Source organism: Sedimentitalea sp. XS_ASV28, assembly GCF_041224545.1.
In the GTDB taxonomy this organism is placed as follows: Bacteria; Pseudomonadota; Alphaproteobacteria; order Rhodobacterales; family Rhodobacteraceae; genus Sedimentitalea.
Genome location: NZ_JBGFGP010000055.1, coordinates 1 through 49,406, shown reverse-complemented (window position 1 = coordinate 49,406; position 49,406 = coordinate 1). Strand labels below are relative to the sequence as shown.

At 61.7% G+C, this 49,406-nt stretch carries 42 protein-coding genes; 17 read left to right on the top strand and 25 right to left on the bottom strand.

Translation table 11 applies throughout. The features are described from left to right. Positions 1-155: 155 nt before the first annotated feature. Together AB9K34_RS02045 and AB9K34_RS02040 are read right to left on the bottom strand one after the other, a co-directional pair. On the bottom strand, positions 156-824 hold the full coding sequence (locus tag AB9K34_RS02045; protein ID WP_369952784.1) for a 4'-phosphopantetheinyl transferase superfamily protein: 669 nt from the start codon (positions 822-824) through the stop codon (positions 156-158). Between the two features lie 76 nt (positions 825-900). After that, on the bottom strand, positions 901-1,956 hold the full coding sequence (locus AB9K34_RS02040) for an acyltransferase family protein (protein WP_369952783.1): 1,056 nt from the start codon (positions 1,954-1,956) through the stop codon (positions 901-903). A gap of 344 nt (positions 1,957-2,300) precedes the next feature. On the opposite strand from AB9K34_RS02040, the gene AB9K34_RS02035 reads away from it, so the two are divergent. Then, positions 2,301-2,645 carry a RidA family protein gene (locus AB9K34_RS02035; protein ID WP_369952782.1) on the top strand — a complete coding sequence of 115 codons (345 nt, stop codon included), beginning with the start codon at positions 2,301-2,303 and terminating at the stop codon, positions 2,643-2,645. A gap of 99 nt (positions 2,646-2,744) precedes the next feature. Here AB9K34_RS02035 and pta read toward each other — a convergent pair whose 3' ends face one another. The 4 genes from pta to AB9K34_RS02015 all read right to left on the bottom strand — a co-directional run bounded on the left by pta (position 2,745) and on the right by AB9K34_RS02015 (position 8,380). Next, positions 2,745-3,770, bottom strand: a complete 1,026-nt coding sequence (gene pta, locus AB9K34_RS02030; RefSeq protein WP_369952781.1) for a phosphate acetyltransferase — start codon at positions 3,768-3,770, stop codon at positions 2,745-2,747. Positions 3,771-3,812: 42 nt separating this feature from the next. After that, entirely contained in the window at positions 3,813-4,853 is a 1,041-nt protein-coding gene (locus AB9K34_RS02025; RefSeq protein ID WP_369952780.1) for a YeiH family protein, read from the bottom strand. Between the two features lie 88 nt (positions 4,854-4,941). Further along, on the bottom strand, positions 4,942-6,723 hold the full coding sequence (gene xsc, locus AB9K34_RS02020; protein ID WP_369952779.1) for a sulfoacetaldehyde acetyltransferase: 1,782 nt from the start codon (positions 6,721-6,723) through the stop codon (positions 4,942-4,944). 49 nt (positions 6,724-6,772) lie between these two features. Then, positions 6,773-8,380, bottom strand: coding sequence for a GMC family oxidoreductase (locus AB9K34_RS02015; RefSeq protein ID WP_369952786.1), 1,608 nt, complete (start codon positions 8,378-8,380; stop codon positions 6,773-6,775). Between the two features lie 133 nt (positions 8,381-8,513). On the opposite strand from AB9K34_RS02015, the gene AB9K34_RS02010 reads away from it, so the two are divergent. The 6 genes from AB9K34_RS02010 (at position 8,514) to AB9K34_RS01985 (ending at position 16,017) form a co-directional block, all read left to right on the top strand. Then, positions 8,514-9,746 carry a TRAP transporter substrate-binding protein gene (locus AB9K34_RS02010; protein WP_369952778.1) on the top strand — a complete coding sequence of 411 codons (1,233 nt, stop codon included), beginning with the start codon at positions 8,514-8,516 and terminating at the stop codon, positions 9,744-9,746. A gap of 118 nt (positions 9,747-9,864) precedes the next feature. Then, positions 9,865-10,530: a TRAP transporter small permease gene (locus AB9K34_RS02005; RefSeq protein WP_369952777.1), complete on the top strand. Its 666-nt coding sequence runs from the start codon at positions 9,865-9,867 to the stop codon at positions 10,528-10,530. A 2-nt stretch (positions 10,531-10,532) separates the two neighbouring features. Next, positions 10,533-11,891 (top strand): TRAP transporter large permease, encoded by a 1,359-nt coding sequence (locus AB9K34_RS02000; RefSeq protein ID WP_369952776.1) that lies wholly within the window; start codon positions 10,533-10,535, stop codon positions 11,889-11,891. A gap of 9 nt (positions 11,892-11,900) precedes the next feature. Further along, a complete protein-coding gene (locus AB9K34_RS01995; protein WP_369952775.1) occupies positions 11,901-12,680 on the top strand; it encodes an IclR family transcriptional regulator in 780 nt (259 codons plus the stop codon). Positions 12,681-12,858: 178 nt separating this feature from the next. After that, a complete protein-coding gene (locus tag AB9K34_RS01990) occupies positions 12,859-15,282 on the top strand; it encodes an FAD-dependent oxidoreductase (RefSeq protein WP_369952774.1) in 2,424 nt (807 codons plus the stop codon). A gap of 90 nt (positions 15,283-15,372) precedes the next feature. Continuing rightward, the gene (locus AB9K34_RS01985) at positions 15,373-16,017 is read left to right on the top strand and encodes a TetR/AcrR family transcriptional regulator (RefSeq protein ID WP_369952773.1); all 645 of its coding nucleotides are present in this window, start codon (positions 15,373-15,375) and stop codon (positions 16,015-16,017) included. Between the two features lie 87 nt (positions 16,018-16,104). Here the strand turns inward: AB9K34_RS01985 and AB9K34_RS01980 are convergent, their stop codons facing one another. The 8 genes from AB9K34_RS01980 to AB9K34_RS01945 form a co-directional block, all read right to left on the bottom strand. Further along, positions 16,105-16,401, bottom strand: coding sequence for an SH3 domain-containing protein (locus AB9K34_RS01980; RefSeq protein ID WP_369952772.1), 297 nt, complete (start codon positions 16,399-16,401; stop codon positions 16,105-16,107). Positions 16,402-16,479: 78 nt separating this feature from the next. Next, complete coding sequence (locus tag AB9K34_RS01975) at positions 16,480-18,276, bottom strand: dipeptide ABC transporter ATP-binding protein (RefSeq protein WP_369952771.1); 1,797 nt, start codon at positions 18,274-18,276, stop codon at positions 16,480-16,482. Further along, positions 18,273-19,178, bottom strand: a complete 906-nt coding sequence (locus tag AB9K34_RS01970) for an ABC transporter permease (protein WP_369952770.1) — start codon at positions 19,176-19,178, stop codon at positions 18,273-18,275. The genes AB9K34_RS01975 and AB9K34_RS01970 overlap by 4 nt, the downstream gene beginning before the upstream one ends. Continuing rightward, positions 19,178-20,116 (bottom strand): ABC transporter permease, encoded by a 939-nt coding sequence (locus AB9K34_RS01965; protein WP_369952769.1) that lies wholly within the window; start codon positions 20,114-20,116, stop codon positions 19,178-19,180. Before AB9K34_RS01965 ends, AB9K34_RS01970 begins: the two co-directional genes overlap by 1 nt. Before the next feature lie 53 nt (positions 20,117-20,169). Next, the gene (locus tag AB9K34_RS01960) at positions 20,170-21,711 is read right to left on the bottom strand and encodes an ABC transporter substrate-binding protein (protein WP_369952768.1); all 1,542 of its coding nucleotides are present in this window, start codon (positions 21,709-21,711) and stop codon (positions 20,170-20,172) included. 51 nt (positions 21,712-21,762) lie between these two features. Continuing rightward, a complete protein-coding gene (locus tag AB9K34_RS01955; protein ID WP_369952767.1) occupies positions 21,763-22,476 on the bottom strand; it encodes an SDR family NAD(P)-dependent oxidoreductase in 714 nt (237 codons plus the stop codon). Positions 22,477-22,489: 13 nt separating this feature from the next. After that, complete coding sequence (locus AB9K34_RS01950; protein ID WP_369952766.1) at positions 22,490-23,650, bottom strand: NAD(P)/FAD-dependent oxidoreductase; 1,161 nt, start codon at positions 23,648-23,650, stop codon at positions 22,490-22,492. Next, entirely contained in the window at positions 23,647-24,948 is a 1,302-nt protein-coding gene (locus AB9K34_RS01945; RefSeq protein ID WP_369952765.1) for an NAD(P)/FAD-dependent oxidoreductase, read from the bottom strand. Before AB9K34_RS01945 ends, AB9K34_RS01950 begins: the two co-directional genes overlap by 4 nt. Positions 24,949-25,057: 109 nt before the next feature. Here AB9K34_RS01945 and AB9K34_RS01940 point away from each other — a divergent pair, with 109 nt between their 5' ends. Then, entirely contained in the window at positions 25,058-25,963 is a 906-nt protein-coding gene (locus AB9K34_RS01940; RefSeq protein WP_369952764.1) for a LysR family transcriptional regulator, read from the top strand. A 106-nt stretch (positions 25,964-26,069) separates the two neighbouring features. Here AB9K34_RS01940 and AB9K34_RS01935 read toward each other — a convergent pair whose 3' ends face one another. Further along, on the bottom strand, positions 26,070-26,486 hold the full coding sequence (locus tag AB9K34_RS01935; RefSeq protein ID WP_369952763.1) for an Rrf2 family transcriptional regulator: 417 nt from the start codon (positions 26,484-26,486) through the stop codon (positions 26,070-26,072). Positions 26,487-26,602: 116 nt separating this feature from the next. Here AB9K34_RS01935 and AB9K34_RS01930 point away from each other — a divergent pair, with 116 nt between their 5' ends. Both AB9K34_RS01930 and AB9K34_RS01925 read left to right on the top strand, forming a co-directional pair. Continuing rightward, complete coding sequence (locus tag AB9K34_RS01930; protein ID WP_369952762.1) at positions 26,603-27,316, top strand: 5-formyltetrahydrofolate cyclo-ligase; 714 nt, start codon at positions 26,603-26,605, stop codon at positions 27,314-27,316. Positions 27,317-27,418: 102 nt separating this feature from the next. After that, the gene (locus tag AB9K34_RS01925) at positions 27,419-27,679 is read left to right on the top strand and encodes a DUF6522 family protein (RefSeq protein WP_369952761.1); all 261 of its coding nucleotides are present in this window, start codon (positions 27,419-27,421) and stop codon (positions 27,677-27,679) included. 3 nt (positions 27,680-27,682) lie between these two features. On the opposite strand, the gene AB9K34_RS01920 is transcribed toward AB9K34_RS01925, so the two are convergent. The 7 genes from AB9K34_RS01920 to AB9K34_RS01890 form a co-directional block, all read right to left on the bottom strand. After that, a complete protein-coding gene (locus tag AB9K34_RS01920; protein ID WP_369952760.1) occupies positions 27,683-28,582 on the bottom strand; it encodes a phosphotransferase enzyme family protein in 900 nt (299 codons plus the stop codon). Positions 28,583-28,617: 35 nt separating this feature from the next. Beyond that, positions 28,618-29,913 (bottom strand): aspartate aminotransferase family protein, encoded by a 1,296-nt coding sequence (locus AB9K34_RS01915; RefSeq protein WP_369952759.1) that lies wholly within the window; start codon positions 29,911-29,913, stop codon positions 28,618-28,620. A 10-nt stretch (positions 29,914-29,923) separates the two neighbouring features. Continuing rightward, entirely contained in the window at positions 29,924-31,456 is a 1,533-nt protein-coding gene (locus AB9K34_RS01910) for a tripartite tricarboxylate transporter permease (protein WP_369952758.1), read from the bottom strand. A gap of 6 nt (positions 31,457-31,462) precedes the next feature. Continuing rightward, positions 31,463-31,999: a tripartite tricarboxylate transporter TctB family protein gene (locus AB9K34_RS01905; RefSeq protein ID WP_369952757.1), complete on the bottom strand. Its 537-nt coding sequence runs from the start codon at positions 31,997-31,999 to the stop codon at positions 31,463-31,465. Between the two features lie 55 nt (positions 32,000-32,054). Continuing rightward, on the bottom strand, positions 32,055-32,990 hold the full coding sequence (locus AB9K34_RS01900; RefSeq protein ID WP_369952756.1) for a tripartite tricarboxylate transporter substrate-binding protein: 936 nt from the start codon (positions 32,988-32,990) through the stop codon (positions 32,055-32,057). A 204-nt stretch (positions 32,991-33,194) separates the two neighbouring features. Further along, on the bottom strand, positions 33,195-34,541 hold the full coding sequence (locus tag AB9K34_RS01895) for an aspartate aminotransferase family protein (RefSeq protein ID WP_369952755.1): 1,347 nt from the start codon (positions 34,539-34,541) through the stop codon (positions 33,195-33,197). Next, positions 34,538-35,434 carry an IclR family transcriptional regulator gene (locus AB9K34_RS01890; protein WP_369952754.1) on the bottom strand — a complete coding sequence of 299 codons (897 nt, stop codon included), beginning with the start codon at positions 35,432-35,434 and terminating at the stop codon, positions 34,538-34,540. The genes AB9K34_RS01895 and AB9K34_RS01890 overlap by 4 nt, the downstream gene beginning before the upstream one ends. A 112-nt stretch (positions 35,435-35,546) precedes the next feature. Between AB9K34_RS01890 and AB9K34_RS01885 the strand changes: the two genes are divergently transcribed. Further along, on the top strand, positions 35,547-37,031 hold the full coding sequence (locus tag AB9K34_RS01885; protein ID WP_369952753.1) for an aldehyde dehydrogenase: 1,485 nt from the start codon (positions 35,547-35,549) through the stop codon (positions 37,029-37,031). Between the two features lie 25 nt (positions 37,032-37,056). Continuing rightward, positions 37,057-38,289, top strand: a complete 1,233-nt coding sequence (locus tag AB9K34_RS01880) for a Tm-1-like ATP-binding domain-containing protein (RefSeq protein WP_369952752.1) — start codon at positions 37,057-37,059, stop codon at positions 38,287-38,289. 99 nt (positions 38,290-38,388) lie between these two features. On the opposite strand, the gene hpaR is transcribed toward AB9K34_RS01880, so the two are convergent. Then, positions 38,389-38,826, bottom strand: a complete 438-nt coding sequence (gene hpaR / locus AB9K34_RS01875) for a homoprotocatechuate degradation operon regulator HpaR (protein ID WP_369952751.1) — start codon at positions 38,824-38,826, stop codon at positions 38,389-38,391. A 166-nt stretch (positions 38,827-38,992) separates the two neighbouring features. Between hpaR and hpaE the strand changes: the two genes are divergently transcribed. The 3 genes from hpaE to AB9K34_RS01860 are packed head-to-tail and all read left to right on the top strand — an operon-like array spanning position 38,993 to position 42,389. Beyond that, positions 38,993-40,504: a 5-carboxymethyl-2-hydroxymuconate semialdehyde dehydrogenase gene (gene hpaE / locus AB9K34_RS01870; protein WP_369952750.1), complete on the top strand. Its 1,512-nt coding sequence runs from the start codon at positions 38,993-38,995 to the stop codon at positions 40,502-40,504. Next, complete coding sequence (gene hpaD, locus AB9K34_RS01865; protein WP_369952749.1) at positions 40,504-41,487, top strand: 3,4-dihydroxyphenylacetate 2,3-dioxygenase; 984 nt, start codon at positions 40,504-40,506, stop codon at positions 41,485-41,487. The genes hpaE and hpaD overlap by 1 nt, the downstream gene beginning before the upstream one ends. A gap of 47 nt (positions 41,488-41,534) precedes the next feature. Continuing rightward, positions 41,535-42,389 carry a fumarylacetoacetate hydrolase family protein gene (locus AB9K34_RS01860; RefSeq protein WP_369952785.1) on the top strand — a complete coding sequence of 285 codons (855 nt, stop codon included), beginning with the start codon at positions 41,535-41,537 and terminating at the stop codon, positions 42,387-42,389. Positions 42,390-42,457: 68 nt separating this feature from the next. On the opposite strand, the gene AB9K34_RS01855 is transcribed toward AB9K34_RS01860, so the two are convergent. After that, positions 42,458-45,514, bottom strand: coding sequence for an efflux RND transporter permease subunit (locus tag AB9K34_RS01855; protein ID WP_369952748.1), 3,057 nt, complete (start codon positions 45,512-45,514; stop codon positions 42,458-42,460). Positions 45,515-45,521: 7 nt separating this feature from the next. Then, complete coding sequence (locus tag AB9K34_RS01850) at positions 45,522-46,562, bottom strand: efflux RND transporter periplasmic adaptor subunit (RefSeq protein ID WP_369952747.1); 1,041 nt, start codon at positions 46,560-46,562, stop codon at positions 45,522-45,524. Between the two features lie 439 nt (positions 46,563-47,001). Here AB9K34_RS01850 and AB9K34_RS01845 point away from each other — a divergent pair, with 439 nt between their 5' ends. Both AB9K34_RS01845 and AB9K34_RS01840 read left to right on the top strand, forming a co-directional pair. Further along, complete coding sequence (locus tag AB9K34_RS01845; RefSeq protein WP_369952746.1) at positions 47,002-47,886, top strand: MBL fold metallo-hydrolase; 885 nt, start codon at positions 47,002-47,004, stop codon at positions 47,884-47,886. Positions 47,887-48,414: 528 nt separating this feature from the next. After that, positions 48,415-49,119 carry a PEP-CTERM sorting domain-containing protein gene (locus tag AB9K34_RS01840; protein WP_369952745.1) on the top strand — a complete coding sequence of 235 codons (705 nt, stop codon included), beginning with the start codon at positions 48,415-48,417 and terminating at the stop codon, positions 49,117-49,119. The last annotated feature ends 287 nt before the right edge of the window (positions 49,120-49,406 follow it).

The window sequence follows — 49,406 nt, the reverse complement described above, 5'->3', positions numbered from 1 at the left end:
AAGCAAAGGCACCGCAACAACCAGCAGACCCATATACCCAATGCCCAAAACCATGAAAAAATGGATGACAAACGCCGGCATCAATCCACAAAACAAAACACAAAAAATCGACACAGAAACTATCCTGAAAGGAAAGAAAATCACTTGAGCCTCGGTCAGGGCTCATCGTGAATCCTGATGTCGATTGACTTGCCCGGCACCGCGACATGCGCGACGGCGGTGTCGATATCCGGCAACCGCCGCAGACACACCGATTGCCCCAGAACCTGCACCGATTTCGGGTCATGACCGTCAAGTGCCCCAAGGTGGATGGTGCGTGGATCGGTTTTCAGCCCGGTTCCAAGCAGTTTCAGGATCGCCTCCTTGGCCGTCCAGAGGATCAGAAATCGCTCGACGGTCAGGGGGCTGTTGCTGTCTGTCTGTTCCAGCTCTCCGGGACTGGCAATTTGCGGCAAGAGAGGGGTGTGATCGTATGCGGGCGGTTGCTCGAGATCGAGGCCCACCGGACAGTCCGAAATTGCAAGCGCGATCTGATCGCCCGAGTGAGACAGGTTGAAATGCAGCCGCGCGCCGGACAGTTCAGGCTTGTCATGCGGCCCCGTGATCAGCGGAACATCTTGCGGGGCCATGCCAAGGGCGAGACCGAGCCGGTGGCGCATCCACGCGCGCCCCTTGCGAAACCGGATCGCACTGGCGGCGTGAACGAAGCGGCTGGCGCGCGCCATCTCTGCCCGGCTCAGCGTGTCGGGCCGATCCGGCAGATCCGAAAAACGGGCGTGGTATATCCCGACCGGCGCGGGACGGCGATCTGTCACATGCTGCATCCTAAAGCTCCCTCCTCCCCGCGCGCCTGACCTTGCGCGGCCGGACCGCGTGGCGCAGGGCGGGGACCAGGGAGGCTCATCCGTGGCCTGTCAACCGGCGCCGCAACGGGTGCAGGGGCTTTTCCAGCCAGCGATAGGTCGCCGCGGCAAAGATCATGGACAGGGCCCCGGCCAGAAGGATCAGCAGCGGCTCCCTGTAGGAGGCGATGCCATTATATATCAGCGCCTTGATGATGACAAAATGGATGAGGTAGATGGTGAACGACCATTGCCCGATCCGGCGCATGAAGGTCCAGTTGAGCGGCTTGAACCAGATATCGGACGGTCGTGTGACCGCATAGTGAAAGATCGGCATCAGCGCCAACCCCTGCAGGCTGTAGCGCAGGATGGACCTGAACGCATCGTCGCGGATCACGAAACACGCGAGCAGCACGACAAGTGCCCCCCCGAGCCAGATCAGCCGGGTCGGCAATGCGGTGCCAAAAAGACTGTCTGTGCGGCCACGCCAGGCCAGGATCGCCAGCAGGCAGCCATATAACAGACTATCGAGCCGGGTATCTGTCGAAACATAGATTTCCCATTCGCTCGCTCCAAAGCCATAATAGCGAATGGCCCGCCAGACCGCGACCGCGACCAGCATCCCGATCAGGTATCTGACAGCATTTGCGCGGTCGGCCAGCATGAGAAAGAGCGTCGGCCAGATCAGGTAGAAATGTTCTTCCACGGCCAGTGACCACAGGATGCCAAGCCCATCGACGGTCGATGAGTCGGGCGCATAGAGAGCGTAGTAATTGTAGAAGAACAGGAGCTGGCTGATCGTGGTCATCAGATCCGGCTTGCCTTCGGCCAGATCGGCCGCCGAGAGCAGAAAGCTGACCGCGAGAACGAGCAGGATGGGAGGCCCCAGCCGCACAATACGGCGCAGATAGAACGCAGGTTGCGAGATCGATCCATACCGATCCCATTCCCGCGTCAGGAGCGTGGTGATCAGGTAGCCGGACAGGAAGAAAAAGATCGTCACGCCAAATCCACCGGGGACGATATCTCCGAAACCTGCATGCGCGATGAAGACCAGCATGATCGATACGGCCCGAAGCCCGTCAAGGGAAGGAATATGCGAGGATTGCGCCAAGACCGGAGGGCTCCCTTGTTTGTCAACGCTCAGAAACGGGCGCTCGGTGCCCCGCCAAGTTTCTGGGTCAACTTCACTGGCACATCAAGAGAATAGTCGCCCGGTGCCGGCGTTTTGCCGGTGTGCGAGCGTGCACGTTGCAGATCGGCATCCTTGGCGGGAAGGGGAGAGGGTGCTCTGACGGCCTGCCCCGCCATGGGATTTCAGGACAGTCTTCCCATTTGATCGGCATGCAGAGCGTTACGTATTTCATGGCGGATATTCTCGCTGAGCGCGTAATCGGCCTGTCCGGTCGGCGCAGGCTTCGTTAAACTTGCCGGACGTTGAATCAGAGAGTGAAACCCATGAGCATTACACGTCTGCACTCCGGCCCCCGCATGAGCCAGGTGGTCATCCACAACAACACCGTCTACCTGGCCGGTCAGGTCGGCACTGCCGGTGCCGATGTCACCACCCAGACCAAGGATTGCCTTGCCTCCGTCGACCGGCTTCTCGCAGAGGCGGGCAGCGACAAATCCAAGCTGTTGCAGGTTGTCATCTGGCTGGCCGACATGAGCGATTTCCAGGAAATGAACGCCGTTTACGACGCCTGGATCGACCCCGCCAACCCGGCGGCGCGTGCCTGTGGCGAGGCCAAGCTGGCCACGCCCGAGTACAAGGTCGAGTTCATCGTCACTGCGGCGCTCTGATCTTGTACCGGGCCGGAGGTCATGGTTGCCATGATCTCCGCCTTGCTTGACCTGGCACGGTGGACGACGTTTTCCTCTCAAGGTCTCGCGCCAAAGGTTTTATGGCTGTACCGTCGATTTTTGGTCTGACCGGGCCGCCTGTGCCGTGGTGACGGCGATGATGTGCAGGATGTCTTCCGCCGAACAGCCGCGCGACAGGTCATTCGCGGGCCGGGCCAGCCCTTGCAGGATCGGGCCGATCGCCACCGCGCCACCGACCCGCTGCGCCACCTTGTAGGCGATATTGCCGGATTCCAGGTTGGGAAAGATGAACACGTTGGCGGCCCCGCCGAGGGCGGAATCCGCCGCCTTGGACCTGGCGATGTCGGGGACGAAGGCGGCGTCGAACTGGATTTCACCGTCCACGATCATGTCGGGTGCCATTTCACGCACCAGTTCCGTCGCCCTGACGACCTTGGAGACCTTTTCGTGGCTGGCGCTGCCACGGGTCGAAAAGGACAGCATCGCGACGCGAGGCGTTTCGCCGACCAGCTGCTCCAGCGACGCGGCCGATGCACAGGCGATTTCGGCCATTTCACGCGGATCCGGGTCAATCACCAGACCGGCATCCGCAAAGACATGCGCGCCCTTGGTTTCGTGGTGGTCCTTGCAGAACAGCATCAGGAAAAAGCTCGAAACCAGCCGGGTGTCCGGTGCGGTGCCGATCATCCGGATCGCCGTGCGAACGATTTCGGCGGTGGCTGTCGCCGCGCCGCCAACGGTTCCGTCCGCCAGCCCGAGTGTCACCAGCAATGCCGCGAACACATGCGGATTCCGGACCGCTTGCGCAGCCGAGGCCGCTGTCGCCCCCTTGTGTTTGCGCCGCTCAAGGTAAGCCTCGGCCATGCGTCCGGCCAGCGGCGTGTCGTCGGGATCGTGTATCTCGATCCCGTCGGGGATGTCTCTGCCGGCAGCGGTCAGCCCGGCCTCGATCTCGGCGGCCTTGCCGACCAGAACGATGCGCGCGACCCGTTGCTCGCGGGCCATCAGCGCCGCCTCGATCACGCGCGGGTCCGCGCCTTCGCTGAGCGCGATCTTCCGGTCTGACCGGGCGGCGTTGGCCAACAGGATTTGCAGGGGCTTCATGGCGGGTCTCCGGGAGTGTCAGGGCAGGGGCCGTGGCGGCGATCACCCGGTCAGCATCCTGATGCCGATCAGGATGAAACCGGCGATGAACACGGTTTCGGCGACGATCAGGATGATGGCCTGCCCGCCGACATCGAGGATGGTTCTGAGCGATGTTTTCATGCCCACGGCCGCAATCGAGATCAGCAACGCCCAGCGGGACAGATCGCTGAGCGCGGATTGCACGAATGCCGGGATCAGACCGAAAGAGTTGATCGCCGCCAGCAACAGGAACATCAGGACAAAGAACGGGATCAGCGGCGGCCGCTTGCCGCCGTCTTCCACGCTGGTATCCACATAGCTGCGGATGGCGAGCGAAAAGACCAGCACGACCGGCGCGAGCATGGTCACGCGGATCAGCTTGACCAGCGTCGCGGTTTCGCCGGTTTCCTGCGATACCGAGAAGCCGGCGCCGACAACCTGCGCCACATCGTGAATGGTGCCCCCGAGGAAAACACCGGTCTGCATGTCATCCAGGCCCATCGCCTGGGTAATGACCGGATAGACGATCATGGCCAGTGTGCTGAGAACGGTGACGCCGAGCACGGTAAAGATCAGGTTGCGTTCGGAATGCTCGTTCTTGGGCAGCACGGCGGCGATGGCCATGGCCGCGGAAGCACCACAGATCGCGACCGACCCGCCGGTCAGCAGGGCAAAGCGCCAGCCCCGGCCCAGAACCCGCGCGCCGAGCAGGCCGAACAGGATCGTCAGGATCACCCCGGCCACGACGAGCGTGATCAATTCCGGCCCCAGTCCGATCAGCAACTCGACACTGATACGCGCGCCCAGCAGGGCAACTCCGATCCGCAGCACCGTCCGCGAGGTCAGGGCGATGCCCTCGACACAGCGGCCTTCCTCGGCAAGGAAATGAAACGCGATGCCCAGCAACAGCGCCATGAGCATCGCCGGCGCGCCGTAATGATCGGACAGGAACTGGGCGGCCACGGCGATCACCAGCGACACGAGGAACCCCGGAGCATTGACCCTCAGAAACCGGTTCACCCTCGCAATCGGGGTTTGGGGCGTTGCGGTCGCATCGGGCATTGGCGGCTCTCCGGTTGGTTCGCGCAGGATCAGGGCAAACGAATTTCGTATCCGGGGGCGGCGGCGGCCACCGTCCCCGGAGATTGGCTCAGGCGATCTGCTGCTCGCGCATGTCCGCAGCGTCGATGCCGGCAACCTGCACCGGTTTCTTCATCGCGTCACGGCGGAAAGGTTCGCCCAGCTCCTGGTTCAGGACGACCTCGATAAAGGTGGTGACATTGTCGTTCATCTGCTCTTGGACTGCGGTATTCAGAACATCGGTCAGTTGTTGCATCGACGTAACCTGAACGCCTTTCAGCCCGCAACCCTCGGCGATCCGGGCATAATTCACGTCGAGATTGAGTTCGGTTCCGACAAAATTGTCATCGAACCACAGGGTGGTGTTCCGCTTTTCGGCACCCCACTGGTAATTGCGGAACACGATCATGGTGATCGCAGGCCAGTCGCCACGCCCGCAGGCAGTCATCTCGTTCATCGAGATGCCGAATGCCCCGTCACCGGCAAAGCCGATCACCGGCACGTCCGGGCACCCGATCTTGGCACCGAGGATCGCGGGAAGCCCATAGCCACAGGGACCGAACAGGCCCGGTGCGAGGTATTTCCGGCCCTTTTCAAAGCTCGGATAGGCGTTGCCGATGGCGCAGTTGTTGCCGATGTCCGAACTGATGATCGCGTCCTTGGGCATCGCCGACATGATGGCGCGCCAGGCCTGACGCGGGCTCATGCGGTCGGGCTGGCGGTTGCGCGCGCGCTCGTTCCAGGTGACGCCCTCGTCATTATCCTCTTCGTGGTCCAGCGAACTCAATTCCTGTGCCCAACGGGATTTCGTCATTGCGATCAGTTCTTTGCGCTCGGCGCGCCCCTTGTCGCCGGCCCCATCGGCGAGTTGCGCGAGAAGCTGTTCCGCGACCTTCCTGGCATCGCCCTGTATGGCCACATCGACCTTCTTGGTCAGACCGATCCGATCCGAATTGATGTCGACCTGAATGATCCTGGCGTCCTGCGGCCAATAGTCGATGCCATAGCCGGGCAGGGTCGAAAACGGGTTCAAGCGGTTGCCGAGCGCAAGAACAACATCGGCCTTGCGGATCAATTCCATCGCCGCCTTGCTGCCGTTATACCCGAGTGGACCGACCGCCAGCGGGTGGCTGCCCGGAAAGGCGTCGTTATGCTGATACCCGCAGGCCACGGGCGCATCCAGTGCCTCGGCCAGCCTGGCGCTGGCGTCGATGGCACCGGCGAGGATCACGCCGGCACCGTTCAGGATCACCGGGAACTCGGCCTCCGACAGCAGGCTCGCCGCTTCGGCCACCGCCTCAGCGCCACCGGCGGGACGTTCAAGACGGATGATCTGGGGCAGTTCAATGTCGATCACCTGCGTCCAGAAATCGCGCGGAACGTTGATCTGTGCCGGGGCAGAGCCGCGCCGCGCCTTTTCGATGACGCGATTCAGCACTTCGGCCATGCGGCTGGGGTCGCGTACCTCTTCCTGATAGCAGACCATGTCCTCGAACAGCTTCATCTGTTCGATTTCCTGGAACCCGCCCTGACCAATGGTCTTGTTGGCCGCCTGCGGAGTCACCAGCAACAGCGGCGTGTGGTTCCAGTAGGCGGTCTTGACGGGGGTGACGAAATTGGTGATGCCGGGGCCGTTCTGGGCGATCATCATGCTCATCTTGCCGCTGGCACGGGTATAGCCATCGGCCATCATGCCGCCCGAGGTTTCATGGGCACAGTCCCAGAACGTGATGCCCGCGGACGGGAAGAGGTCGGAAATCGGCATCATCGCCGAGCCGATGATGCCGAATGCGTTGTCGATACCGTGCATTTGCAGAACTTTGACAAACGCCTCTTCGGTGGTCATTTTCATGGGGCTCTCCTTTGGAAAGTGATGTCTGTGTCGTTGGAATAAATCTGTCTCAGCTCGCCAGCCGGCGATCCGCGATAATCAGGTCACTGGCCTTTTCACCGATCATGATGGCCGGGGCGTTGGTGTTGCCCGACACGATTTCCGGCATGATCGAACAATCGGCCACGCGCAGGCCGCGAATGCCATGAACGCGCAGCTTTTCGTCGACGACCGCATCCTTGCCCTGGCCCATCCTGCAGGTGCCCGTGGGGTGATAGATCGACGCGGTATTGCTGCGCGTCCAGTCCAGCGTCGCCTCGTAATCGTCGATGTCGAGATCCGCATGGGGCCGGAATTCTTCGGAAATCTTGCTCGTCAAGGGGGCGTGCCGGGCAATCCGGCGGGCAATGTTGACACCCGCGACAATCGTGCGGCAGTCGGTCTCGGTGGACAGGTAATTGGGGATGATGCGGGGATATGCCCGTCCGTCGCTGCTTTTCAGGCGGATCTCGCCGCGGCTCTCGGGACGAAGCTGACAGACCGACATCGTAAAGGCGGAAAACTTGTCCGCGCCCTTGCCGGGATTCTCCGCCGACAGCGGCTGAACGTGGAACTGTATGTCCGGTGTTTCAAGGTCCTGATTGGTCTTGAGAAATCCCGTCGCCAGACTCGCCGCCATGGTCATCGGCCCGGCACGGAACAGCAGGTATTTCAACCCGATCCGCGCCTGCCCGAACAGCGAGGACACTTCGTCATTCAGCGTGGGTTCGTTGCATTTGTAAACCAGACGCGCTTGCAGATGGTCCTGCAACCCCTTGCCGACGCCATACAGGTCCTGCTCGACCGTGATGCCGTGTTCAGCCAGTTGCGCGGCCTCGCCGATGCCGGACAACATCAGCAATTGCGGTGAGTTGATCGCGCCACCCGACAGGATGATCTCGCGATTGGCGCTGACCGTCTGCGCCTCGCCGTTTCGGTCGGTATAGGTGACGGCGGTCGCGCGCTTGTCCTGTATCGCGATCTTTTCGACCTGCGCATGGGTGATGATCCGCAGGTTCTCGCGCGCGCGGATCGGCTTGAGATAGGCAACCGCAGCGCTGCAACGCCGCCCCTTGTGCGATGTCAGCTGAAAAAAACCGACGCCTTCCTGCTGCGCGCCGTTGTAATCGGGATTGAAGCGGTAACCGGCGGCTTGTGCGGCGGCGATCCAGGCATCGGTGATCGGGCGTTGGATGCGCATGTTCGAAACTGACAGCGGCCCCTGATCTCCGTGGAATTCGTCGGCCCCGCGCTCGTTGTTTTCCGCCCGTTTGAACAGCGGAAGAACGTCGTCCCAACCCCAGCCGGCATTGCCCATCTGCCGCCAGCGATCATAATCCTGCGGCTGTCCGCGTACATAGAGCAGCCCGTTCAGCGAGGAAGAGCCCCCCAGCACCTTGCCGCGCGGCCATTCGATCGACCGACCGTTCAACCCCGGATCGGGCTCGGTTTTATAGCACCAGTCGACATTCGGATTGTGGATCGTCTTGAAATAGCCGACGGGAATATGAATCCACGGGTTCCAGTCGCGCCCCCCCGCTTCGAGCAGGACGACCCTGACTGCGGGGTCCGCGCTGAGGCGGTTCGCCAGCACGCAACCGGCCGATCCTGCGCCCACGACAACATAGTCTGCTTCGATCACTCCCACCGCATCCTCCTCCTCGCGTGCACGCCGAAACCGGCGACTCTTTTGGCTTGCGTGTCATTCATTACGTGACTATTAATGAGACTGCAAGTATCAAAAATTGAGACACCATAGAGGGAGGAACCAAATGGGTGTTGGTGAGAAACTGAGCCGGATCAACCGGCGCGACCTGTTCAAGCTGGCCGGTCAATACGGCATGAGCTCGACATTGCTGGCGGCAGGAACCTTTGGTGGCGCGATGAGCATCGGCAGCCTCGCGCGTGCAGCAGAGTCCACTTACGAGCGGCGTTTTTCCAAGCCGGCCAAGCACACGCTGAAATTCGGCGCATCCGGCTTCAATGCCCGTAACCTGTTGATTGAACGCATGGGTGCGCTGGAATTCGCCCGCGATCTCGAGTCGCGCACGGATGGTGAAATCCGTATCGAGTTCATCGGTGACAACCAGATTTGCGGTCAGACAAGCTGTGTGGAAAAGACCCAGCTCGGCATTGTCGACATCTACGCGGCCTCGACCCAGAACTCGGCAGGGGCGGCGCCGTATCTCAATGTTCTGGACTATGCGTACATGTTCCCGACGCGGGCGTCGCAGTATCATTTCCTCTACAGCCCCGAATCGCAGCGAATCCTGCGCGATCCGCTGGAAGAGCGTCACGGGCTGAAATTCCTGTTCTCGCATTGCGAGCTGCGCGGATTGCAGATGGGGCTGAAATGGGAAAACGAACCCACCATCACCAAGATCGAGCAATTGTTCGGAACCAAGAACCGCGTCACCGGCACCCAGCTGGGCCGGATCGCCATGCAGGCGCTGAATCTGAACCCGGTGCCTGTTGCCTGGGAGGAAACCCTGGACGGTCTGCGCCAGGGTCTGATCGACGGCGCGGAAACATGGGCGTCGGCGGTGGCCTATGCGGGCATGACGCCGGTCGTTTCGCAATCGGTCGACCTGAAATTCTTCTGCGGCACGGAGCATACGTCGATGTCGGCCAAGGTCTTTGACAGCCTCGATGGCTATCTTCAGGACGCGGTGATGGAATCGGCCTATTGGGCGCAGGTCCATGTACAGGGCGCGAACGAGGCCGCACTGGTCAAGACTGTCGGCTTCTCGGATCCGCAACTGCCCGATACCCTGTTCGTCCAGGACAACGTGCGTTGCGCCTTCCTGCCGGACAGCGAGATCAAGATGGCCGAGGAAATGTGCTCGCCCGAGTATCAGCCGCAGCTGTGGGAACAGTGGCGCGAGCGCCTGAACAACTGGGCCGGCGGTATCGACACCTATCAGGAAATCTACAACGTCGCACGCGAGATTCCGGCCGACATGAAGCCCGAGAATGTCGAGCCGCGCCGTTGGTGGAAAAGCTGATCCACAGCCTGAAACGATCCTGTCTGCCCTCGGGCGCGGGGCAGACAGGCATTCGGACGCATATTGACCGGAGGGCCCGCAGAGGCGGGGGAGCGGTTTTACGAAGGAGGAGACGGCCATGACGTTATGGTCAGACGTCTTGGGAATCCTGTCTGCCCTGGGCAGCGGTGATTCCTGGACGATAAGCAAAGCACTCGCGGCGGAAGGCGTCTGGGTTATCGGCGCCGTCGCGACCATCCTGGGCGGTGTTCTGGTCGCAGCGCTCTATAGCTGGTTTCCGGTGCTCGAACGGAACTTCGAGCGCAGCGTGATGGTCTATACCTATCTCGCCATCGCCGTCATCATCTTTGTCGAGGTGATCCGCCGCTTTGTCTTTTCCATGCAGGCCCCGTGGTCGACGACCCTGCCGCCGGTGCTCTTCATGATCATGACCTGGTTCGGATGTTCCTACAACATCCGCCTGCGCACCCATCTGGCGTTTTCCGAATTCCGCAATTCGATGTCGCGCGGGTTTCAGATGCTGTGCCTGTCACTCGATATGGTGCTGTGGCTCGGTGTCTGCATCATCGTGGTGGTGACCGGCTCGCGGGTCGCTGCAAACTCGGCGTCGAATTTCCAGATCCTCGCCGGAACCGACAATTTCATGCAATGGTGGTATCTGATCACCGTTCCCATCGCCTTTATTCTGATGGCGGGCCGCGTCATCGAAAACTGGTACGAGGATCTCGCCAATTACCGCAGCGGCGCAGAGTTGATCAAACCAACCGTGATCGGAGCGGACTGACCATGGCCGACAGCACAATCATCACCCTCATTTCGCTGGGCGTCACCTTTCTGTTCATGATTGGTGTGCCGGTGTTTCTGATCATCGCCTACTGGGTGATCGGCACCACCTTTGTCCTGGGACAGACGCTGGACAATATCGGCGCGGCCCTGTCGGACGTGTTTACCGACGGTTTCGCGCTGCTCGCCATGCCGCTCTTCATCCTGACCGGGGACCTGATCAACAAATCCGGCATTGCGAAACGTCTGTCCGATTTCGCCTATTCCTGCCTCGGATGGCTGCGCGGCGGGCTGGCCATGGCGTCGATCGGGGCATGCGGTCTGTTTGCGGCGATCTCGGGGTCGAACTCGGCCACCACCGCCACCATCGGTTCGATGCTGCATCCGGAAATGGTCAAGGGCGGCTATGACGAGCGTTTCTCTGCGGCGACCGCCGCGGCGGGGGGCACGGTGGGTATCATCATTCCGCCCTCGATCATCTTCATCGTTTACGGCTACCTGATGAACCTGTCGATTTCCGACCTGTTCATCGCCGGAATCGTTCCCGGCGCGCTGATGGTCATCGCGATGCAGTGCGCCTGCTGGATCCTCTGCCGCCTCAATGGCTGGGGTCATATCATTCCGCTGAACCTGAACCGTATCCTGAAGACCGGATTCGGCGCGTGGCTCGGTTTCTTTGCAATCGGACTGGTGTTGTGGGGCATCTATACCGGCAAGTTTTCTCCCACCGAGGCGGCGGGCGTGACGGTCGGCTTCTGCCTGATTGTCGGCGTGATCTGCTATCCGCTGAACAAGCTGATGAAGAATGACGATAATACGCCCGTCAACGAGAGAACCTATGCCGACATGCTGGTCGTCGGGGGCTTCAAGATCACCGAGATCCCGTCGATCGTGGTGCGTTCGGCCCAGATCACCGGCATTCTCGCGCCGCTGATCGGCGTTTCGGTGGTGATGCAGCAGAACCTGTCACTCCTGGGCGCGCAACAGGTGATCGGCGATTTCGTCACCGGGATGGGCGGCTATTACGCGGTTCTTTTGACAAGCATGGCAATCGTGTTCGTGTCGGGCATGATTCTCGAGTCATTGCCGGTCACGATCATCCTTGCACCCATTCTCGCACCGGTTGCCGCATCCGTCGGTATCGACCCCGTGCATTTCTCGGTCATCTTCCTCGTGGGGGCGTCGATCGGGTTCATCACGCCGCCTTACGGGCTGAACCTCTATGTCGCATCGGGCGTAACCGGTGTTCCATACTTCAGGTTGCTGAAATACACTGTGGCCTATCTCGCCGCGCTGATCGGCACCTGGTTCCTGGTGGCCCTGGTGCCGCAACTGGCGCTGATGCTGGTACCGCAAATATAGAGACTGCACATGGCCGACGCCGGAAACACCACTGATCAGGGTAACATTCCGACCAACCTGCGGCTGTTGATGGTGCTGGAAGAAATGGCCTCGGCCGGGGTGCCCGTCACCCCGACCGAGGTCAATCAGTCTCTGGGCCTGCCCAAGCCGACGATTCACCGTCTGTTTTCCACGCTGGAATCCGAGGGGTTCATCCAGCGCGACATCGACGGCCGGGGCTATTCGCCGGGTCAGCGCGCCCGCGCGCTGTCGGCAGGGCTGCTGTCGTCCCTGCGCATCCGGACCGCGCGGGTCGCGATCATGACGCGGCTTGGTGAAGAGATCGGCGAAACGGTGAACCTCGCGCTGCCCGAGCGCGACGGCATGATCTATATCGACCGGGTGGAAACCAAATGGCCCCTGCGCATCCAGTTGCCCATCGGCACGCGGGTGCCGTTCTATTGCACCGCCAGTGGCAAGCTCTATCTCAGCTCGCTTACGCCGCAGCATCTGGAGCGTTATGCCCACGCCACCACATTCGAACAATTCACCGAGCGCACCATCACCACGCCCGAACGGCTGACCGAAGAAATCGCGCGGGTGCGGGATCTCGGCCATTCCACGGATGACGAGGAGTTCATGGAAGGCATGATCGCCATCAGTGTACCGATTACCGAAGCCAATGGCAGGCTGGTGTCTACCCTGTCTTTTCATGCCCCGGTGCAGCGTCTTTCGATGAAAGACGCCCACAGGCATCTGGACGCGCTGAAAGCAGCCGCCATTCATCTCTCGTCCCTGCTGACCGACTGAGTTCGGGCCTGTTCCTTCAGAGGCACCGCCCGCGCCGGCCTTGGCCGGGCGGAACGGGCCGTGTGACATTTGACGGCGATAACCAGTTACCAGACAGCTCTGGACACTTATGTCTAGACAGCTCGGATATCCCGATCTACCGTGATCCTGACGCAGTGCAGCAGGGCGGGAGTGCTTCATGAAATCGCATTATCGGGTTGTCGTTATCGGGGGTGGCGTCGTCGGCGCATCGGTTCTCTATCATCTGGCAAAATTCGGTTGGCGTGATGTGTGCCTCGTCGAACGCTCGGTGCTGACCGCCGGATCGTCCTGGCATGCGGCGGGCGGGTTCCATGCGCTGAACGCCGATCCGAACATCGCCGCGTTGCAGGGATACACGATTGACCTGTTGAGCGAGATCGAAGCGGAAAGCGGCCAGTCCGTCGGCATGCACATGACCGGTGGCCTGACCCTGGCCGGCACGCCGGATCGCTGGGACTGGCTGCAATCCGCATATCGGGTGTTTCAATCCATCGGCATCGAGGATTGCCGGCTCGTCACGCCGGAAGAGGCCTGCGAACTCAATCCGTTGATGTCGAAAGAGGGTATTCTCGGCGGCATGTGGGCCGACCGTGAAGGGTATCTGGACACCACCGGCACGGTCCACGCCTATGCCAGGGCCGCCCGCAAGCACGGGGCCGAGGTGATCGAGCACAACCGGGTTCTGGAACTGAACCAGACCCCGGACGGATGGGAGGTCGTGACCGAAAAAGGCACGATCGCCTGCGAACACGTGGTCAACGCCGCCGGTCTCTGGGCCAAGCAGGTGGGCCGGATGGCGGGGATCGAATTGCCGGTTGCCCCGCTCAAGCATCACTATCTGATTTCCGACACCATTCCCGAGCTCGAGGCGATCGATTTCGAAGTGCCGATGACCGTCGATCTCGAAGGCTTCACCTATCTGCGACAGGACCAGAAAGGCGTGCTGCTGGGCATTTACGAGATCAATCACGAACATTGGGCACTGGACGGGGCACCGTGGGATTACGGCATGGAACTGTTCCAGGAGCAGACCGACCGGATCGAACATGAATTGACGATGGGATTTGAACGTTACCCCGCCTTGCAGAATGTCGGTGTGAAAACATGGGTCAACGGCGCCTTTACCTTTTCGCCGGACGGCAATCCGTTGGTGGGGCCAGTGGCGGGCAAGCGCGGCTACTGGTGCGCCTGCGCGGTCATGGCCGGGTTCCTGCAGGGCGGCGGCGTTGGCAAATCGCTTGCCGAGTGGATGATCCACGGCGAACCCGAGGCGGATGTCTTTGGCATGGATGTGGCCCGTTACGGCGATTACGCGCAGAATAAACGCTTCATTCGCGAAACCACCGGGCAGTTCTATACGCGCCGGTTCGTGATGACCTATCCCAACGAACAGCTTCCGGCGGGACGACCTTTGAAGATGGCCCCCGCCCATGACGCGATGACCGCTGCCGGCGCGCGGTGGGGGGTCAGCTATGGGTTGGAAATCCCGCTTTATTTCGCGCCCGAAGGATTCAGCGAGCAGGGATCGCTCAAACGGTCGAACGCCCATGACATCGTTGGCGAGGAATGCCGCGCGGTACGTAACGCCGCAGGGCTGTTGGATATCACGGCCTTTTCGCGCTACGAGGTGAGGGGTCCGAACGCGACACAATGGCTGGACAGACTGCTGGCCAGCCGGCTGCCGGCAGCGGGACGCGCGCGGCTTGCGCCGATGCTGGGCCATGACGGGCGGCTCAAGGGGGATCTGACGGTGTTTAACTGGGGGCCGGACGAAGGCGGCGATCCGGTCTACTGGCTGATGGGGTCGTATTATCTGCGCGGCTGGCACATGCGGTGGTTCAGCAATCACCTTGACGCAGGGGTGGCTGTGCGCGACCTGTCGGACGAGGTGGTCGGCTTTGCACTGGCGGGGCCGAACGCACGCCGGATTCTTGACAAGCTGGCGGATCCCGAGGCGGTTGTCGCCCTGCCGTTCATGGGCTGCGCTCTGCTTGATGTCGGCCTGATCCGTGCGCGGGTGGGCCGCCTGTCGGTGACCGGAGAGCTTGGCTATGAAATCCATTGCCGCGCCAGCGAACATATCGCCCTGCGCCGCGCGTTGCTCGAGGCGGGGGCCGGCGACGGGCTGCGCGAGATCGGGATGAATGCGTTGTTGTCCTTGCGGCTGGAAAAGAGCTTTGGCATCTGGTCGGCCGAGTTCACCCAGGGATATACCGCCGCGATGACCGGCATGGATCGTTGGATCGATTGGCAAAAGCCCGACTTCATCGGTCGCGATGCCGCGCTGTCCGAACGTGATGGTGCGGGGCCGGAGAAGGTGCTGGTGACGCTGGAGGTCGAGGCGGAAGACGCCGATGCAAGCGGCTTTGAGCCGGTCTGGCATGACGGCGAAAAGGTCGGCTTTGTCACCTCGGGCGGGTACGGGCACACGCTTGGCAAGTCTCTTGCGATGGCATTGGTCGATCCGGCTGCGGCGGGCGAGGGTACGGAACTGAGCGTGCACATTATCGGTGCCGAACGCCGTGCCCGCGTTATCGCGCCGTCGCCCTACGATCCGCTCGGCAAGGCCGTGCGCGGTTGATCGGGCCTCTCGTGCAGTCCCGGATGGCGGCTTGCGACAGGGCGGCACGCACCCCGGCAGGTGAGGGACGGCCCCTCCGGAGGTCAACGGATGACTGACGACGCTTCGCGCAGCGCGGGCAATGTCAAGGTCACGCGCGACGATTGGCTGGACGTGGCGCGCGATCTGCTGATTTCTGACGGCGTGGGTGAGGTCAAGGTGCTGGCCATCGGCGAGCGGCTCGGCGTGTCACGTTCGAGTTTCTACTGGTATTTCAGGAGCCGCAAGGAACTGCTCGACACTCTGCTCGCGGAGTGGGAGGCGAGCAATACCGCGACCTTCGTGGAATATGCCGAGATGCCATCCGAGACCATTACCGGTGCGGTCTGCAATCTGTTCCGCTGCTTTCTTGACGAGCGGTTGTTCAATTACCGTCTGGATTTTGCGGTGCGCGAGTGGGCGCGACGTGACGGCGAGGTGCGTCGTGTGATCGACCAGAGCGACGCGCGCCGCCATGCCGCGCTGGCCCGGATGTTCGAGCGACACGGCTTTGCACCGGACGAAGCCGACGCCCGGGCGCGCATCCTGTATTTCATGCAGATCGGCTATTACGCGCTCGATCTGCACGAACCGCTGGAAGAGAGACTCAGCCGGGTCGACGGGTATGTTCTGGGCTTTACCGGACAGGCGGCACGCCCCGAAGAGACGGCGGCGTTGATTGCCTTCGCGCGCGACGCGGACAAGCGGTCGCGCTGAACCATGCGATGAGCAGTCGGGATTCCGGTAAATCAGTCGCGACAGGGATATATCCGGGCGTGTCCGGCCCCGATCCCGGCGGGCTGGTCAGAGTTTTCGCAGATATGCCCAGGATACATAGCCCTTGAGCCCGCGCGCCTGTTTCAGCGAGACCTTGCACCACCGCGTGCCGCCGGTCTGATCGCAGCCATGCAACCGCAGGACGGTGCCATTGGGCAACCCCAGCATGATCTTGTAGCCCGTTCCCGGCCCGGCCCGCATCTTGAGCATGTCGTCGTCTTCGACGCCCACCACCTCATGCAACCCCCTGGACTCGGCCTGCACCGGTGCGAACAAAGCGCCCAGCATGATTGCCGCAAGCGTGGCTGTGACGACTTTGCGCATCACTCTCTCCTGTCTTCTGCCTCGCGCGCATATTAGGCGGTCGCACGCGATGCGTCCAACAGGATCGGTGACCCACGATCAGTGATCGGCGACAAAATGGTCCGGGCCGACCTGTGTAAACTCTCGGAGCGGCGGCACCCAGCCCAGCGGGCGCACCGGGCTCTTGAGTTCGTCGGTGATCAGGCTGCGCCGACGCCCCTTGAGCGCCGGGTCCGGCACCGGCACCGCCTCGATCAGCTTGCGCGTATAGGGGTGGCGTGGATTGGCGAGGATCTCGGCCCGTGGCCCGATCTCCACGATCTCGCCGAGCAGCATGACCGCGATGCGATGGCTGATCCGTTCGACCACCGCGATATCGTGGCTGATGAACAGGTATCCGACACCCAGCTTCTGCTGCAATTCGAGCATCAGGTTCACCACCTGCGCCTTGATTGTCGCATCCAGCGCCGAAACCGATTCATCCGCGACGATCAGCCGGGGGTTCAACGCCAACCCCCGCGCGATGCAGATCCGCTGTCGCTGCCCGCCTGAAAACTCGTGCGGAAAGCGCAGGGCGTGATCGGGGGACAGGCCCACGAGGTCGAGCAATTCGGCAACGCGGGTCTCGATTTCTTCGCCCTGGGCCAGACCATGCACGCGCAGGGGCTCGGCAATCGCGGCACCCACGGATTTGCGCGGATTGAGTGAGCCGTAAGGATCCTGAAAGATCATCTGCATGCGCAACCGCACCTTGCGCATGTCCTCTGCGCTGGCCTGCATGAGGGATTGACCCTCGAAATGGACCTCGCCCGCCGCCGGTTCCACCAGCCGCAGGATCGACCGCCCGGTGGTCGACTTGCCACACCCGGATTCGCCGACCAGCGCCAATGTCTCACCCGCGCGCAGGTCAAAGGACACGTTCTCGACCGCATGGACATTACCATTCACGCGGCCCAGCAACCCGCCCCGCATCGGGAACCGTGTGGTCAGCCCCTTGACGTCCAGGATGACATCGCCCCGCGCATCCGGTTCGTTGGCCGGTTCCTTGCCCGCGCCGGTCAGGTCCATCTTGGGAAAGCGCCGTGGCGTCTTGGTGTCGCCCAGACTGCCAAGGCGCGGCACCGCACCCAGCAGCATCTTGGAATAACCCTGCTGCGGGTTCGTGAACAGGATATCTGCGGGGGCCTCTTCGACCTTGTCGCCCTTGAGCATGACGACCACGCGGTCGGCGATCTCGGCGACAACGCCCATGTCATGGGTGATGAACATGACGGCGGTGCCGGTTTCGGCCTGCAAATCGCGGATCAGTTCGAGGATCTGGGCCTGGATCGTCACGTCCAGCGCCGTGGTCGGCTCATCCGCAATGAGCAACTTCGGCTGGCAGGCGAGCGCCATGGCGATCATCGCCCGTTGCCGCATCCCGCCGGAAAAGCTGTGGGGATGTTCGTTGGCGCGGCGTTCGGCATCCGGAATCCGAACGAGATCAAACAGGCGTAGGGTTTCGGCGTGGGCCTCGGCCATGCCCATGTCGCGATGTTCGCGCAGCACCTCGGCAATCTGGAAGCCCACCTTGAGCACCGGATTGAGGCTGGTCATGGGTTCCTGGAAGATCATTCCGATCTCGTTGCCGCGCACCTTGCGCATCGCGGTTTCATCCAGTTGCAACAGGTCGGTGCCGTCGAGCCGGATAGAGCCTTCGATGCGGCCCATGTCCTTCTGGATCAACTGCATGATCGACAGCGCGGTCACGGATTTTCCCGAGCCGGATTCCCCGACCACGGCAACCGTTTCACGCCGGTCGATATCGAAACTTATGTCGCGGATCACCGGCACCCATTCACCATCGACGCGGAAGGATGTGGTCAGCCCGTCAACGGACAGCAGCGGCGCGCTCATCCTTCACCCCGCAATCTGGGATCCAGTGCATCCCGCAAACCATCCCCCAGCAGGTTGAGGGCAAAAACCACGATCAGGATCACGATCGACGGAAACAGCGCCAGCCAGAAACTGTCGAGAATGTTCTCGAACCCTTCGCGGATCATCCCGCCCCATGTGGCGGTGGGCGGGCTGACCCCCAGTCCGACAAAGGCGAGCGAGGCCTCGACCCGGATCGCGGTGGCCAGCCAGAGCGATCCCATCACGAGGATCTCGGGCGCGATGTTGGGCAGGATATGACCAAACATCAACCGGCTGTCGGAATATCCCAGGGCCCGGCCCGCCTCGATGAACTCGCGGTTCTTGACGGCGATGGTCGGGGCGCGGGCGATGCGGGCAAAGGGCGGGATCGAGGTGAGCGCAATGGCGATCACCAGATTGGCAACCGAGGGGCCGAGCATGGCCACCACGATCAGGCCGAGGATCAGCGACGGAAAGGCCAGCAGCACATCCATCGTCTGCATGATGATGATGTCGGTGCGCCCGCCCACATATCCGGCCACCAGCCCGATCACCGAACCGATCACCAGCGCCGCGCCGATTGCCATGATGCCGATGGTCAGCGAAATCCGCGCGCCCCACATGATTCGCGACAGGGTGTCGCGGCCATAATAGTCGGTTCCGAACCAGTGTTCGGCGGACGGGGGCTTTAGCCGGTTCAGCACGTTCTGGTCCAGCGGATCATAGGGCGCGATCCACGGTGCCAGCAATGCGATCAGGGCGATCAGCAGGAACAGGCCCAACCCGACCCACGAGGTCTTGTTGGTGTTGAAGGCGCGCAGCAAGCCGTCGCCGGCAACCGCCAGGGAGCGGCGCAGATAGGCCGCGCGCGACAGGGTGGGGGAAGAATTCGGATGTGCCATCAGTATTTGATCCTCGGGTCGATAAGCCCATAGGTGAGATCGGTCAGCAGGTTCACCAGAACCACGATCAGCGTGTAGATCACCATCATGCCCTGAAGCATCGTGTAATCACGCTGGTTCAGCGCCCCGATGATCAGCTTGCCCAGCCCCGGCCGGTTGAACACGATTTCGGTCAGAACCGAGTTGCCGATCAGAATGCCCAGATACAGGCCGACCACCGTGACCACCGGGATCATCGCGTTGCGCATGCAGTGGCGGCGGATGATCACCGCAAAGGCCAGCCCCTTGGCGCGGGCGGTGCGCACGTAATCCTGGTTCAGAACCTCGAGCATTGCCGAACGGGTCACACGGGTGATGTAGGCGGCCATGATCAGGCCAAGGTTGATCGCGGGCAGGGCAAGGTTCTGCAACCGCTCGCCCAGCGTGCCGCCCTGTCCGGAACTGATCACCGGGAACCAGCGCAGCTGGATGGCAAAGACGAGGAGCAGCAGCACCGCCGAAACGAAGGCGGGAAAGGACAGCCCCAGCAGCGAGACCATCCGCGTCACATAATCGGGCAGCTTGTTGCGTTTCACCGCAGACCAGACGCCGAGCGGGATACCCACAACCGCACCCAGCACCAGCGACGCCAGCGTCAGTTCGAGCGTTGCAGGCAGAACCTTGGCGATCTCCTGTATAACCGGCCGGCCCGAAACCAGCGATACCCCCCAGTCGCCCACCAGAACGCCGCGGAGAAAGTCGAAATATTGCAGCGCCAATGGCTGATCCAGACCCAACCGCTCGCGCAGGGCGATCAACGCCTCCTGGCTGGCCTGGTCCCCCAGGATCGCCATGGCGGGATCGCCCGGCAGGATGCGCACGATGAAGAACACGATGGTCAGCACCGCGAACAGCGTGATCACGGCAAAGCCGAGCCGTTTCAGAACAAATGCAGTCATGTCACCCACCTATCTGGTGCCGGACCGATGATCCGGCACCTGTTGATTTGGCCTTATTCGGTGAAGGCGGCCTGTTCGGTTACCGGCGGGCTCAGATTGAGCGAGCCGTTGACCTCGGTGCCCAGATCAAGCGTGTCTTTCCAGGCCCACAATTGCAGGCTCTGCACCACCGGAACGGCACAGACCTCTTCCATGATCTTGGCTTGTGCGCTGGCCCAGAATTCCGCCTGCTTGGCCGGATCTGTTTCGACACGCGCTGCCTCGATTTCATCATCCGCGACCGCACAATGCGAGAAATTCGCCACCGCGGTGGGGGTGTTCACCGTGGCGTCGGAATGGAAGAACTGTGACAGGTACACATCCGCAACCGGGAAGCGGGCGGCGGCGTAATGTACGACCTGGCTCAGGTCCTTGCGGATCTGTTCATGGAACGTCGCATGTTCCACGGTTTCGATCTCCATGTTGATGCCCGCATCGCGCAACATCGACTGCGCCGCCTCCATGGTGGACAACATGCCCGGCAGGGTGGTGTGGATCGCCTTGATCGTCACACCATCCGGATATCCGGCCTCGGCCAGCAGCGCCTTGGCGGTTTCGATGTTGTAGTCATAGGTCGGCACCTGATCGGTATAGCCCATGTTCCCTTCGGGCACCGGCGAGATCGCGGGCAGCGTCACATCGGGTCCCTTGAACTGCACCATCGCGTCGCGATTGATCGCATGGGCAAATGCCTTGCGAACGCGGATGTCATCCAGCGGCGGCATGGTCATGTTCAGATGCAGAACCGACATCTCGCCGGGTTTCATCACCGCGATCTTGGTCCCGGGCAGTTTGCTGATCCGCTCTGACCATGTCTGGTCCTGCTTGCCATAGATCATGTCGATCTCACCCGACTGGAATGCCAGATCGCGCGAGGCGTCGGAGGGGATGTAGCGGTAATAGATTTCCTTGATCTTGGGTTCGCCACGGAAATATTCGGGATTGGCCACCAGCTTTACGTATTGCTGCGGCTGGTATTCCTCGAACATGAAGGGGCCGGTGCCGATCGGGGTGCGCTGGTAATCCTCTCCCAGTTCCTCGACCGCATCCCGGCAGACGATGTTGCCGCCGTGATAGGGCACCAGCATCCCCAACAGGCTGGGGACCGGGTTCTTGAGCTTGATCGTCACTTCGTAATCGCCGGTGGCCTCGACGCTTTCGAAGGCGTCGAAATCCTTGGCGAATGACGATTGCTCGGGATTGGCCGACCGGTTGAGCGAATACACCACGTCCTCGGCGTCGATTCCGCCATAATCACCGTGACAATCGACATCCTGCCGCAGCTTGAAAACCCATGTCAGGCCGTCATCCGAAGATGTCCAGCTTTCGGCGATATCGGGCTCGATGAACTCGGGGCTGGATTCTCCGGGTTTGATCCGCACCAGACCGTTGAACATCCAGTTCAAAAGCCCCTTGTCGGGCGTCGAGGTGGCGACATGCGGATCCAGTTTCCCTGCATCGGCGCTTCCCATGCCGACATTGAGCGTGGTTCCGGCGGCAAATGCGCCGCTGGCCATGACCATCCCGGCGCAGGCCAATCCAATCAGTCTATTCATCTGTGTGTCCTTTCTGTTGGGTCTTTTTTTGTTCTGGTTCGATTTTCTGGTTCAGAGCGTATCCTCCATCCGGCAGTTTACCAGCATCTCGGCCATCGCGGCGGTGTTGGGCAGTGCAAGTGCCGTTGCCGCCAGTTCCGCAAGATCCAGAGGGTCGATCATTTCGGCTGTGCCGATCTTGGTGACATCCGCCGTCAGGTCCGTTGCCACGAAGCCCGGACAGATGGCGGTGGCGCGGACCCCGTGATCCCAGCCGATCCGGCGCGTGCCGTGTGTCAGCGCGAGCATTGCGTGCTTGGTCATGCTGTAGGCGATATTCTCGTTGCGCACCCGTTTGCCCGACAGTGAGGCGATATTGATGATGCGCCCCGATCCGGCGGCCTTGAGATGGGGCAGGCACAGCCGGGTGAGAAACAGCGGCCCCTTGACGTTGATCGCCCACAGCGCATCGAGATCGGCCTCGTCCCCGGCTTCGATCGAAAAGCTGTTGCTGGTGCCCGCATTGTTGACCAACCCGTCCAGCCGTCCGAACCTGTCGAGCGTACCGTCCAGCCAGGCGCGGTGGCTGGCACGGTCGGTGGCCTCGTAGGTTGCGCAATGCAACCGATCCCCGGCCTGATCGCGCAGCGCCCGTTGCAGCGCGGCAAGGTCACGGGCGCCGGCGCTGACCGAATAACCCTTGGCGTGCAGCACCTGCGCAATGGCCAGCCCGATCCCCCGGCTGGCGCCGGATATCATCACCACGCGGTCGGTCGGGTCGATCATGTCCGGCTCCTGTTCATCCGTGCATCGTCAGCGGCGCGGGTGCAATGTCGATCGCGAACCGCCCGATGCCAAAGGGTTCGATGGGGAGGGCGGGCACATGATCGAGCGCCAGGTCGGCGGCCAGCGGGCCGGTGACCGGCCCGATCCCGAAGCCGTGACCCGAAAAGCCCGCCGCAACCACGAGGTTGTCCAGGCCCGGAAGGCGGTCGATCACCGGCAGCCCGTCCGGGGTAAGGTCCAGCGCCCCGGCCCAGATACTGTCGATCTCGACCCGGGCAAAGGCGGGCAGGACCGCGCTGACCGTGGCGACGGTTTCCATGACCCGCTGCGCCACGGGGCGAATGACGGGACGGCCCTCGCGCTCGATCAGAGGGCCATCGCCATCCTGTGCGCCGCTGGTCACGCGCAACTGGCCCGAGGCCTCCTGCCGGGCGGCCATATCGGCATTCGCTACCCCCAGAACCGGAGACAGCACCGGTTCGCACGGGGCAGAGCGCAGCACCGTCACCACCGGTCGGCGCAACGGGATCGTCCAGCCAAGCGGCTTCAGCAAGGCATTGACCTGCGTCCCTGCGGCAAGGATCACCGCGCCCGGAGACAGGCCGCGACGGTCGGTCACAACCCGAGAGATGCGGCCGCCCTCGACGACAAGTTCCTGCACGTTTTCGCCCATGGAGGCCCGCGCGCCGCGTTTTCGCGCCATGTCGAGATAGGCGTTGACCGTGGCCACCGGGTCGGCCTGCCCGTCGCTTGCGCACCACGATGCCGCGCGCACGACATCGGACAGGCCGGGAACAATGGCGCGGACATCCGCAAGGTCGGACAACAGGTCGAGCGACAGTCCGGCGGCGCGCTGATCGGCAACCAGAGCGCGGATCGTGTCGACCTCGGCGCCGGTCCTCGCCAGCCGCAGGTTGCCGGTCTGCCGATAGCCGGTGTCGGCCTCAAGCCGTCTGTCCAGCTCGCGCCATACCGCGACAGCCGCCTGCGCCAGCGGCAATTCCGCCGGATCGCGCCCGGATTGGCGCACCCCCGCCAGGGTCCAGCCCGAGGCCATGGCGGCGGGCCCATACCGATCGATGATTTCCACCGAAATCCCGGCCTCGGCGAGGGCAAGAGCCGCAGTGACGCCAGTGATCCCGGCGCCGATCACCAAGACGTCGGGCGTGTTCATGCCGCCGCCCTCCGGGTGAACCGCGTGGGCGCAAACGCTGCCGGATCGACAATCGGCGTTGCACCTGTGACCATCTGCGCCGCCAGCAATCCGACGCCGGGACCAATTCCGAACCCGTGACCGGACAGCCCGGTCACGACCGTCAGCCCCTCATGCCCGGAGATCGTGCCGATGGCCGGCACTTCGTCGGGCACCACGTCGATCATGCCGGCCCAGCTTTCTACCGGGGCCACGCCAGAGAGCTGCGGGAACAGATCGCGGGCCTTGGCCATGACATCGGTCAGCAGGCTGTCGTCCGGCCTCGGGTCAAGCACCCGGACCCGTTCGAACGGGCTGACATCGTTCGCGCCCCAGCTGGTCCGGCCAAGTGGGCCGAAAAACTGCCGGCCGGCGCGGATCTTCATGATCTGCCACCGGTCGCGCAGCATCGGTATGTAATGCGGCAGATAGCGGAAGGCCGCCGGGATCAACTGGAACTCTGCGGCACCGCTGCGCGCGATGGTAAAGCCGCCATCCTTGCGTGGCCGGATGGATACGCGTTCCGAGCCGATTGCGCCCTTGCAGCGCACCTCGGCCGGGGCGGTGCGCAGGACCGAGGACTTGATGGCAAGCTGCGGAAAAGCAACGCCGATATTCTCGAGAAACACGCGCGACCAGACCCCACCCGCCAGCACCACGTTTGCACAGTCGATGCGGCCACGTTCGGTGATGACGCCACTGACACGGCCTGCGGCACGATCGATCATGCGGACCGCGCAGCGTTCGATGATATGCACGCCCAGGGTTTCGGCATGACGCGCCAGCGCCGGAACGGCAAGCGCGGGTTCGGCCACCGCATCCGACGCAGTGTGCAGAGCGCCGACGAACTGGTGATCGTTGCGGCCCAGGAACCGGTCCGTTTCATCGCTGCTCATCAGCCGTGAATCCAGCCCGAAATGCGCGTTGCTTTCGAGCCAGTCCACATGCCGCTTCAGTTCTGCCGGAGTTCGCGCCAGATAGGTTGCCCCGCATTTGCGATAACCGATATCCTCGGGCATCTCGGTGGCCAGCCGCTCCCACAGGCGGGCGCTTTCGATCATCAGCGGCAATTCGCGATAATCGCGCCCCATCTTGCGGATCCATCCCCAGTTACGCGAGGACTGTTCGCCGGCGATCCGGCCCTTTTCGCACAGGACCACCGAAACGCCCCGCTGTGCGAGAAAAAGCGCGGTGGACACCCCCGCGACACCGCCCCCGATCACGACGACATCGGCTGCCTCCGGCAAGGAAGCATCGCCCCAATTTGTGCTTGCCCGCATGGTCACACGCCTTCCCCCGATATGGCACTTGTCATGCTGTGTTTACATTGAGGAAATCGCGCACCTATAAGTCAAGTAGTTGTTCGTTTGATCGCTATAACAAAACCTCATGGTGAATATGCTGAGCCAACGTGCATTGGAAGCGTTCAGGGAGGTCATGCGCTGTGGCACGATCTCGGCTGCGGCCGAAGAGATGCGCGTCTCGCAACCGGCGATCAGCCGTCAAATCCGGGAACTCGAGACTCGTCTGGGTCTGACCCTGTTCACGCGGCATGGCGGGCGGGTCACGGCGACGCCCGAAGCCCATGAATTCTGGATGGAGGTCGAGCGTAATCTGGTCGGTCTCAAACAGATCGAGCGTGCCGCCGAGCAGATCAAGCGCGGCCAACGCTCGACCATCACCGTCGCGGCGGCCCCTGTCTTTGCCTTGACCGCGCTGCCCGAGGCCGTGGCGCTGGTCAATCGCGACCAGCCACGGGTGACGACGAGTTTCCTGTCTATGACCACGCTGCCGGTGGTGCGGCAGGTTGCGCTTGGACAATGCCAGGTCGGCTTCAACATGCGCACGCATCACAAGTTCGAGACCGACCTCATCTGTGCCGGGGCCTTGCCCTATCGCTTTATCGCCCCCGCCGGTCATCCGATGGCGGCGAAACAGGAGATCCGGCTTGAGGATCTCGCCAGGCAGGACTTTGTCGGGTTCGAGGATTCGACCCAGACGGGGCGCAATCAGGACCGGTTGTTCGCGGGGATGGGAAATCCGCCGCTGGTCAGGTTCCGCAGTTATCTCTCGCATATCGTGTCGATGATGGTGCTGCGCGGGCTGGGCGTTGCGCTGGTCGATCCGTTCACCGCCGAAACCCACGAACTGATGGGAGGAGTCTCGCGCCCGTTCCTGTCGGTCGAGCGGTTCGAATACTCGGTCATCAAGGCCGTCGGCGCGCGGCTGAGCAGCGAATGCATGCAACTGGTCGAGACATTCGAACGCCTCGTGGACCGACACCGGATCGATTGATCCGCGCGCCCTCGCTGCGGCTGCGGGGTAAACGATCGATGGTCGATGGAGTGAGCCGGGTCCGGATGACGTGGTGCCGGATATTTCAAGTCAATCGCGAAACGCTTTAAGCCGCGCCGCGCACCGGGGGCAGGACGACATCCGCGAGGGTCGACTGGTCGAGCGAGGCGAGAAAGGCATGCTCGGCCACGCGCAACCGCCTTTTGAGACCGCAATGGCCATCTATCTTGCAGGAGCCGTTGGTGTCGAAACACTCCACCAGCGCCTTGCCGTCTTCGAGGACGCGCACGATATCGCCCAGCCGAACCTCACCGGGAGCGCGCACCAGAGCCGCACCGCCACCGCCACCGCGCCGGGTCTCGACAATTCCGACCCTTGCCAGTTTCTGCATGATCTTGGTCAGATGGTGTCGCGACAATCCGAATTCGTCGGCCAGTTCGGAGGTCGAAAACACCTGTCCGGGCGCACTCCCCAGCCGCATCAGCATGCGCAGGCCGTAATCGGTGAAAGAGGTCAGTCGCATGTCGCACATCCCTGTATCGGTATTTACAGTACCGATTAGCAGGCCTAGACATTGTTTTGAAGGTCGAATGCGGCGGTGTCGAAAACGTCTGCGGTTCGACCGGTGGGGAGACGCCTATGGGAAAGAAGTCAGACAGCTTTCAGTGCCAGAGCGGCTTTTCGTCGCCCGCCTGCATGGCCTCGGAGGTCGCTCCGGGCTATTTCGATCCGCTTGCGGTGGATCCGGCGCAGGCGCGGGATGTCGCCCGCTGGCGCAAATCGGAACGGATTCGTCTGCGAGAGGCCCGAAAACAGGTCGCAACGGCGGCGCGCGACGACACTGCGAAGGCCCTGATGGCAGGATTGCGCGACGTTCTGCGCCATCGCGGCGACGGGTCGGGCAAGCTGACGGTGGCGTTCTATTGGCCGATCAAGGACGAACCGGATCTCAGGCCCTTGATGCAAGAGCTTTTTGATAGCGGTGTCGATATCGCCTTGCCGCTTGTCGAGACACGCGCGGCGCCGCTGGTGTTCCGTCGCTGGACGCGGGATACGCGCATGGTGCGTGGACACTGGAACATTCCGGTTCCGCCCCCAGAAGCGCCGGTGGTGCATCCCGATGTGGTTCTGGCGCCGCTTGTCGGATGGGACGGAGGTGGTTTTCGCCTGGGCTATGGCGGCGGGTATTTCGATCGCACCCTCGCGGCCCTGTCGCCAAAACCCTTTGCCATAGGTATCGGGATGCAATCGGCGCGGTTGCCCACGATCTATCCGCAGCCGCATGATATCGCGCTTGACCTGATCCTGACGGAAGACGGTGTTCAGGTCGAAAGCGAGGCACGGGATGTATAGTGACCGACATGCCGGAAAGGTGCGCGACGCTGCGGGGGCTCGCGTCGCGGTGGCGCGTCCGGAAGGTCAGGGCGTCGTCAAGGCCCTGAACCGTGCAGCGCCATGAGCGAGGTTTCCGTTTCCGCCGATGGGTTCCTTGTCGATGCCGCTTTTCTGGGATCGGTATTCGGGGTGGCGCCCGATGTTATCCGCATGGAGATGCGCGATGGCAGGATCACCAGCCGCTGCGAAACCGGGGTCGATGAAGATGCGGGCACATCCCGCCTGACATTCTATCGCGCGGGGCGCGCACTGCGGCTGGTCGTGGATGGCGATGGCACTATCCTGAAAAGAAGCAGCTTTCCGGTTTCGACCAAACGGTAGCGATCAGCGCCCGCCTACTTCCCGGAGATAGGTCTCGGCCAGCGTTCGGGCAGTGCTGATGAAGCGCGCGTTGCGCGCTTTGCCACCATCTTCGTCCATGCGGGTGATGTTCCAGCCTACATAGGTCATGGCGCGCAGGACGAGAAAGAGATCGAGAGGCGTTGTGTCGATGGCCCGAACCGACCGATACCCGCCGATCAGGGCGTCCCGCAGCGCCGCATAGTCAGGCTCGGACATCTGTCGAAGCAAGGCTGTCGCGAGTTCGAAGAGCCGAAACCCGAATCCTCCGTCGTCAAAGTCGATGAACGCCACTTGCGTGCCATCGGTCATGACATTCGTGACAACCAGATCGGCGTGGATCAACCCGTAATCCAGATCGTTTTCCAGGTGTTTCAGCGTGGCATCGGCATCTTTGCGCAGGGTTTCGAAAAGGGTGCGATCCTGATCTGACAGGTCCGGATTCTCCCAGAACCGATCCCATAACGGGGCCTCTCCAAGCAGACCCGCACGGTCCCAGTTGCAACGCACGAACCCGTCCGGGCGCGGCCACGCATCCGAAACCTCGTGCAGGCGCGCCATGTCGCGCCCAAGCGCGCGGAACAGTCCGGGTCTGTCCGGAACGTGCCCCATGTCGCCAAGGGGGCGTCCCGGCAGCCAGCTGAGCATATCGACCTGCACACCCTGAATGACGTGCAGCAGCGCACCCGAATCCGAGGGGAACGGGGCAGGGACCACGAGACCGCCCCTCGCGACGGCAGCCATCCAGTCAAGCTCGGAGCGCAATTCCGCGTCGCTGCGATACCCCTGCCGGTGCAGTCGCAACGCATACTGCCGGCCAGCGTGTTCGACCCGATAGACCCGGTTCTCGCGGGCGGCGATGAATGTGATTTCTGCGCCCTGCATGCGCCACATCCGCAGCGCGTCGTCGACGATCCCGATCACGCGGCGACCGGCGTGTTGGCCAGCACATCGTCCAGCGTGTCAAACAGCAAATCCGCATTCTCGACTGAAAACGGCATGGGCGGGCGGATCTTGAGCGCGTTTTTATGCCGGCCCAGCTTGGAATGGATGATGCCACGTTGGCGCATCGCGTTGATGACACGATCGGTGAACGCGATCGCGGGTTGCTTGTGCGCCCGGTCGAGCACCATTTCAGCCCCGAAAATAAGCCCGGACCCGCGCACATCGCCGATCACATCGTATTTCTGCCTGAGTGCGTTCAGCCGCGCAATCGCATGCGCCCCGACCGTTCTCGCATTGGCGAGCAACCCTTGCTCCTCGATTTCCTGCAGCACGGCCATCGCGGCGGCGCAGGACACCGGGTTGCCACCGAAGGTGTTGAAATAGCGATACCCTTTGCGGAAGGCTCCGACAATGTCCCGGTTTGCCACCACGCACCCGACGGGATGGCCGTTCGCCATCGGTTTCCCCAGAACGACGATATCGGGCACGACGCCCATCTTTTCATGTGCCCAGAGATGCGTGCCCGTGCGTCCGAACCCGGACTGCACTTCGTCACAGATCAGCAGCCCCCCGGCCTTGCGCACGACCTCTGCAACCGGGGCCAGCCAGCCGTCGGGATGATCGGGGAACCCTTCGTTCAGAAAGAACGGGCAAATGATGAGCGCGGCAAACCCGGTCCCGGTCTCTTCGTGTGCGGCGATCTGCTCTGCGACGGATTGCGCGAACCGGGCGCCATCGGGATCCGGGTGGCGATAGCTGTCCGGAGCCTCGGCATATCGCACATACTGCTCCAGCCCGAAACCGACAGCAGGCAGGTTCGACTGGCCCAACTGGCTGACCAGCGCGGTGTTGCCATGATAGGTCGCATCGGTTGCGATGATGCCGCGCTTGCCGGTGACCGCCTCTGCCATGCGCAGGGCAATGTCGTTGGCCTCGGACCCTGTGCAGGTCATGATCGCGGTGTCAAGCGACGGTGCCATCGTGCCGGTCAGCCTGTCGACATAGTCGAGTATGCCCTCGTGCAGGTAACGCGTATGCGTGTTCAGTGTGCGCGCCTGCCGGCAGATCGCCTCCACCACACGCGGGTTGCAGTGCCCGACATGCGGCACGTTATTATAGCAATCCAGATATTTGCGCCCCTCCGCATCCCATAGCCAGACGCCTTCGCCTTTCACGAAATGGACCGGCTCTTGGTAGAATGTCGGTACGTTCGGGCCGAGCAGCCTGCTGCGCCGATCCATCAGTTCTTGCGACTTGCGAGACAGGGTCATTGCAGAGTTCCTAGCTTTGCTGGTTCGGATGCTCGGCATCCAGCGGAGGCCCGTCGGGCTGCGGACGAAGCTTGTTGCGGAACTCGAAATAGAGCGTCCTGAAATGCAGCAGAAGAACCAGGACGATCAGGCCGAACAGGATGGCCGCGATGGGCCGGTCGATGAAATCGAGCGGCTCCTTGACGCGGGCCATGGCGCTGCGCAGCTTGACCTCCATGATGCCGCCCAGAACCATCCCGAGAATGATCGGAACGATCGGCAGGTCCAGTCGCTTGAGGATCAGCCCGAAAACCCCGAAGCCCGCGGCCAGAGCACAATCGGTGATCGAATTGCGCAGGCTGTAGACCCCGACAAAGGCAAGCGTCAAAATCATGATGCCGATGAAACGGGTGGGAATTTGCACGACCTTCAGCAGAAGATTGGTCGAAAACAGCAGAAAGACCAGCACGATGACGTTCAGCAGCAACAACGACATGTAGATTGCCAGAACGAAATCCATCTGGTCCTGAAAAAGCTGCGGACCGGGGATCACGTTGTGAACGTAAAACACCGACAGCATCATCGCGGTCAGTGCCTCGCCCGGAATGCCAAGCGCGAGCAGCGGGATCATCGCGGCCCCGGGCACCGCGTTGTTCGCCGCTTCGGATGCGACCAGCCCCTCGGGCGAGCCATCGCCGAATTTCTCGGGCTCTTTCGAGGTTTTCTGGGCGTAGGTATAGGACATGAATTGCGAGGTGAATTCGCCGGTGCCGGGCAGCATACCCAGTATCACACCGATCCCCGACGATACGGTCGCCACACGCTTGATGCCAAAAAGCTCCTTGAGGCCGGACAAGATGTTGCCTTCGACGCGGGTGCTTTCGGGAACATGGTTCTTTTCCAGAAGCAGCAGAAAGGCCTGCGCGACTGCAAACAGCCCCAGAACGACCACGATCAGGTCGATGCCAGAGGTCAGCCAGCTTTGCTCGAACGTGAAGCGGTTGGTGTATTTCGCAGGCTCCAGTCCCACCGTGTTCAGGAACATGCCGAACGCCGCCAGCATGCCCGCCGCAAACACCTGCCCGCGATGAGCGAGCACCACCAGAACGATACCCAGCAGTGCGGCCAGGAAAATCTCGCGGCTGCCGAACTGTGGTGCGATCCACGCCAGCACCGGCGAGAGCACGACAAGGCAGATGATCGAGAACACGCCACCGAAGAACGACGCGGAATAGGCGAGCGACAACGCCCGGTGACCCTGGCCACGCCTGGTCATGGGATAACCGTCATATGTGGTCAGCGCGTTGACGGCGGTGCCGGGCGTGTTGATCAGGATGGCGGGAATGGCGCCGCCATACATCGAGGATCCATAAACTCCGAGCAGCAGGGTCAGCCCGACGATCGGAGGAAATGCAAATGTCGCGGGCAGCAGGATCGCGATGGCCACGGCAGCGCCGACGCCCGGCAGCGCGCCGATGAGAACGCCGCCGATGGACCCGATGAAGAGCGCGGCGATAACCTGCCATTGCAGCAGGATCTCGAAGCCGGAAAGCAGGTCAGCCATGATCCCTCACAGATAGATAAGTGCAAACGAACGAAGCGTTTCGGGCAGATGGTCGTAAATCGCACCGGCGGGGATCTTGACCGCCAGAAGGCCACGGAACACGATCACGACGACAACCGCGAAGAGGGCGGCAATCGCAATGCAGCGCGCCTGCCGGAACCCGGTGCGGATCGCGAGAAAGACGCAAAAGATCATGGTTGACGGCAGGTAGCCGAGGACCGGCACCGCAATCACGTAGATCAGGAAATAGGCGACATATTCCAGGCTGCGCAGCCAAAGCGCAACTTCTTTCCAGCGGCCGGCAATGCGCGGAGACATCGCCGAGCTGAGCCAGTGCAGAAAGGCGAAGGCACACATCGCATAGAGTGAAATCGTTGGCCAGAGTGCAGGTTGCGCGTACCATTTCGTGCGCTTGGTGACTTCGGTCTGCTCGCCAAGCTGCGAGATCAGGAAGACCGAGAGCGCCAGAAAGGCCAGCGCAAACACGACATCACCCGGCCGCCTGTAGCGTCTGAACATATCCTGAAGCGTGCGTGCGATCATGTCGTTTCCTCCTCTGTCGGTGGCGCCGGGAATGCTCCCGGCGCCATCGGTTCGACTATTCGCCAAGCAGTGCTTCGATCCGCGCAATCGTGGCTGTATCGGCGTCGATCTGGGCGGCGGCTTCGCCGGCATTCTGCCAGTAGACCAGCGCGCCGGTTTCCTGGATCATGGCCTGCGCCTTGTCCGACTGAAGCGCCTTGGTCGCCGCCGCTTCGATCTTTTCACGCGCCTCTGCCGGCACGTCCTTGTGCACGAACAGACCGTTCCAGAGTGACAGGCCCAGTTCGGGATGCACTTCGCTCACCGTAGGCGTGTCCGGGGTCAGGGCGATCCGCTCGCTGCCGATGCTCAGAAGCACATTCACGTCATCCAGACAGGGCAGGATGAGTTGCAGCGTGGTGTTGATGACATCCACGTCACCCGAGGCGAGCGTGTTGCAGTCGAGCGCGTCAAACGCGGCTTCCGAGGCGAAATCGAAACCCGACTCGATGGCAGCGGCAAAGGTGACCTGCGTGGGCGGCAGGAACGAGCCGAAATGACCGACCGCCACGTCATTGTCCTGCGCGTAGGCGGCCAGCTCTTCCCAATTTGCAAACGGTGCGTTCCTGGCCGATGCGATCACGAACGGGTAGGTCAGAAAGATGCCGACCGGCTCGAACGGGTTCGGCGACAGTTCGGGAATGCCGATCTTGGGACCCCCGATGGGAACATCGGTCACGAAGGATCCGATGGTATAGCCGTCGGCGGGCCCGGTCGCCACTTCGACGGCTCCGGGAAATGGGCCACCGCCACCGCCGGGTTTGTTCACGACAGCGGTCGGAACGCCATACATCTCCTGAAATTCGCTGGCGATGATCCGCGTCAGAACGTCTTCGAGATCACCCGGAGGCCACGGTACGACGAACGACACAGGTTTTTCCGGATATTCCGCCCATGCCGTCGTGGCGAGTGCGACCGCTGCGCAGGCAGCGGAGAGCATGATCTTCTTCATTTGTTTCAGTCTCCCTGTGGTGTTGGTTGGTTTGCTTTCAGTGGGTTTCGGGGTGTATTTCCTTGCTGAAGAAACGTGCGGGTCGACATTTCATGCGATGTCAGTTGCCGCCAGGCAGATCTATCCTGATGCCGTCGCTGCCGATGCAGAGAGGCCCGCCCCAGATACCCGCCACGGCGACGTAATTATCGGGCATCTTGCGCCTCACAGAGATGCAAAGCCGGCGTCGAGCGCCGACAGGATGGCGGCGGCGTCCTGCTCGGACAGCACCAGGGGCGGGGACAGGATGATATTCGGTCCCGAAACGCGCACCATCGCACCCGCATCATATGCGACTTCCTGAACCGTCGCGGCGCGGGCGGCGTCGATCGGCTTCTTCGTGGCCCGGTCACTGACCATTTCGATGGCGGTCATCAACCCGTGGCCGCCGCGCACATCGCCGATGGTCTCGTATTTCTCCTGCAGGGCCTTGCATCCCTCGAACAATTGCGTCCCGCGTGCGGCGGCGTTCTCGGTGACGTTCAGGCGCCTGGTCTCGGCCAGGCAGGCAAGCGCCGCTGCGGCGCCGACCGGATGGCCGGAATAGGTGTAGCCATGCGCGATCTTGGCCTGGTCGTTGCCTTCAAAGACATCGACCAGCCGCTCGCCAATCATCACCGCCCCGAAGGGAAAGAAGCCGTTGGTGATGGCCTTGGCGGTGCACATCATGTCGGGCTGGATGCCCCAGAGACGTGCGCCCGACCACGCGCCGGTGCGGCCATAGGCGGTTATGACCTCGTCGGTGATCAGCAGGATGCCATGCCGGTTGCAGATGTCCTGAACCATCGGCGCAAAAGAGGCATGCGGCGGGATCACGCCGCCGGCGCCAAGGATCGGCTCCATGATCATCGCCGCAATCGTGTTTGCCCCCTGAAACGCGATCTCGTCCTCAAGCGCCGCGGCACAGAGTTGCGCCAGCTTCGCCGGATCGGTTTCATTGAACGGGTTGCGATATGTGTAAGGCGCGGGAATGTGATAGCAGCCCGGCAGCAAGGGTTCATAGGCGTTGCGGAAATTGGCATTGCCGTTGACGCTTGCGGCACCGATATGAGTGCCGTGGTAGCCTTTCTTCAGGCTGAGGAACTTGGTGCGCCCGGCCTCGCCACGCAGCTTGTGATACTGCCGCGCCAGACGCAGCGCCGTTTCCACGGAATCCGACCCGCCGGATGTGTAAAATGCACGCTGCATCCCGTCGGGGGCAAAGAAATCGGTCAACTCATAGGACAGTTCGATCGCGACGTCGTTGGACGTCCCCCGGAAGGTCGAATAATAGGGCAACCGCGCCAACTGATCGGCGATGGCATCTTTGACCGGCTGGCAGGAATATCCGAGATTGACGTTCCAAAGCCCCCCCACGGCATCCACCACGCTGTGCCCGTCGATATCGGTGATGCTGACGCCGCTGGCTTCGGTCACGATTTTTGGCGGATTGTCGATGCTGTCCTTGGGGGACGTCATCGGATGCCACATCATGCGCGCGTTGATTTCTTTCAGAAAGTTCGAGTCTTTCATGAGGTTACGTCCTTAACTTCTTGTATTTTCGTATGTAAGCGCCAGACGGATTCGATGTTCTCAGGCACTTTGCCGCCCCAGTTGCGCGAGATTTCGCGGCTCGCGGCGATCAGCTCGCTCTGGATGCGGCGCTGGAGTTCGGGGGTGAACCGGGAGGTGACGCTTGCCACCGAAACCGCACCGGCGAACAGTCCGCTCTGATCGAAAATCGGCGCGGAGATGCTGCTCACGTCTTCCTCGTATCCACGGTCGGAGCGTGCAAATCCGGTTTGCCGCGCGGCATCCACCGCACGCTCCAACACCTCGGGCGACGTTGGCGTGTCGCGGGTGAACGCATGCATATCGCCGCAAGCCACCTTGAGAAGTTCTTGGGGCCCAAAGGCCAACGCACATATTCCCGACGCCGTGGCGTGCAGGGGAAAGGTCTGCACGTCTATGATGACCCTGGTGCTGTGCTTGTCGGATTCACACGAGGTGAGCGGATAGAGCGTTGACCCGGAAAGAACCGAAACGTGCACCGTTTCGCCGGTGGTCTCGGCAATTCGCGATGCAACCGTTTCGGCACCCGCCTTGCGCGGCATGGTCAGTTCGCGGGTGCGCGCCAGTTGCAACACCACGGGACCAAGCCGATAGGCCTTTGTCACCGGATTTTGCTCGACAAAACCGCTTTCCTCAAGCGCCTGAAGGTGTCGATGCGTTGTCGCCTTGTCACGCCCGGCAAGCCGGCAGAACTCGGACAGGCCGATCTCCGGCCGGGTCGCAGAGAAATGCGACAGCAGGGCAATGGTCTTGACTGCGGATGACACGGGACGTCGAGGCTCCATTTGAGGCTGAAAAAGAAATTGACATGTATTGATTGATAAAGCAATAGTTTTATTAAACCTGCGGTTCATTATATGAACCATTGATAGGTGAGGGTATATGGGCGACCAAGGAAATTACTTTAGTTTGTCTCTCTATATCACTGACAAAAAACGGACTTGTAGCACTGAAAGGCGCGATGAAATGGATCAGGTCAGGATTGACGCACTGCGAAAAAATGCGGTTCCGCGCCGGTTGCACATGATAAACGGGCGTCATGTCGCCGCCTCGGACGGCGCAACGATGGATGTGGTGTCACCGTTGGACGGGCAGGTTCTGACCACTGTCGCGAGGGGAACGGTGGCGGACATGCAGGCCGCAATCGCAACCGCCCGTCAGGCGTTCGAGGACCGGCGTTGGGCCGGTCAGCCACCCGCCGCGCGCAAGAAGGTTTTGCACAGATGGGCGGATCTGATCGAAGCGCATGCGCTGGAACTTGCGGTTCTGGGGGTGCGTGACAATGGCACGGAAATCGGGATGGCGCTCAAGGCCGAGCCGGGATCTGCGGCGGCGACCATACGCTATTACGCCGAGGCGCTCGACAAGGTATATGGCGAGATCGCACCGACACAGGATGACGTGCTCGGGATGATCCACAAGGAGCCGGTGGGCGTGGTCGGCGCGATCATCCCCTGGAATTTCCCGCTGATGATCGGCGCGTGGAAACTTGGCCCGGCATTGGCGATGGGCAATTCCGTGGTGCTGAAGCCCGCCGAAACCGCGTCGCTGTCCCTGATGCGCATGGTTGACCTGGCGCATGAGGCGGGGTTGCCGGACGGCGTTCTGAACGCGATCACCGGCGAGGGCGCAGTCGTTGGCGAGGCGATGGGCCTGTCGATGGACGTGGATGTGCTGGTGTTCACGGGATCCGGCACCACCGGACGGCGTCTGATGGAATATGCGGCGCGATCCAACATGAAACGAGTTTATCTCGAATTGGGCGGCAAATCTCCCAATATCGTATTTGCCGATGCCCCGAACCTCGATGAGGCCGCACAGGTTGCTGCGCAGGGCATCTTTCGCAATGCGGGCCAGGTTTGCGTTGCCGGGTCACGTCTGCTTGTCCAGGCGGATATCCATGATGCGTTCGTCGCGCGGGTCGCAGAGATCGCGGAAAGCATGCGGGTTGGCGATCCGCTCAGTCTCGAAACCGCGATTGGCGCGGTGAATTCCGAGACACAGCTTCGCCAGAACCTCGAATTCGTTCAGACAGCAACCGCGGAAGGGGCCGAGCTTGTCACCGGCGGGAGCCGTGTGTTGCAGGAAACCGGCGGCTATTTCATGCAGCCGACGATATTCACCGGGGTCACGCCGCAGGCAACGCTCGCGCAGAAGGAAGTTTTCGGGCCGGTTCTGGGGGTGACGCCCTTTGCCTCTGAGGACGAAGCCGTGAACATTGCCAACGCCACGGTATACGGGCTGGCCGGGGCGGTCTGGACGTCCAGCCTGTCGCGGGCACACCGGATGATCCGGCGGGTCCGGACCGGCGTCATGCATGTCAATACCTACGGAGGCGCGGACGGAACGGTGCCGCTCGGCGGGGTGGGGCAATCGGGCAATGGGCATGACAAGTCGCTGCACGCGCTGGAGAAATACATCAATCTCAAGACTGCCTGGATCAAGCTTTAGGCGCAAATTCGGAGGAGGGCCGGAGATGACAGACAAGACCATTCTGGTCATAGGAACCTATGACACCAAGAATGACGAGCTGGACTTTCTCGCGGATGTCATCCGCGAACAGGGCGGACGGGTTCTCAGCATGGATGTATCTGTTCTGGGTGATCCCACGACGGCGACCGCTTACTCCAAGCACGATGTCGCCGCCGAGGCGGGCAGCAGCATCGCCGCGGCCATTGCGGCGGGCGAGGAGAACGAGGCGATGCAGATCATGGCGCGGGGGGCATCGCTTCTGGCGGCGCGCCTGTATCTCGAAGGCCGGTTCGACGGGATGATCGTGCTGGGTGGCACGATGGGCACCGACCTGGCGCTGGATGTGTGCTGCAGCCTGCCATTGGGGGTTCCGAAATACGTTGTCTCGACCGTGGCCTTCTCGCCGCTGATCCCGGCAGAGCGGGTCGCCGCCGACGTCCAGATGATCCTCTGGGCCGGTGGGCTCTATGGCCTCAACTCGGTATGCAAGGCATCGTTGAGCCAGGCCGCCGGCGCAGTGCTCGGCGCGGCGCGTGCGGCGCAAAAGCCCGATATGGACAAGCCGCTGATCGGGATGATGTCGCTGGGAACCTCGGCATTGAAATACGTCATACCGCTGAAACCGGCGCTTGAGGAACGCGGGTTCGAGGTGGCCGTTTTCCACGCGACCGGCATGGGTGGCCGTGCCTTTGAAAGCCTGGCCGGGCAAGGCGCCTTTGCCTGCGTGTTCGATTTCTGTACCCAGGAACTCGGCAACCACGTTCATGGGTCGAACATCTCGGCCGGGGCCGATCGGCTGACCAATGCGGGCAAGGCCGGCACGCCGCAGCTGGTCGCGCCGGGATGCTATGATCTTGTTGACATCGTCGGATGGCAACCCGTTCCGGAAAAGTGGCAGGATCACCAGCCGCGCCCGCACAACCGGCTGCTGACCAGCATCACGCTGAACACGGAAGAGCGCAAAACCGTCGCACGCGCCCACGCGCAGCAGCTTGCCCTGGCGACCGGGCCGACCGCGCTGCTCCTGCCCGCGCACGGGCTGGGCGAGTGGGACAGAGAGGGCGCAGAGCTGCACGACCCGGAGGGGCTTGCAGAATTCCTGCGCACGCTTGTCGATGCCGCGCCTGACAATGTCAGCATTCATCGGATCGATGGCCATATCAACGATGCGGTTTTCGCGGAAACCGCGCTTGGCATATTCGACGCCTGGCGGGCCGAAGGCGTGATCGCCGCCTAAAGCATTTCGTGATAAGCCTGAAGCACCCAACGCTGCCTGAACTCAAGAATTTCAACGCGTCAGGTGATGCCAGATGTTTCAAGTCAATCGCGAAAGGCTTTAGTCGCGCGGCCCCGGATCGAGCAGGGCGAGCAGGTCGAGAAGGGTCTCGTAATTCTCGTCCCCCATGCGCCTGCGAAACCCGACGACGATCTGCGCGGCCTGCTCTGTATGTGCGTCGATGATGTCCTGACCCGCCGCGGTAATCTCGATCACCTGTCTGCGGCGGTCGACCTTGTCGCGAGTCTGGGTGATCAGCCCCTTCTGGCGCATCTTTGTCGCAATCCGCGTCAGGCTGGGAAAAAGCAGGCTGGCACGATCGGCGAGGGTGGAAGAGTCAAGCGCACCATGCTCGGACAATACGCGCAGAATGCGCCACTGCTGTTCGGTGATTCCGGTATCGGCAAGCATGTCCCGTATGGGCGCCATCGCCCCTTCCCGCGCACGGATGAGGGCGATCGGCAGGGACCGGGAGGTCGAGGGAAGCTTGGATTTCATGGACTGGCTCGAATTCGGCGCGGGTTGGTGCTTTCTGCTGCCAAGTGATGCTTGACAATGCAAGGCCGATATTATTTAACTTGACAATAATTAACATATTAATAAAATGTGGCGCAGAGCTTTCCGGGTGGAGTTCAACCTACCGAAAGCCGTTGGAGGATATCGCATGAGCGCACTTGATGACAACCTGGGCAAGCTTGCAGGCTATCTTGCCCGCTTTCGCGACAACGGCATCGAAAACCGCATCGCGGGCCAGGACATGGGCGGGGATGGCAAGCAGTTCCAGTCGATCTCGCCCGTTGACAAGAACGTCATTTGCAACGTGGCCCACGGTACGGCGGCGGATATAGACCGGGCCGCACAGGCGGCGTCCGATGCCTTTGCCGATTGGCGCGACATACCGGCAACCGAGCGCAAGAAGATACTGATCCGCGTGGCCGAGGGCATCGAGGCGCGGGCGGAAGAAATCGCGCTCTGCGAATGCTGGGACACCGGACAGGCGCTCAGGTTTATGTCCAAGGCCGCACTGCGCGGGGCCGAGAACTTTCGCTACTTTGCCGATCAGGTGGTGCAGGCACGCGACGGCCAGCATTTGAAATCACCGACACTGATGAACGTGACCACCCGCGTTCCAATCGGGCCTGTCGGTGTCATCACGCCGTGGAATACACCCTTCATGCTGTCGACATGGAAGATCGCGCCGGCACTGGCGGCCGGATGTACCGTGGTTCACAAACCGGCCGAGGCCTCGCCGCTGACCGCGCGCCTGCTGGTCGAAATTGCCGAAGAGGCCGGCTTGCCGCCGGGCGTGTTGAACACCGTCAACGGGTTTGGCGAAGAGGTCGGCAAAGCACTGTGCGAGCACCCGAAGATCAAGGCCATCGCCTTTGTCGGTGAAAGCCGCACGGGCAGCCTGATCACCAGGCAGGGGGCCGACACGCTCAAGCGCAACCATCTGGAACTGGGCGGCAAGAACCCGGTGATCGTATTCGACGATGCCGATCTCGATCGCGCGCTGGATGCGGTGATCTTCATGATCTACTCGATCAACGGCGAGCGCTGCACCTCGTCCTCGCGACTGCTGGTGCAGGACACCATCCGCGAGGAGTTCGAAGCGCGCCTTGTCGAGCGCGTCCGGAACATCCGGGTCGGGCACCCGCTGGATCCGGCGACGGAAATCGGCCCGCTGGTGACGGAAGAGCATTTTTCCAAGGTCACACGTTATTTCGATATCGCCAGAGAAGATGGTGCCACGATCGCAGCGGGCGGCGAAGCGGTCGGGGACGAGGGGTATTTCGTGCGGCCCACGCTGTTTACCGGGGCGAACAACCAGATGCGGATCGCGCGCGAAGAGATTTTCGGGCCTGTGCTGACCTCGATCCCGTTTTCAAGCGAAGAAGAGGCCCTGCGCATCGCCAATGACACCGATTACGGCCTGACCGGATATGTCTGGACCAACGACCTGACCCGCGCGTTGCGGTTCACCGACCGGCTTGAGGCGGGAATGATCTGGGTGAACTCGGAGAACGTCCGCCATCTGCCGACGCCATTCGGCGGGGTCAAGTCCAGCGGCATCGGCCGGGACGGCGGCGACTGGTCCTTTGAGTTCTACATGGAGCAAAAGCACATCGGCTTTGCGACCGGCCAGCACAAGATCACCAAACTGGGAGCCCTCTGATGCCCGTACCAGCGCCCAACCTTTATCCCGATTTCAACACCATCCGGCTCAGCCACGTGTGTCTGAACGTCGCCGATCTGGCTGTGTCCAAACGCTTTTACACCGAGATCCTCGGCCTTCAGGTCACCGATGAAAGTGAAACGCATGTTTACTTGCGCGCCATGGAAGAGCGCGGGCATCATTGCGTGATCCTGCAACAGTCGGGAAATCCCGGCACCGTTGACGTCATGGGGTTCAAGACCTTTGACGAAGAGGATCTCGACAAGGCAGAACGCTATTTCAAGGCCAGGGGTCGTCCGACGGAATGGGTCGAGCGCCCCTATCAGGGACGCACGCTGCTGACGTCGGACAATATCGGGATCCCTCTGGAATTTTATCACAAGATGGACCGTCTTGAGCCGATCCATCAGAAATATGCGTTGTATCGCGGGGTCAAACCGCTGCGGATCGACCACTTCAACTGTTTCTCTCCGGATGTCGATGCCTCGGTCGCGTTCTACAGCGATTTCGGCTTCCGCGTGACCGAATACACCGAGGACGAGGACAGCAAGAAGCTCTGGGCCGCATGGTTGCATCGCAAGGGCGGCGTTCACGACATGGCGTTCACCAACGGCACCGGGCCGCGTATGCACCACGTTGCCTTTTGGGTGCCGACTCCGCTGAACATCATCGACCTGCTCGATCTGATGGCGACCACCGGCCATGTGGGCAATATCGAGCGCGGACCCGGCAGGCACGGAATCTCGAACGCGTTCTTTCTCTATATTCTTGACCCTGACGGGCACCGGATCGAGATATACTGCTCGGATTATCAGACCGTCGATCCGGATCTGGAACCGATCAAATGGGATCTCGGGGATCCGCAGCGCCAGACGCTTTGGGGGGCTCCGGCTCCGCGCAGCTGGTTCGAACACGGAACCAAATTCGTCGGCACGGATACGCGAGACTCGGACCTGACCGCCAGCCCGATCATCGCGCCCTGACGGATGGTCCGGACCAGACACCCAAGATACCGGCAGGAGCGCAGATGATGAGATTTGCCACTTATTCGGCCGATGGCCGGATGCATTACGGAGCCGTCGCAGAGGGCGGGATGATCGCGCTGGACGCCGATTTTCCCGACTGGCCGACCTTGCTGGACGTGATCCGCGCCAACGGGCTGACCGCATTGACCGAGGCCGCAGGGAACAAATCGGTCAGCCACACGCGGTTCCGGTATGAAATGGTATTGCCGAACGCCGCGCGCATCCTGTGCGTCGGGGTGAATTTCCCGGACCGCAATGCAGAATACAAGGACGGCAGCGCGCAGCCGGCATATATGTCGCTGTTTCCGCGCTTTGCCAGCGGTTTCACCGGCCATGATCGCCCGTTGATCCGCCCGCCGGAAAGCCACACGCTCGATTACGAGGGCGAGGTCGCAATTGTCATCGGCAAGGGCGGGCGGCGGATTTCGCAGGCCGACGCCTATGACCATATCGCGGCACTGACCCTCTGCAACGAGGGCACCATTCGCGATTGGGTCCGCCATGCCAAGTTCAACGTCACGCAGGGCAAGAACTGGGACCGGTCCGGCGCGATGGGGCCGTGGCTCGTGCCCTTCACCGACGCCGCACAGCTTGATGAGGCGCGCATCGTCACCCGCGTGAATGGCGAACTGCGCCAGGATGACGTCCTGTCGCGGATGATGTTCCCGATCCGCAGGGAGATCGAATATATCTCGACCTTCATGACCCTTGAGCCGGGCGACATCATCGTCACCGGTACGCCCACGGGGGCGGGGGCCCGGTTCGACCCGCCCCGGTATCTGCACCCCGGAGATGTGGTCGAGATCGAAGTGGACGGTATCGGAACGCTGCGCAACACGGTCGAGGACGAGGCCGTTTGAGCGATCCGGAAGCTGGCTCAGGACCGGCCCCGTTCAGGGGCCGGCCTGCCATCGGCAAAACCTGAACCTTATGCCGGCACTGCGTCGGCTGCACTGCGCTGGCGGGCATCGGCGCGGCGGAAGAAGAGGTAATACAGCACCGGCGCCGCGATCAGCGTCAGCACCGACGCAAAGGCCAGACCGCCCATGATCGTGATCGCCATTGACTGAAAGAAGGCGTCCGAGATCAGCGGCAACATCCCGAGAATGGTCGTCGATGCCGCCAGAAAGACAGGGCGCAGTCGCGATGTCGAGGCTTCGACAATCGCATCGGTCAGCGTCATGTCGGGCTTGGCCTCGCGCGTCAGGTCGATCTCCTCGACCAGAACGATACCGTTCTTGATCAGCATCCCGGAGAGCGACAACAGGCCCAGCAACGCGGTAAAGGTGAAGGGCAGGCCGGTGCCCAGCAACCCGAGGCTGACTCCGTTCACGGCCATCGGCACGAGCAGCCAGATGATCAGCGGCTGGCGCAAGGCATTGAACAGCAGGATCGAGATCAGGATCATGATGATCAGGCTCAGCGGCAACTGTCTGCCGAGCGACTCCTGCGCATCTGTCGAGCTTTCGAGTTCCCCGCCCCATTCCATCTTGTAACCCTCGGGGATCGGCATGGTTTCGATCGTGTCCCGCACCTCGAGCAACACTTCCGACGCGGTCATGTCGCGTGGAATGTCGACGCCAACGGTGATCACATCCGCGCGGTCCCGCCGCAGGACCAGCGTGTCTTCCGCCTCGAACACGAATCCGTCGATCACCTGTTGCATCGGTATGGTCGCGTCGCGGCTCTCGGAATAGAGAAGGTGATCGGTGAGCGCGAGGCCCGCGTCCTGCTGCGCGCGAATGACGATTGGAATCTGGCGGTCTCCTTCGCGGAAGGTACCGGCGGTGATGCCTTCGGTCGCGAATTGCAGGGCTTCGGTGATGTCCGAGCGCGAAATGCCCGCATCCTGGGCGCGATCCTCGGCATAGAGCGGACGCAGGACAAGCTCTTTTTCACGCCAGTCCTGGCGCGGGGCGATCACGTTGTCCGACGCTGTTCCGAGCCGTTCGATTGCCTGATCTGCCAGATCGCGCAGCACTTCGGGATCGGGCCCCGAAAAGCGAACCTCGATCGGAGCGCCTCCGCCCGGACCAAAGGCCAGGCGTTTCACGCGAAACTCGCCCTGCGGCACTGCGGTTTGCGCGAAGGCCTCAAGCGCGTTCATCTCGTTTTCGATGACATCAAGCGAACTCACCCGCACGATCAGGTGGCCATAGCTCGGGTTTGGATCCTCGCTGTCATAGGTCAGCATGAAGCGGGATGCGCCGGACCCTGCAAAGGCGGTCACATTCGTGACCTCTTCGCGCGCGGCGAGCCAGTCTTCGAGCACGGTCAGGTCGGCCGAGGTCTGCTGGATCGCGGCGCCCTGGGGCAGTTTGTAATGGACGAAATAGAGCGGCGTGTTGCTGTCGGGAAAGAACTGCTGCCGGATCTGTCCGAACATCGCATAGCACACCACCGTGGTCACAACGAGCACTGCAACCACCAGCCATCGCAGGCGCAGACAGACGCGCAGGAAAGCGGAATAGCTGCGGAACAGCGCGCCGTCATAGCCGATCGCCGCGCCGCTCTTGCCGCGCTTGAAGAAGTAGTGTCCCAGAAGCGGCGTCACCGTGATCGCCAGAACCCAGGACAGCAGAAGAGAGATCCCGATGACCGCAAACAGAGAGAACAGGAATTCGCCGGTGGCGTCGGGGCTGAGGCCGATGCCGGCAAAGGCCATGATTCCGATCACGGTCGCGCCGAGCAGGGGGATCTGTGTCTTGCGCGCGGCTTCGGAGGACGCATCGCGCGATGACTGGCCCCCGAGCATGGCAAACTGCATGCCCTCGGCCACCACGATGGCGTTGTCGACCAGCATCCCCATCGCGATGATCAGCGCCCCGAGCGAGATCCGTTCCATTTCGATAGAGGCGAGCGCCATGAAGAACAGCGTGCCGACAACTGTCAGCAGCAGGGTCGCACCCACCACGATCGCGGCGCGCCATCCCATGAATATCGCCAGTACAACCACCACGATGGCAACCGACATCGCCAGGTTCACCAGAAAATCGTTCGAGGCCTCCTCGACCACCTGATGTTGCTGATAGATGGATTGCACGGAAACCCCGACCGGGATCAGGTCCTGCAACTCCGCAAGCCTGCGGTCGACACGCTTGCCTACTTCCACGATGTTCTCGGAGGCAATACCGGCAACACCCAGGGTGAATGCCTCGCTGCCGTTGTGACGCACCATCAGATTGGGCGAGGCTTCGCGTCCGCGATAGACATTGGTAAAATCGGTCAGTTTGACGATCTGCCCACCGACACCGATCGACAGGGCGGCGATTTCTGATACGCTGTCCGAGCCTTCGGGGCGCTGGATCAGGGTGCGGCCCTGTTCCGTCTGGATCGTGCCGCCCGCGACGATCTCGTCGGCGCTGGCAATGGCGCCCTGTATCGCGGCCGGCGGGATCCCGAGCGCCGCACTCAGCGCGAAATCCGGTTCCACATAGATGACCTCGTTTGGCAGGCCCGACACCGCCACATCGGACACGCCCTCCACCGCAAGCAGTTGCAAGCGCAGGAATTCCGCCAGTTCATTGATTTCGGCGTCGCTGTAGCCCGGAGCGGTTACCGCGAAATACATGCCGTAGACGTCGCCGAACCTGTCATTGACGAAGGGCACCGAGGTTCCGCGGGGCAGTTGCGCCTCGCTCACCCGGTTGCGCAGCTTGGTCCAGATTTCGGGCAGTTCCGAGCCGTCATACTGGTTCTGCATGTTGACCGTAATCCAGGACAGGCCCGGCTGGTTCATCGTCTGGATATCGTCGACTTCGCCCATCTTCTGGATCTCGGATTCTATGGGTTCGGAGACTTCGCGCGCCACTTCATGCGCCGACGCGCCGGGATATTGCGTGACGACAACGGCGGTCTTGATGGTAAAGGCCGGGTCCTCCAGCCGACCGAGCGACAGGAATCCCCAGATGCCGCCCAGAAGACAGGTCAGGATGATGATCCAGGTATAGATCGGGCGGTCGATCGACGAACGTGCGATATCCATGATGCGCTCAGTTCCCGAAACCCGCGAACCGGCGCACGGTTGCCCCGTCTTTCAAGGCATTTGCGCCGATCGCGACGATCTCCTGTCCCGGCTCGACGCCCGACAGCAATTCGACAGTGCCGTTGTTTGTTGCGCCGATTTCAACGGGTGTGCGGGTTACGGTGCCTTCGTTTGCGCCGGTCGGGGTGAACACCATGACGCTGGTGCCCGAATCATTGCCTATATCGATGGCCGACAGCGGTATCTCGATCCGCGGCGCGCCCAGATAGAGAACCGCCGTGACCTTGGCCGATGAGCCGGGCAGGATCGGCTCGCCCTCGGGCGGCGCCATGCCCAGAGTGATCTTGTAAGTCTGGCCGATCTGCTCGGTCTCCGCGTTGAATTCGCGCAGCTCGAGCGGAAAAGACCCCGGCACAGCGGGAAATTCCGCATGGAGATTGACCTTTGCCGCGCTGCCCGCCCGTTGGAACAGGGTTTCCGGAACGTCGATCTCGATGCGCAAGTCGGACAGGTCATGCAGGCGCACCACCGGTGTTCCGGCCGAGATGGTCGAGAAATTGGGCACCAGACGCGTCGCCACGATCGAATCGAACGGGGCATTCAGCGTGGCTTGCGATAGCGCGCGCTCGGCATTTCTCAGAGCGAGATCCGCAAGCTCCACTGCGGTCTCCTCGTCCTGAACGGCGGTCTCGGTCACCGCGCTTCCCAGAAGTTTCTGATAGCGTTCAAGCGTCCGATGCGCCTGAACGCTTCTGGCCTGGGCTTCATCGCGAGCCAGCGTGAACGGTATCTGGTCGAGTTTCGCGACAACCGACCCTTGCGCGATCATCGCGCCCTCTTCGACGGGAAACTCGACAATCTGCCCACCGACCTGAAAGGCGAGATCAACGGTCTCGCGGGCGACGACACGACCGAAGAACACCCGCTTGGTGCCGGTTTCGCCCGTCGGGACGGTGATCAGTTTCACGATGGGGGTCTCTGCCAAAGCTGCGACCGGTGCGATGAGGATCGCCAATCCGGCGATTAGACCCCGGAGAATATCGGTCATCGTTGAACGCTCCGCTTGTCGTGTTAAAAGGTGGTGACGTCGGCCCGCGCGCCAACATGCAGATGGGATGCATCTAATACAGAAAACAGAATGTCCAGAGACAGATCGCAAGGTAAGGCGCGTCATTCGGTCCTGCATCGACCAAGTGCCTTACACATGAGCAGCCTCGCGTCGAAGACGGCGGGCGAGCGCGCACCAGAGGGAACGTAATCGTTTCCAGCCTTGTCGATGCGCGCGCGTACTGGAACACTGCGTATGCCTGCTGAGGCACGTATATGTCGCAAACCGGAACGGCATGAAATTCGATGCCGGAGATGCAAAACGTAATTGTTATTTGCGCGTCACGGTTCCATTTCTGTGAGACAGGAGACGACAATGGGCATCAGCATCCGACTCGCCGACCGACGCTGATCCGCGTGGTGAAATTTGGGAGCAAGACATGACGAACTATCCAGTGAACATGAATGTCAAACCAGAGGTACAGGCGTTCTTTGACGAGGCCACCAACACGATCAGCTATATCGTCAGGGATCCGGCATCCGACGCCTGCGCAGTGATCGACAGCGTGATGGATATCGACTATGCGGCCGGGCGCATCACCTATGATCACGCCGACGAATTGATCGGTCAGATCAAAGCGCAGGGGCTCAGGCTCGAATGGATCATAGAAACCCATGTTCATGCCGACCACCTGAGCGCCGCCCCGTATCTTCAGCAGCAACTGGGCGGCAGGATCGGCATCGGCTCCAAGATCATGGTCATACAGGAAACATTCGGCAAGGTGTTCAACGAAGGCACGGACTTCCAGCGCGACGGCAGCCAGTTTGACGCGCTGTTCGAAGACGGTGACACCTATCAGGTGGGCAATATGCAGGCCTTTGCGATGTACACGCCCGGCCACACGCCGGCCTGCATGGTGCACGTGATGGGCGACGCGGCCTTTGTCGGTGACACGCTGTTCATGCCGGATGGCGGGTCTGCACGGGCGGATTTTCCGGGCGGCGACGCGGGGGTGCTTTATGACAGCATCCAGAAGGTTCTGGCGCTGCCCGACGACATGCGATTGTTCATGTGCCATGACTATGGCCCCAATGGGCGCGACATCCAGTGGGAAACATCGGTTGGCGAAGAAAAAGCTCATAATATTCACGTAGGTGGCGGGAAAACCAGGGACGAGTTCGTCAAGTTCCGTACTGAACGCGATGCGCAGCTTGCCATGCCCAGGCTCATTATCCCGTCCTTGCAGGTGAACATGCGCGCAGGCGAGGTCCCGACCGACGCGGATGGCAAGCCCATGCTCAAGGTTCCGGTGAACGGATTGTGACAACGGCGCTGGCGGGCGCCGGGTGATCGGGATGGTATGGAACCTTGCTGGCTCCGGGCCCGCTCAGGCGCCGTTCCGGCGAACGTTTCTGTTTCGAAAGGACCCGATTCCCTGACAACGCCGTTTTCGCCCGCCGGTGTCAAAGGGCCGCAGCCTGCGCGATGTGATGCAGGTGGATTTGCATCCCCTCCGCCCAGGATGTGACATCCCGGTCACACTCTGTCGCGCCGGCTTCAAAAACTTCGAGAAGTCGCAAAGAGATTTTAGAATTGTCTTTTATTATAAAAATCTGGTGGTTGCGGTGCAAACCTGAACCTGTATCAAGCGCGTGTTCGCCTCTCTCAGACGGCGGCGGCCGGCCGTCGCGACACGCACCCTGCGACAAAATTCCCCGCGCTGTTTTGGCATTGCGGCAAAGCGCAAACTGGTGCATACTCCCAACCCAGTGATTTTGAATGTTTAGTGAGTGTGGAGTTTAAAGTGTTGTTCAGGATCTTGAAGGCAGGCCCCCTAGCCATTGCAGTTTCCTTGTTTTCCATCGGTGTGGCACAGGCCACGACGATCAATATCAATCGTGCGGTCGATAGCGGCTTGCAGGAAACGACCTATGGTCTTCGCAGCAATACCGGTACCGAAGGCGTCGATCTCGATGGTGCGTTGATCACGGCGAACTATGCCGACGGGACGAGCGAACAGATCGAGTGGCAGGCAATCAGGGCGTTTGATTACAGTATCGACGGCGCGGCCCGCGGCATCGACACCACGGTTTACATGAGCTGGGATGGCTTCGAAGTGCGGACGACCCGCATGCTGTCGTCGATCTTCATCGACGTGGCTCCTGCAAGCTCGGTTTTCGACACGACAGACACGCGCTACATTATTGGCGATCCGTCTCTGCCCTCGACACCGGGATCCTCGTTCGGTTTCCCCTTTGAACTTTATTCCGAGTATCAGGATCTCGAAGGCGAGATCAATGCGACCTATTTCGGCAATGTGAACCTTGCCGGGCGCGCGGCGGATGGTGACCTCTACACCGGAATGCTCGTGGATTTCACCGGCCTTGCGGCTGGCGGCATCTTTGGCGAGGTCAAGTTCCGGTCCGATCTGGATACCCTGGAATATGCCGGCGATCTGACCCCGGTTCCGCTCCCTTCGACCCTGCCGCTGTTGCTGGCCGGTCTTGGCGGATTGGGGATGCTGGGTCGTCGCTACGCGAAAAAGTCGGCGTCCTGACGCCGCCGCAGCCGGTCCACACACACTTCAAATCATGATAGTCATGTCGAAGCGGTTTTTCGCTTCGACGTCGCTTTTGTTGCTCCCCAGCGAGGACAAATCCGGCCCCGGCCTGTCTCTTCAGGGTGTTTGGGGTGTATTTGTTTTATATCATTGTGAATTTTTCTTGTTTTTATTGGGTGTGTTTATTTGATTGTTTATATCGTTTCGCGATAGACCTGACGCTGCCTGAAATCAGAGATTTCAACGCGTTAGGTGATGCGGGATGTTTCAAGTCAATCGCGAAG

Bases quoted from the DNA above. Each gene is read 5' to 3' on its own strand.
- AB9K34_RS02025 (WP_369952780.1), bottom strand. From the start codon at position 4,853: ATGCCCGATGCGACCGCAACGCCCCAAACCCCGATTGCGAGGGTGAAC.
- hpaR (WP_369952751.1), bottom strand. From the start codon at position 38,826: ATGAAATCCAAGCTTCCCTCGACCTCCCGGTCCCTGCCGATCGCCCTC.
- AB9K34_RS01970 (WP_369952770.1), bottom strand. From the start codon at position 19,178: ATGGCACATCCGAATTCTTCCCCCACCCTGTCGCGCGCGGCCTATCTG.
- AB9K34_RS02005 (WP_369952777.1), top strand. From the start codon at position 9,865: ATGACGTTATGGTCAGACGTCTTGGGAATCCTGTCTGCCCTGGGCAGC.
- AB9K34_RS01885 (WP_369952753.1), top strand. From the start codon at position 35,547: ATGGATCAGGTCAGGATTGACGCACTGCGAAAAAATGCGGTTCCGCGC.
- AB9K34_RS01990 (WP_369952774.1), top strand. From the start codon at position 12,859: ATGAAATCGCATTATCGGGTTGTCGTTATCGGGGGTGGCGTCGTCGGC.
- AB9K34_RS01910 (WP_369952758.1), bottom strand. From the start codon at position 31,456: ATGGCTGACCTGCTTTCCGGCTTCGAGATCCTGCTGCAATGGCAGGTT.
- AB9K34_RS01855 (WP_369952748.1), bottom strand. From the start codon at position 45,514: ATGGATATCGCACGTTCGTCGATCGACCGCCCGATCTATACCTGGATC.
- hpaD (WP_369952749.1), top strand. From the start codon at position 40,504: ATGCCCGTACCAGCGCCCAACCTTTATCCCGATTTCAACACCATCCGG.
- AB9K34_RS02045 (WP_369952784.1), bottom strand. From the start codon at position 824: ATGCAGCATGTGACAGATCGCCGTCCCGCGCCGGTCGGGATATACCAC.
- AB9K34_RS01890 (WP_369952754.1), bottom strand. From the start codon at position 35,434: ATGAACCGCAGGTTTAATAAAACTATTGCTTTATCAATCAATACATGT.
- AB9K34_RS02010 (WP_369952778.1), top strand. From the start codon at position 8,514: ATGGGTGTTGGTGAGAAACTGAGCCGGATCAACCGGCGCGACCTGTTC.
- AB9K34_RS01940 (WP_369952764.1), top strand. From the start codon at position 25,058: ATGGTGAATATGCTGAGCCAACGTGCATTGGAAGCGTTCAGGGAGGTC.
- AB9K34_RS01995 (WP_369952775.1), top strand. From the start codon at position 11,901: ATGGCCGACGCCGGAAACACCACTGATCAGGGTAACATTCCGACCAAC.
- AB9K34_RS01980 (WP_369952772.1), bottom strand. From the start codon at position 16,401: ATGCGCAAAGTCGTCACAGCCACGCTTGCGGCAATCATGCTGGGCGCT.
- AB9K34_RS02000 (WP_369952776.1), top strand. From the start codon at position 10,533: ATGGCCGACAGCACAATCATCACCCTCATTTCGCTGGGCGTCACCTTT.
- AB9K34_RS01960 (WP_369952768.1), bottom strand. From the start codon at position 21,711: ATGAATAGACTGATTGGATTGGCCTGCGCCGGGATGGTCATGGCCAGC.
- AB9K34_RS01905 (WP_369952757.1), bottom strand. From the start codon at position 31,999: ATGATCGCACGCACGCTTCAGGATATGTTCAGACGCTACAGGCGGCCG.
- AB9K34_RS01985 (WP_369952773.1), top strand. From the start codon at position 15,373: ATGACTGACGACGCTTCGCGCAGCGCGGGCAATGTCAAGGTCACGCGC.
- AB9K34_RS01915 (WP_369952759.1), bottom strand. From the start codon at position 29,913: ATGACCCTGTCTCGCAAGTCGCAAGAACTGATGGATCGGCGCAGCAGG.
- AB9K34_RS01860 (WP_369952785.1), top strand. From the start codon at position 41,535: ATGAGATTTGCCACTTATTCGGCCGATGGCCGGATGCATTACGGAGCC.
- AB9K34_RS01895 (WP_369952755.1), bottom strand. From the start codon at position 34,541: ATGAAAGACTCGAACTTTCTGAAAGAAATCAACGCGCGCATGATGTGG.
- AB9K34_RS01965 (WP_369952769.1), bottom strand. From the start codon at position 20,116: ATGACTGCATTTGTTCTGAAACGGCTCGGCTTTGCCGTGATCACGCTG.
- AB9K34_RS01975 (WP_369952771.1), bottom strand. From the start codon at position 18,276: ATGAGCGCGCCGCTGCTGTCCGTTGACGGGCTGACCACATCCTTCCGC.
- xsc (WP_369952779.1), bottom strand. From the start codon at position 6,723: ATGAAAATGACCACCGAAGAGGCGTTTGTCAAAGTTCTGCAAATGCAC.
- AB9K34_RS01925 (WP_369952761.1), top strand. From the start codon at position 27,419: ATGAGCGAGGTTTCCGTTTCCGCCGATGGGTTCCTTGTCGATGCCGCT.
- AB9K34_RS01900 (WP_369952756.1), bottom strand. From the start codon at position 32,990: ATGAAGAAGATCATGCTCTCCGCTGCCTGCGCAGCGGTCGCACTCGCC.
- AB9K34_RS01930 (WP_369952762.1), top strand. From the start codon at position 26,603: ATGGGAAAGAAGTCAGACAGCTTTCAGTGCCAGAGCGGCTTTTCGTCG.
- AB9K34_RS01850 (WP_369952747.1), bottom strand. From the start codon at position 46,562: ATGACCGATATTCTCCGGGGTCTAATCGCCGGATTGGCGATCCTCATC.
- AB9K34_RS01955 (WP_369952767.1), bottom strand. From the start codon at position 22,476: ATGATCGACCCGACCGACCGCGTGGTGATGATATCCGGCGCCAGCCGG.
- AB9K34_RS01935 (WP_369952763.1), bottom strand. From the start codon at position 26,486: ATGCGACTGACCTCTTTCACCGATTACGGCCTGCGCATGCTGATGCGG.
- AB9K34_RS01845 (WP_369952746.1), top strand. From the start codon at position 47,002: ATGACGAACTATCCAGTGAACATGAATGTCAAACCAGAGGTACAGGCG.
- hpaE (WP_369952750.1), top strand. From the start codon at position 38,993: ATGAGCGCACTTGATGACAACCTGGGCAAGCTTGCAGGCTATCTTGCC.
- AB9K34_RS01945 (WP_369952765.1), bottom strand. From the start codon at position 24,948: ATGCGGGCAAGCACAAATTGGGGCGATGCTTCCTTGCCGGAGGCAGCC.
- pta (WP_369952781.1), bottom strand. From the start codon at position 3,770: ATGAAGCCCCTGCAAATCCTGTTGGCCAACGCCGCCCGGTCAGACCGG.
- AB9K34_RS01880 (WP_369952752.1), top strand. From the start codon at position 37,057: ATGACAGACAAGACCATTCTGGTCATAGGAACCTATGACACCAAGAAT.
- AB9K34_RS02035 (WP_369952782.1), top strand. From the start codon at position 2,301: ATGAGCATTACACGTCTGCACTCCGGCCCCCGCATGAGCCAGGTGGTC.
- AB9K34_RS01920 (WP_369952760.1), bottom strand. From the start codon at position 28,582: ATGCAGGGCGCAGAAATCACATTCATCGCCGCCCGCGAGAACCGGGTC.
- AB9K34_RS01950 (WP_369952766.1), bottom strand. From the start codon at position 23,650: ATGAACACGCCCGACGTCTTGGTGATCGGCGCCGGGATCACTGGCGTC.